Genomic DNA, 56,661 nt, shown 5'->3' with positions numbered 1-56,661 from the left:
CCGACCATGCATCTGTGAGCGTTCACAGTAGAGAAACGTTCCGGACACTTGTCAATGGTTGTTCCTGTGCGGTTATGTTGCGTTGCCGCATCGGCATCAGGTGTGTGCACGTTCCCAGATACTCGCTTCGGTTCGTTCTGTTCGTACTGCTCGTTCCGCTCGTTCCGTTCGTTCCGTTCGTTCAGGAGAGACTCATGTCGCCGACGACCCCCCAGGGCCTGACCCGGCTCGCGTTCGGCGGGGACTACAACCCCGAGCAGTGGCCGGAAGACGTCTGGCAGGAGGACGTGCGGCTGATGCGGGAGGCCGGCGTCACCCTGGTGAGCGTCGGGATCTTCTCCTGGGCGCTCCTGGAGCCCGAGCCGGGCCGGTACGACTTCGGCTGGCTCGACCGGGTCCTCGACCTGCTGCACGCCCACGGCGTCCGGGTGGACCTCGGCACCCCGACGGTCGCGCCGCCCGCCTGGTTCTACCGCGCGCACCCCGACGCGCTGCCGGTCACCGCCGACGGCGTCCGCCTCGCGTACGGCTCGCGCGGGGCGATCTGCCACAGCTCCCCCGCCTACCGCGAGGCCGCCGTCCGGATCACCACCGAGCTGGCCCGCCGGTACGCGAGCCACCCGGCGCTCGCCCTCTGGCACGTCCACAACGAGTACGGCGTGCCCGTCAGCGCCTGCTACTGCGACGGCTGCGCCGCGCACTTCCGGCGCTGGCTGGACGCCACGTACGGCTCCGTCGAGGCCGTCAACGAAGCGTGGGGCACGGCGTTCTGGGGCCAGCGGTACGGCACGTACGAGGAGATCCTGCCGCCCCGCACCACCCCGACCGCCGGCAACCCCGCCCAGAAGCTCGACTACCGGCGCTTCGCCGACGCCACGATCCGCGAGAACTTCCGCGCCGAGCGGGACGTCCTCCACGCGCTGTCCCCGGGGATCCCGGTCACCACCAACTTCATGACCGCGCTCAGCCAGTGCGACGCCCTCGACTACTGGGCGTGGGGCCGCGAGGTCGACCTCGTCACCAACGACCACTATCTGATCACCGACGGCCGGCGCACCCACGTCAACCTCGCGATGGCCGCCGACCTCACCCGCTCCGTCGCCGGCGGCGCGCCCTGGCTGCTCCTGGAGCACTCGACGTCGGGCGTCAACTGGCAGCCCCGCAACCCGGCCAAGCGCCCCGGCGAGATGGCCCGCAACTCCCTCGCGCACGTCGCCCGCGGCTCCGAGGGCGCGATGTTCTTCCAGTGGCGGCAGTCCCGGCGCGGCGCCGAGAAGTTCCACTCGGCGATGGTCCCGCACGGCGGCACCGACACCCGGATCTGGCGCGAGGTCGTCGAACTCGGCGCCGGGATCGGCGCGCTGGAGGAGATCCGCGGCACCCGGACCGTCCCGGACGTGGCGATGCTGTGGGACTGGCAGTCCTGGTGGGCGCAGGGGCTGGAGTGGCGGCCGAACGAGGCGCACGATGCCCGCGAGCGCGCCGACAGCTTCTACGAGACCCTCTACGACCGGCACCTCACCGTGGACTTCGCGCACCCCGAGGCCGACCTGTCCGCTTATCCGCTGGTCGTCGTCCCGGCGCTGTACCTGATGACGGAGGCCGCCGGGCGGAACCTGCGGGAGTACGTCGAGAACGGCGGCACCCTCGTCGTCTCGTACTTCTCCGGCATCGTCGACGAGCACGACGCCGTCCACCCCGGCGCCTACCCGGGCGCCCTGCGGGACGTCCTCGGCCTCACCGTCGACGAGTGGTCGCCGCTCCTGGACCACCAGCGGGTCGGCCTCACCGGCCCCGGCGGGGCGGCGCTCACCGGTGACGTGTGGACCGAGTTCGTCCGGCCGCGCGGCGCCGAGACCGTCTGGACGTACGCGGACGGCCCGGCCGCCGGCGGGCCCGCCGTCACCCGGCACCGCCTCGGCCGGGGCACCGCGTGGTACGTCTCCACCCGCCTCGACGCGGCGTCACTGGACGCGATCGTGGCGGCGACCTGCGAGGACGCCGGGGTACCCGGCCGGACCGCGCTCCCGCGCGACGTGGAGGTCGTCCGCCGGGCCGGCGCCCACGGCCACTACGTCTTCGTCCTCAACCACACCGGCGAGGAGGCGAAGGTGCCGCTGGACGGCGCGGGCACGGAACTCCTCACCGGCGACGGGACGACCGGCACGCTGACCGTGCCTGCGGGCGCGGTCCGGGTCGTCCGCCTGGCCGGCTGACGTCCGGCCCTCCAAACCCCCGACCCCGTCTCCGAGGAACAGCGCCGCCGCTCCACCCCTCCCCCATCCGTCACCGTCGAAGGGACACCGGCGATGCGACGCATCACCAGAGGCCGTTTCCGGATCCGCTCCGCCGCTCTCGCCACCGCGCTCGGCGCGGGCCTGCTGCTCGCCCCGCTGCCCGGGCAGGCCGTGGCCGCGAGCACGCTCACCAACACCGGGTTCGAGGCCGACGGCACCGGCACGGCCACGCCGTCGGGCTGGTCGACCTACTCGGCCACCGGGCAGAACGCCGCCTCCTTCACTGAGGCCGGCGGGCGCGGCGGCGGCCACCGGCTGTCGCACTGGTCGTCGTCCGCCTACCAGGTGGAGACGTACCAGTACCTCAGCGGGCTCGCCGACGGCACGTACACGCTGAGCGCCTGGGTGCGTTCCGGCGGCGGGCAGAACGCGGCCTACCTCGCGCTGCGCAACTGCGGGTCCGCCGAGCAGCGCACCGACCTGCCCGTGACGACGAGCTCGTGGGTGCGGATCGTGACGTCGGTGAAGGTCGTCGGCGGCGGCTGCACGGTCAGCGTCAACTCCGACGCCAAGGCAGGCAATTGGCTGAACGTGGACGACCTGGCCCTCACCCCCGGCGCGACCGGTCTCGGTGTCAAGGGCGTGGACCTCTCCGCGCTGAAGAAGAACGAGGACTTCGGCGCCACGTACAGGAACGCGTCGGGGGCGGGCGGCGACCCGGTGGCGCTGCTGCGGGGCGCGGGCGCGAACTACGGCCGGTTGAAGGTGTGGGTGAACCCGGCTGACGGCTACAACAGCAAGGCCCGGGTGCTGGCGACGGCGAAGCGCATCAAGGCGCAGGGCATGAAGCTGCTGGTGGACTTCCACTACTCGGACGTCTGGGCCGACCCGGGCGCCCAGTCCAAGCCGGCGGCGTGGGCGGGCCACTCCTACCCTCAGCTGAGGACGGACGTGTACGACCACACGTATGACGTCCTCAGCGCGCTGAAGGCGCAGGGCACCACGGCCGACATGGTGCAGATCGGCAACGAGATCAACACCGGCATGCTGTGGCCGGAGGGGTCGACGTCCCACTGGGCGCAGCTCGCCGGGCTGCTGAAGTCGGGCGTCTCGGCCGCCAAAGCGGTGTCGCCGTCGACGCAGATCGCGCTGCACCTCGCCAACGGCGGCGACAACGCGCTCTACCGCACCTGGTTCGACAACGCCACCGCGCAGGGCGTGAGTTACGACGTGATCGCGCTGTCCTTCTACGGCTACTGGCACGGCTCGCTGGCCTCGCTCCAGGCCAACATGGACGACATCGCGGCGCGTTACGGCAAGAAGGTGATGGTGGCGGAGACCGCGTACCCGTTCCGGCTGGACAGCGAGGACGCACACGAGAACATCATCGACCGCGACACGGAGCTGGTCCCCGGATACCCGGCCTCCCCGGCGGGCCAGGCGGCGTGGCTGCGGGACGTGATGAACGTCGTGGAGGCGGTGCCGAACGGCCGCGGCCTCGGCGTCGTCTACTGGGAGCCGGCCTGGACCGCGGTCGCCGGCAGCGGCTGGGACCCGGCCGACCCGTCGTCGGGCAACGCGTGGGAGAACCAGGCGCTGTTCGACTACGACAGCCGGCTGCTCCCGGCGGCGGGCTGGTTCGCCCACCGGTAGGACGGGGAACGCAAGGGCCCCGGCGCCGCTCGGCATCCCGGGGGCCCGGTCACGGACCCAGCCGCTCGATGCGGTCCAGGTGCTCCTCGCCCCAGGCGCCGAGCGGGGCGAGGGCGGTGTTCAGCGAGCGCCCGAACGGGGTGAGGGAGTACACGACCCTCGGCGGCACCTCCTCGTGCGCCTCGCGGTGGACCAGTCCGCTCGCCGCCATCTCCTTCAGCTGGAGGATGAGGATCCGCTCGCTGATCCCCGGCACCGCCCGGCGCAACTCCCCGTAGCGCAGCGGCCCTTCCCCCAGGGCGAAGAGGATCAGCCCTTTCCACTTGCCGCCCATGACCGCGATGGCCGCGTCCAGCCCGCAGGTGTACTTCCGTCCGCTCACCGCGCCCGTCCCCTCCGCCCACATGCTTGTGCGTACCGGACAGAAATGTCGGTACTTGATCCAATGTACGGGTGCGCAGACGATGGTCACGGGGCACCCGAGCAGCGGGTTTCCAGCCCCGACCCACCACGCGTACCCGGGAGTTGGGCATGCCCGAGCACCACCGCACCCCCGTCACCGTGATCGGCCTCGGATCGATGGGCAGCGCCCTCGCGGCGGCCTTCCTCGCCGCCGGCCACCCGACGACGGTCTGGAACCGGACCGCGGCCAAGGCCGCGCCGCTGGTCGAGCGGGGCGCGCGGCTCGCGCCCTCGCCCGACGCGGCGGTGGCCGCGAGCCCGCTGGTCGTCGTCTGCCTGTCGGCCTTCGGCGCCACCCGCGCCGTCCTGGAGCCCGCCGCCGCCGAACTGGCGGGGCGCGCGCTCGTGACCCTCAACAGCGGGGCGCCCGGCGAGGCCCGCGCGTTCCACGCCTGGGCGGCGGGGCAGGGCGCCCGGGTGCTCTGCGGGGCCGTGAAGAACGTGCCGTCGGCGGTCGGCGCGCCCGACACCCTGCTCTGCTACAGCGGCGACCGCGGGGCCTTCGACGCGTACGGGGACACCCTGCGGGTGCTGGGCGGGGACACCGTGCACCTCGGGGACGAGCCCGACCTGGCGGCGCTGTACGAGATGGCGGTGGGCTCGACCCTGCTGCCCGCGCTCGCCGGGTTCTTCCAGGGGGCGGCGGCGCTGCGGTCCCGGGGGCTGACGGCGGAGAGCATGGTCCGGTTCTCCGAGAAGTGGCTGGACATGATCAAGTCTCTGCTGCCGGTGTACGCGGCGGAGATCGACCGGGGCGACTACGGGGACGGCGCGTCCTCGGTGAACCTCTTCCTCACCGCCGCCGACGACGACGCGGCCCTGGCAGCGGAGACGGGCGTCGACACCTCCTGGCTGGCGCCGCTGCACGACCTGGTGCGGCGCGCCGCCGACGCCGGTCACGGCGAGGACAGCATCGCCGCCCTCACCGAGGTGCTGCGCGCCCCGGCGAAGGCGTCCGGCTGACGAGCGGGGCCGCACCGCTCACGCCGGCGCCGGCCGGTCCCCCGTCACGGTGTGCGGCACGCCCGCCCGGAGCGTCAGCTGCCGCAACTCCCTTCCCGGGGCGCAGAGTTCGACGGTGGCGTCCCGTTCGGGGTAGAGCACGCAGGTGTACGTCGCCGGCGCCCAGGTGAGGTCGAGGCGGGCGCCGAACCGGGTCGTGATCCCGGCGAGCCGGCCCCGGACGCAGGGTCCGGGCGGCGGGCCGGGCAGCAGGACGAGCCGGCCGGGGGTCGAGCGGACCAGGGCCTCCACGAGCGGCGGGGACGGGAGACGGGCTGGGTCGGGGAGCCCGGAGGCGGCGAGCAGCCGGTGCCGGCCGGCGGCGAAGAGGTGTTCCAGGAGGGCGGGTCCGGCGGGCCGGGCGAGCAGGACGGAGCCCGGCAGGGCGCGTTCGGCGGGATCGGCGCCGAGGTCGAGGACGACCCGCAGGTAGGCGGCGCGGTGCAGGGCGGTGTGCCGGTCGTGGAGCCGGGCGTACGCGGCGGCGGGGCCGTCCTCTCCGGCGAGGGCGCGGAGCGCCGCGGTCTCGCCGGCCGGGTCGTAGGGGCCGTCGTGGCGGCGGACCCGCGTCAGGAGCAGGAGCCTGCGGGCGCCGTCGACGCGGACGCCGCGGTCGGTGAGGACGGTCCGGCCGGTGTCGGGGACGACGAGCGTGACGCCGGTGTGGCCGGGGGCGGAGTCGGGGTGGCGGGCGTGGAGGGTGAGGACGGTCTCGCCGTGGGCGGTCTCGATGCCGCGGGCGGCGGTGAGGCCGGCGGGCGCGCCGTCGAGGCGGTGGTCGAGCGCGACGTGCACGCGGGGCCCGGGCTCCGTGACGTACTGCACGAGGACGTCGTCGGCGCGGGAGACGAGGACCCGGCTGGTGCGCCGCCCGGCGGTGGCGGTGACGACTCCGGTGGCGAAGTCGACGGCGCGCCGCGTGCCGGGGGCCGGTTCGGGGGCGTCGGCGCGGACGCGGGTGAGGAAGGCGGGGTGGCCGGTGACGGGGCCGCCGGCCAGGAGGGCGTCCTGAGCGGCGGGAGGGGGCGGGCCGGCGGTGTCGCCGGACCGGTGGCGGGGCCGGACGAGGGCGCGGTGGGTGACGACGACGCGGTCGTCGCACGGGTCGCCGTACACGAGGGCGCCGTGCCGGCCGTTCCCGGCGGGGAAGGCGTCCTCCCGGCGGGTGGCGGGCGCGGGCTCCCAGGTGCCGTGGGCGGGTCCGGTCACGGGTGCTCCTCCAGGACGGCGGCGCCGCAGCGGTCGGGGGCGGGGGCGTCCGAGCCGCGTGCCGGTACGAGGTCCACGGGGACGGTCACCTCCTGCTGCGCCTCGGGACGGTGGCTACGTCTCTGTCGCCGCCGACGCCGCGAAGGTTGCCGCGGCATGTGCTCCGGGACGCTCGGGGGGGCCGTACGGTGCCCGCCGCCGGCGCCGGCGGCTAGGCTCGCGTGATCGAACACTTGGGGGGAACCAGTGACCAGCACGACGTCCGTACACCGCCGCGCCGCCCTGCTCGCCGCGGCGCTCGCCGCCCTCGCCGTCTCCTGCACCACGGTGCAGGAGATCGACCGGGTGGACCAGAGCGCTCCCCGTCCCTCCGCGACGGCCGGGGCGACGACGACCGGGCCCGCGGCCGGCGCCGGGGACCCCGGCGCGCTGCCCGGCGACTCCACGCCGCCCGCCGCGCCCACCACGTACGACCCGTCCGCACCGGCCCCCGGGGAGAAGGTCCGGGACGCCTTCGCCACCCTCCAGGCCACGCTCAACGAGTCCTGCGCGACGGACTGCGGTTACTTCCTGGGCCGCGTGCACAAGGAGGTCCAGGAGATGGACATGGCCATGAAGGCCGACCCGAAGGGGCCGGGTCACTTCCCCGAACCGATCGCCCGGATCGCGGAACTGAACAGGACCCTCGGCGGGGACAGCTCCTTCGAGAACCTGAAGAAGCACCAGAAGGAGCTGGTCGCCACCCGCGACTTCATCCACACGTGGATGCAGGACCACCCCGACGACTACCGCTGACCGCGGCGCACGCCAGCGCGGCGGCGACGAGCCCCGCGCTCAGCAGGAAGGGGCCCGTCGGCCGGGCCAGCACGGCCCCGGCCAGCAGCGGACCGGCCACGGCCCCCGTGTTGAGCGCGGCCGTGGCGTAGGCGCCGGCGAGCGCGGGCGCGCCGGCCGCCTCGTACAGGATGCGCGCGATGAGCGTGGCGCCGAGCGCGAAGGACAGCGCCCCCTGGACGAACAGCAGCGCCAGCAGGGCCGCCGGGCGGTCCGCCAGCGCGGCGAGCGCCAGCCATCCGGCGAGGAGCGGCGGCCCGCCGGCGGCGAGCAGCCGGTCCGCGTGCCGGTCGGCGAACCGGCCCGCGACGGTGACCCCGGTGAAGGAGCCCGCGCCGAACAGGACGAGGGCGGCGGCGACCCAGGGGGCGGAGAGCCCGGCCGGGCCGGTGACGACCGGCGCCAGGTAGGTGAGGGCGCCGAAGGTGGCGGCGTTCACGAGCGCGGCGAGCAGCATGACCCGGACCAGTCGGGGCGCCCGCAGCACCGCGAACTCGGCGCGCAGCGCGACCGGTTCGGGTCGCCGGCTTTCGGGGACGCCGCGCAGGACGCCGAGTGCGGCGGGCACGCACAGCGCGGCAACGGCCCAGAAGGCGGCCCGCCATCCGGCGAGCGCGCCGAGCAGCGCGCCGCCGGGGACCCCGGCGACGGTGGCGACGGTCGTCCCGCCGAGGAGGACGGCGAGCGCCCGCGCCTTGCGGTCGGCCGGGACCATGGCGGTGGCCGTGGTGAGGGCGAGCGCGAGGAAGCCCGCGTTCGCGAGGGCGGCGGCGAAGCGGCTGAGCAGCAGGACGGCGAAGCTGGTCGTCACGGCGCCGACGACGTGCGCGGCGAGGAAGACGAGCACGAACGCGAGCAGCCCGGACCGGCCCGGCCTGTGCCGGGCGAGCACCGCCATGAGCGGCGCGCCGATGACCATGCCGACGGCGAAGGCGGAGGTGAGCGCGCCGGCGGCGCCGACACTCACCCCCAGGTCACGGGCGAGGTCCGGCAGCAGGCCGGCGAGCATGAACTCCGAGGTGCCCATGGCGAAGACGGCCAGGGCGAGCAGGTACAGGGGCAGCGGAAGCTGCAGGCGAGAACGCGAGGAACGAGGAGAGGACACCGAGGCTCCGAGGCGGTACGGCGGGAAGGACGGGTGACGTCGTCGCGTCACCGCCGCCGGCCCGCCTCCCCCGCTCGCTCCGGGTGCCGGGCACGCCCGACCGGCCGCACGGCACGGGGCGCGGCGGCGGTCGGTGACGGGTGCACCGGCTCAGAACGTGCGGGGGTGCTGGGGCCGGCGGCGTGACCGCGGGCCCCCCGCTCTGGATGCCTCGGGGCTGGACATGCCGGGCACCTTACGCCGGCCCGTCGCTCCCCCGCACCTGCTTTTCGCCGCCGCCCGCGGCCCCTGGCCTCTGGCTCGTCCCGCCCGGCGGGCGCCCCGGTGTCACGCGTCCAGCACGATCGGCACCGCGCCGGGGCGGCCGTAGGCGAGGATGCGCTTCAGCGCCTCCCGCATCCGGGCCACGTCCTCGGCCGGCGCGTGCAGGACGGCCTCGAGCACCGGGTCGTTCAGCCCCAGGTCCTCCAGCGACGCGGGGTCGAAGGTGACCCGCAGCAGGCCGCGTTCCAGCTCCACCGTGCGCACGCAGCCGTACGCGGCGTTCTGATCGGGGGTGATCACGCAGTACGAGTCCATGCCGAGGCGGACGTCCTGCTCGTCCGGTTCCTCCGCGCCGCCCTGGAAGTCGAGCGCGAAGCTCTCCTCGTCCGCCGACTCGGCGACGCCGGCCGTCGGCACGTGCACGCCCGGCGGCAGGTCCTCGTGCCATCCATACGCGATGTTCGCCACGAACCTGTACGTCATACGCGTGTTCTACCAGAACCGGGGCCCCGTCAGTCCTCCACCCATCGCCCGTCGGCCATCAACTGCCGCCCGGCCAACTCCGGTTCCTCGTGCCACGCCTGGAGGTCCGTCGGCCGCACCCGGAACCAGCGGTACGCCGGCCCCGAACGCCGCGCGTTCCACCCGGTCTTGGCGCGGAACCCGTCGGCGACCGCCTCCGGGACCTCGTCGTGGGCGTACGCGGTCACGTCGCCGTCCAGCAGCACCACGTCCCGGGTGTCGCCGAGGGCGAGCCGGGCACGGGGGTGGGCGGCGAGGTTCCGTCCGGTGGGGTTGCCGAGGCGCGTGACGAGCCAGACGTCCGCCCCGTCCCAGTAGAACGACAGCGGCACGAGATACGGCGCGGCGCCGGGCCCCGCGGACGCGACCCAGACGTCCAGCTCCCGCTCCAGCCGCGCCCGCACGTCGGCGACCCGCTGGGCGCGGTCGCGGGGGGCGGGGTCGCGCGGGGCGGTGTCGCGGGGAGCGGGTGCGGGGCGGGTCACTGCTTCACCGCTTCGAGGAAGGCGGTGAACGCGGCGGCGGAGACGGTGACGGTCGGGCCGGCGGGGCGCGTGGAGTCGCGGAGGGGAACGAGGTCGTGGGTGGGGACGAGGTTGTGGGCGACCTCGACGCAGTCGGCTCCGCCGTTACCACTGAAGGAGGACTTGAACCAGCTGGGAGTCTCGTCGGTCACAGCATGCCCTTTCGCACTTCCTTGATCATGGCCACGGTGTCCGCCTGGGAGAGCGCTTCGGCCGTCAGTTGATAGTAGGCCGTGAGCAGGGACGACACGGCTCCGTCCTCCCGCTCCAGATGGCCTCTGGCCTGCGACTCGGCGTAGGCGATCACCGTTTTGTCAGGCAGCGTCAGCAGATACAGGGGGAGGTCGAGCGGACGCCTCTCGCCCAAGGCGAACGGTGCCACTTGGACCACCGTGTTCGGGCGCTCCGCAAACTCCACGAGCCGGTCGAGCTGAGCGGCCATGACTTCGGGACCGCCCACAGGACGACGGAGACAGCTCTCATCCATCACGACGAACAACCTCGGTGGCCTCTCCTGCTCCAACAGGCGCTGCCGCTCCATCAAGTAGGCCACCCGCTCCGCAGCCTGGTCCGTCGTAGCGGCACCGCGTGCGACGAAGCCCCCCGTGACCGTCCGCGCGTAGTCGAGCGTCTGAAGAAGTCCCGGGATGACACCGATCGTGAACAGACGGATCTCAACCGCCTTGCGCTCATGCGCGACGTACTCCGGAAAGCCTTCCAAGAGCACCCCGTGCCGCACCTGGCGACACTCGCGATCGAACGACTGCCCGGTTCCCGCCAGACCGAACGCCACATCGACAGCTCCCGCAAATCTGAGAGTTGAGGGTCGGCTACCGATTTCGACGCCCGAAATGTGCTTACTGGAATACCCCGTGCGCTTGGCCAGCTCCTCCTGTGTCCAGCCGCGCTCCTCTCGCATCCTGCGCAAACGCGCTCCGTACGCAGCCATGGGTCCGCTGCCCGGGTCAAGTGTCTTGCGGTATCCCACAGTTCTCCCTCAGAAAACCGTACGTTGAGGACGCTTCGACTGTAGGTCACGCTGGGTGCACCCCGTAGCGAATCCGCTACAGAGAGGGAGGAGCCCCCATGCCCGCACACGACCGCCCAGGTCCCGTCCCGGACCTCGGGACGTTCATGGCGGCGGACACGCCCGGTGGCCGGCCTCGGCTCGGGAAGGTGATCGCCTGGGACGGCGAGTTCGTGCACCTGCAACGGCCCGGCGGCGGCGCGGAGTGGACGGCCGTACCGGCGGAGCTGCGGCGGCCGACGGACGAGGAGCGCGCACTCATCCGCGTACTGACCACGCCCGTGCCGGCCGCCGCCGATCCGCCGCCGCAGCGGTTTCCGGAGCCGCCGGTCGTCCTCTCGGTGGACCTGGTCCCGCCGGCCCTGCCGGCACCCGGCTGCGTGACCTGCACGATCGCGGCCGAACACGAACGCGCGCACCGGCGGGTGCACGACCACTCCGCCGCGGCGGACTGCCGGGTCGAGATCCGCAACCACCCGCACACCGACAAGAAGTCGAGGCTTCCCGGGGAGCGGGAGCTGCCGTGAGCGTGGTTCCGGCCTACCGGATGGGCCCGCACCCGGGGCCGGAGTCGGAGGTCACGATGACCGCGCGCTGCATGGACGGCGGGTGCGGGTGGGAGGCGGCGCCGACGCCGCGGCCGGTGGACGGCGCGGCCGGCTGCGTGGCGCACACGGCGGCGACGGGGCACGGGGTGTTCGCGGTGCGCCTGGAGTACATCGCGCTGGTCACGAGCGGCGCGGCCGGGGGCGGGGAAGGCAGTGGCTGACGCGGCCACCAGCGCCACCTCGCCGGACACCCGGCACGGGCACGGGCACGGACACGGACGCCGGCACCGGCGCCGGCCTGCGGCCGACGGTCGCGGTCGTTCAGGCCGCGGCGAGCAGGGCGCCGAGACTCCCGCCGGTCGTCGAAGAGGACGGGCGGGCCGCCGGGTCACCACCGCGGGCCCGGGCGGCGAACGGAAAACGGTCGGGCGCGGGTTCGCCCCGGGCACCTCGCCCGGAGCACGGCGTACATCACCGCAGGGTGGGCGCGGCCGGCCACGCCCACCCCACGCTCCCGCCGTCGGCGAGTCCCCCGCGTCAGCCGTACATCGCCAGGCGGGAGAACGCGGCGAGCGCGTGATCGATGGGATGGGGCTGCGGGACACCGGAGGAGTCGAGCCGGTTCCAGCGCTGGAGGTTCATCGCGACGGCCATCTGCCGCTGCCCGTCGGCGCGGATCACGGCCAAGGCGCCGCCGCCCCAGACCGTGCCGCCGTGGCCCCAGTAGTCGGGGTGGCCGGGTTCCCGCGTCGGGTAGATGCCGAGGCCGTAGTCGATGACCTTCCTCTCCTGGGAGATGACCGGGACGACGCGCCGCATCTGCTCCAGTGACGCGGGGCTGACGATCTCGCCGGCGAGCAGCGCGCGGTAGAAGCGGTTGAGGTCGGTGACGGTGGAGACGAGCGAGGCGGTCACGCCCGTCCAGGACATGTCGTAGACGCTGTAGTCGCGCGGCGGGTCGATCATGCCGAACCACGCCTCGTAGAGCCGCGCGTGCGGACCGTCGATCTCGGGCTCGTCGGGGAAGAAGGTGTCCCGGAGGCCGGCGCGTTCGATGACGTTCCGGGTGACGCAGCGCTCGGCCGTGGTGCCGGTGACCCGTTCCAACAGCTGGCCGAGAAGCAGGTAGTTGGTGTTGGAGTAGAGGCCCGGGCTGCTGCCGGGCGCACTGGCGGGAGGCGCGGAGACGCCCATGGCGATCAGGTCGAGCGGGTCGAAGCGGGTGTAGCGGTGGTCGTCCAGGCTCTGGGGGCTGGTGTCCGCGAGGACGGGGAACGCCTTGAGGGACGGGTAGGCGTAGGGGAGGTACTCGGCGAGGCCGCTGGTGTGGTCGATCAGCATCCGGACCGTGATCGCCTCGCCGGGTTCGCCGGGGACCAGTTCCGGGAGGTACCGGGCGATCGGCGTGTCCAGTCCGATGCGGCCGGCTTCGACCTGCTGGAGCACGGCGGCGGCGGTGAAGGTCTTGGTGACGCTGCCGACGCGGTGCAGCATGCCGGCGGTGACGGGACGGCCGGTGGCGAGGTCGGCGACGCCGGCGGCGCCGCGCCAGACCTGGTCGCCGTCCCGCACCTCGGCGAACACGCCGGGCATTCCGGCACGGTGGACGTCCTCCAGGGCGGCGTCCAGCGCCGTTAAGGCCAGGGACTTGCTCACGTCAGGTGTCCTTTCGCAGGGGCTGTGCGAACAGAGCTGCGCGCGCTCATGCCCTCATTATGCACGCGGTGCGTGCATCGCCAAGTGCAGCGGTAGTCTGGGGTTTTGACGCGACGAGAGGAGCGGGGATGGCGGGCCGAAGGCGCTGGACGACCGAGGAGATCCTGGACGCGGCGGCGGAGCTGCTGAGCACGAGCGACGCGGAGTCGTTCAGCGTGCGCAGGCTCGCGGCGGTCCTGGGGACCGACTCCTCCAGCCTGTACCGGCACTTCCGCAGCAAGACCGAGCTGCTGCGCGCGGTCGCGGACCGGATCCTGCTCACCGCGATGGAGGGCTACCGGCCCGAGGGGGACTGGAAGCAGCGCCTCACCGCCCTGGCCCTGCGCCTGCGGGACGCCTTCGGCCGGCAGCCCCAACTCGCGGCGGTATGGGGGCGGTACGCGTCGGGCGGCGCCGGTTCCCGGCTGGTCCTGGAGGAGGTGCTGCAGGCCCTGCGCAGCTCGGGGCTGCCCGACGAGGAGATCCCGGTGCGCTACCACCGGCTCGCGGTCCTCATCGCGGCGCTGATCGCCTCCGAGGCGGGCGTCAGCACCATCGGCCCGGACGAGTACGAGCAGGGCATGGAGCTGTTCCGCGTCGCGGTGCTCGGTGCCGACCCCGAACGCTTCCCCGCCCTGGCCCACTTCGCCCGCGACATCCGCCCCCTGGGCGCGGACCGCCCCGCCGCGTTCGAAGAACTCCTCGCCGCCCACCTCGCCCACATCGAGACGGCGATCACCCCCGGCTAGCCGGAGGACCGGCGCAGCCCGAGGCCCGCGAGCGCCCCGCCGCGCCCGCGAGGCGCACCGGTGCGGAAGGCCCGGCCGAGCCGGCACCCCCGGACGAGCACCCGGGCCCGCGAGCAGCTCGCAGCGGACCCGGCCCGCTCCGGAGCGGGCCGGGTCCGGGCCATCTGTCGCCCTCCACACCGCCCGGGCCCAGGGCCCGTACCGCGTACGGCAGTCCGGTTCCCGCGCGGTGCCACCGGGCCCCCCTCCGCGTACGCCACGCGGTACGTGCCGGCCGGGACACCCCGGCGGTCATCGGGCCGGCGGAGCCCCGCCGGGACCTGTCCCCGAGGCCCATGACGGACGCGTACCGAAGGCACGAAGGGGTCGGCCCGGTCCGGTCACCCGCCGCGCGGGCGCGCGTTCCGTCCCCCCGTACGGCAGTCCCGTTTCCGCCGCGCTCCCCATCGGCCCCCTCCTCTTACGCCACCCCGCGTCCCCTCCTGCATCACGCGCAGAAAACGCTTTCTACGAACCCTGCGCGAAGCATTGACGAAACATCGACGTCCCCCTAGCTTCATGCCCGTTGCACTTCGTACGTCATATATGAGACGCGATACACGACCGATCTGAGAGTGCGCCGATGCCCTATGCCCCCAGCCCCATCCCCTCCCGGACGCAGTACGTCCTGGAGGCGATCAAGCACGACATCCTCACCGGGGGGCTCAGACCCGGGCAGGCGCTCGTCGAGGCCGAGCTCGCCGCGCGGTTCGGGGTCTCCAAGACGCCGGTGCGCGAGGCGCTGAAGACCCTCGCGGGCAGCGGGCTCGTGGTGATGAGCCAGTACAAGGGCGTCACCGTGCGGATGGTCGACGCGGACATGGCCCGGGCCGTGTACGACGTCCGGCTGCTGCTGGAGCCGGAGGCGGTCCGCCGCGCGGTCGCCTCCGGGGCTCCGCTCGACGAGGCCCGCGAGGCGCTCGTGCGGGCCGCCGCCGCCGAGGACCCCGCCGAACGCTCCCTGGCGAACCGGGCGTTCCACCGCGCGCTCTACCTCCCCTGCGGCAACCCGCTGCTCGGGCAGATGCTCGACGAGGTGCGCGACCAGGCCGCGCTCGTCTCCACCGTCGCCTGGGCCGCCGTCCCCTCCTGGGAGCGCGAGGCGGCCGAGCACGAGGAGATCCTGCGGCTCGCCGCCGCGGGCGACGCCGACGGGGCGCGCCGCGCGGTGCACGCGCACATCGCCTCGTTCGTGGCGCGCGCCTTCCCCGAGAACACCCCGAACCCCCTGGACAGTGAGTGACGATGACCTTCGAGACCCTTCGGGCCGCCCTCGCCGACGTCGTGGCCATCCCGGTCACGCCGTTCGCCGAGGACGGCCGGGTGGACTCCGCCGCCCACCGGGCGCTGTTGCGCCGGCTGCTCGACGGCGGGGTGCGCACCCTCACCCCCAACGGCAACACCGGCGAGTTCTACGCCCTCACCCCCGACGAGCGCCGCGCGGTCACCGAGGCCACCGTCGCGGAGGCGGCGGGCCGGGCCGCGGTCCTGGTGGGCGTCGGGCACGACGTGCCGACGGCGGTCGAGGCGGCCCGGCACGCGCGGGAGACGGGCGCGCAGATGGTGATGGTCCATCAGCCGGTGCACCCGTACGTCTCCGAGAGCGGCTGGGTCGACTACCACCGGGCCATCGCGGAGGCGGTGCCGGAGCTGGGGGTCGTCCCCTACGTCCGCAACCCGCAGCTGAGCGGGGAGCGGCTGGCCGAGCTGGGCGCGGCGTGCCCGAACGTGGTGGGCGTGAAGTACGCGGTGCCGGACGCGGCCCGGTTCGCCGGCTTCGCCCGGGACGCGGGCCTGGACCGGTTCGTGTGGGTGGCGGGTCTGGCGGAGCCGTACGCGCCCTCGTACTTCTCGGCGGGCGCGACCGGTTTCACGTCCGGTCTGGTCAACGTCTCCCCCGCGCTCTCGCTGGAGATGCTGGAGGCGCTGCGGGCGGGCGACTACGGGACAGCGATGAAGGTGTGGGAGCGGATCCGCCGCTTCGAGGAGCTGCGCGCCGCGAACGGGAACGCGGACAACGTGACCGTGGTGAAGGAGGCGCTGGCGTCGCTGGGGCTGTGCCGGCGGGACATCCGGCCGCCGAGCCGGGAGCTGCCGGAGGACGCGCGGGCCGAGGTCGCGGCCATCGCGGGCGGGTGGCCGATATGACGGGGGGCGCGGCGAAGCAGCCGCACGAGCTGCGCAGTCACCAGTGGTACGGGACCGACGGGCTGCGGTCGTTCAGCCACCGGGCGCGAACTCGGCAGCTCGGCTACCTGCCCGAGGAGCACCTGGGCAAGCCGGTGATCGCGGTGCTCAACACGTGGTCGGACATCAACCCCTGTCACGTGCACCTGCGGGACCGGGCGCAGGCCGTGAAGCGGGGGGTGTGGCAGGCGGGCGGCTTCCCGCTGGAGTTCCCGGTGTCCACGCTGTCGGAGACGTTCCAGAAGCCGACGCCGATGCTGTACCGCAACCTGCTGGCGATGGAGACGGAGGAGCTGCTGCGCTCGTACCCGGTGGACGGGGCGGTGCTGATGGGCGGCTGCGACAAGACCACGCCGGCGCTGCTGATGGGCGCGGCGTCGGTGGACCTGCCGACGGTGTTCGTGCCGGCCGGGCCGATGCTGCCGGGGCACTGGCGGGGCGAGACCCTGGGGTCCGGCACGGACATGTGGAAGTACTGGGACGAGCGGCGGGCCGGGACCATCGGCGACTGCGAGATGGCCGAGCTGGAGAGCGGTCTGGCGCGCTCGCCCGGTCACTGCATGACGATGGGGACGGCGTCGACGCTGACGGCGGCGGCGGAGACCCTGGGCGTGACGGTGCCGGGTGCCTCGTCGGTGCCGGCGGTGGACTCGGGGCACGACCGGATGGCCGCCGCGTCGGGGATGCGGATCGTGGAGCTGGTGCGGCAGGACCTGCGGCTGTCGCGGCTGCTGACCCGGGAGGCGTACGAGGACGCTGTCGCCGCCGTGCTGGCGCTCGGCGGGTCGACGAACGCGGTGATCCACCTGATCGCGATGGCCGGCCGGTCCGGGGTGAAGCTGACGCTGGACGACTTCGACCGGATCGCGCGGACGGTGCCGGTGCTCGCGAACCTGCGGCCCGGCGGCGCGTACCTCATGGAGGACTTCCACTTCGCGGGCGGGATGCCCGGCTTCCTGTCGCGGATCGCGGACGTGCTCCACCTGGACCGGCCGACCGTCTCGCACGCCACGCTGCGCGACCAGCTCGACGGGGCGCTCGTGCACAACGACGAGGTGATCCGGGAGCGGCACCGGCCGCTGGCTGCCGAGGGCGGGCTCGCGGTGCTGCGGGGCAACCTGTGCCCGGACGGGGCGGTCATCAAGCACGTCGCCATGGAGCAGCGGTTCCTGAAGCACACCGGTCCGGCGGTCGTCTTCGACGACTACCGGACGATGCAGCGGACCATCGACGACCCGGCGCTCGGGATCACCCCGGACCACGTGCTGGTGCTGCGCGGCGCGGGCCCGAAGGGCGGTCCGGGGATGCCGGAGTACGGCATGCTGCCGATCCCGAAGTACCTGCTGGAGCAGGGCGTGCGGGACATGGTGCGCGTCTCGGACGCCCGGATGAGCGGGACGAGTTACGGGGCGTGCGTGCTGCACGTGGCGCCCGAGTCGCACGTCGGCGGACCCCTCGCGCTGGTCCGCACGGGTGACACGATCACCCTCGACGTCGACGCCCGCTCGCTCCATCTGCACGTCTCCGACGAGGAGCTGGAGCGCCGGCGGGCCGCGTGGACGCCGCCGCCGGCCCGGTACGAGCGCGGCTACGGCGCGCTGTACATGGAGCAGATCTCCCAGGCCGACACCGGCTGCGACTTCGCGTTCCTGGCCCGGCCGGGGACGACCCCCGAACCCTACGCGGGCTGACCCCGCGCCTCCGCACCGCCCGACCGCCCGCGTTGTTCGACCTGTCGAACGCCGTTCGCGAAGCGCCTCTCCTGTGCCCGGCCCCGACGGGCGGCGACAGCAAGCGCTTTCCGAACCGTTGCACCGCCCGCCCGAGAACGGAGCCGCCGTCATGGCCACAGCTGTGACCAAACCGCCCCGCACCGCCACGGCACGGGAGCGCCGCCGCACGGGAGCGACCCCCCGCCGACTGCCGTACCTGCTGATCGCGCCCGCGGGGCTGCTCATGCTGGGCTTCATCGCCTACCCCGTGCTGAGCGTCTTCTACTACAGCCTCCAGCACTACAACCCCACGAAGCCCTGGCGGAACGGCTTCGCCGGCCTCGACAACTTCACGAAGATCTTCACGGACGACCCGCACTTCTGGGGCACGCTGACCTTCAGCCTCAAGTGGGTCGTGGTGGAGGTGACGCTCCAGCTCCTCTTCGGGCTCGCGCTCGCCCTCATCGTCAACCAGACCTTCGTCGGCCGCGCGCTCGGCCGGGCCCTGGTCTTCTCCCCGTGGGCCGTCTCCGGCGTGCTCACCTCGGCGATCTGGGTGCTGCTCTACAACTCCCAGACCGGCATCACCCGTTACCTGGCGGACCTCGGCATCGGCGAGTACGGCACCTCGCTGCTCTCCGACACCGCGACCGTCTTCCCCGCCGCGATCGTCGCCGACCTCTGGCGCGGCGTGCCCTTCTTCGCCATCCTCATCCTCGCCGACCTCCAGTCGGTGCCGAAGGACCTGTACGAGGCCGCCGAGGTCGACGGGGCGGGCCGGCTGCGGCAGTTCTTCCACATCACGCTCCCGCACATCCGGGACGCGATCGTGCTGTCCACGCTGCTGCGCGCGGTGTGGGAGTTCAACAACGTCGACCTGCTGTACACGCTGACCGGCGGCGGCCCCGCGGGCGTCACCACGACCCTGCCGCTGTACGTCGCCGAGACCAGCGTCGACGCCCACAACTTCGGTTACGCCTCCGCCCTCACCACGGTGGCGTTCGTGATCCTTCTCTTCTGCTCGATCGTCTATCTGCGCCTGAGCAAGTTCGGAGGCGACAGCAAGTGACCGCCGCGGCCACCCCCACCCGTACCGCGCCCGCCGCCGGGACCACCGGTCCCGCGCAGCCCCCGCGCGACACCCCGCCCGCCACCGCCCGCAAGCGGCACCGGGCCTGGGACGAGGTCCCCCGCTGGCAGATCTACCTGCCGCTCGGCGTCTACCTCGTCTTCACCCTCGTCCCGTTCTACTGGATCTTCCTCTTCGCCGTCCGCCCGGCCGGCTCCACCTCGCTGCTGCCCTGGCCGATGACGACCGCGCACTTCGAGAAGGTGTGGACCGACCGCAGTTTCGGGGTGTTCTTCCAGAACAGCCTCATCATCGGCGTCGCCGTGCTCATCAGCACCACGCTGGTCGCGCTGGCCGGCGGATACGCCCTCGCCCGCTTCGACTTCCGGATCAAGAAGGGCTTCATGCTGGCCCTCCTCTGCTCCCAGTTCGTGCCGGGCGCCCTGCTGCTCGTCCCGCTTTTCCAGATCTTCGCCGAGCTGCGGATGATCAACTCGATCGGCAGCGTCATCCTCGCCGAGACCGTGTTCCAGCTGCCGCTGTCGATGATCCTCATCAGCGGCTTCATCAGGAACGTGCCGCCCTCGCTGGAGGAGGCCGCCTGGGTCGACGGCTGCAACCGGTTCCGCGCCTTCCTGATCGTCGTGCTGCCGCTGCTGCGGCCCGGCCTGGTCGCCGTCGGCTCCTTCGCCTTCGTCCACGCCTGGAACCACTTCCTCTTCGCCCTGATGTTCCTCAGCAGCCAGAGCAAGCAGACCATCCCGGTCGGCCTCAACACCCTGATGGGCGCGGACAGCGTCGACCTCGGCGCGCTCGCCGCCGGCGGCGTCATCGCCGCCGTCCCCGTGGTGATCGTCTTCGCCTTCATCCAGAAGTGGCTCGTCACCGGCTTCAGCGCCGGGGCGGTGAAGGGATGAGCACCGTGCCCGTACGAGACCCCCTCCCGGTCGTCCTCGCCGGCGCCCGCGGCCACGGCCGCAGCCACCTCCTCAACATCCACCGCCTGGAACGGCTCGGCCTGGTCCGCCTGGCCGGCGTCTGCGAGCTGCGCCCGCTCGACGCCGCCGAGCTCGACGGGCTCGGCGCGCCCGCCCAGTCCGACGACCTCGCGGCGCTGCTCGCCTCCACCGGCGCGCGGCTGACGGTGCTCAGCACCCCCATCCAGACCCACACCGACATGGCGCTGACCGCCGCCCGGCACGGCGCCGACGTCCTCCTGGAGAAGCCGCCCGCCCCCTCGTACGCCGAGTTCCGCCGGATGGCCGACGGCGTCGCGGCGGCCGGCCGGGCCTGCCAGATCGGCTTCCAGTCGCTCGGCTCGCACGCCGTCCCCGCCGTCCGCGACCTGATCGCGCGGGGCGAGATCGGCGAGGTGCTGGGCGTCGGCGCGGCGGGCGCCTGGGTCCGCGACGAGGCGTACTTCCGGCGCGCCCCCTGGGCCGGCCGGCGCCGCCTCGACGGCGTCGACGTCGTCGACGGCGCGCTGACCAACCCGCTCGCCCACGCCGTCGCCACCGCCCTCGCCCTCGCCGGGGCCCCCCGCGCCGAGGACGTCGCGGGCGTGGAGACCGAGCTGTTCCACGCCCACGCCATCGAGTCCGACGACACCTCCGCCGTCCGCGTCACCACCGCCGCCGGGCTGCCGGTGACCGTGGCCGCGACGCTGTGCGCGGAGAGGACCGGCGAGCCGTACGTGGTGGTGCACGGCAGCCGCGGCCGGATCACCTTCTGGTACCGCGAGGACCGGGTCCTGCTCCAGCGCGCCGGACACGGCCCGGAGGAGACCACGTACGGCCGCACCGACCTGCTGGAGAACCTGGTCGCGCACGTCACCGACGGCGCCCCGCTGCTCGTGCCGCCGGACGCGACCGGCGCGTTCATGCGGGTCGTCGAGGCGGTCCGCACCGCGCCCGACCCGCTGCCGCTGCCCGCCGCCCACTGGCGCGCCGAGGCCGGCGAGAGCGCCGGACGGCGGGTCGTGGCGGGCGTGGAGGCGCTGGTCGACGCGAGCGCCGAACAACTCCGGCTGTACTCCGAACTCGGCGCCCCCTGGGCGTCGCCGGCCCCGGCGGAGGTCCGGTGAACGGCACCGGCGGCACCGTCGCCCTGCGGGTCGGGGGCCGGACGGTCGCCCATTGCGTGACCCGCCCGGCGCTCGCCGCCGGCCACGCGCCGCGCCCGTACCTGCACCCGGTGACCACGCTCGCCGGGCGGACCGTCACCGAAGTGCTGCCCGCGGACCACGTCCACCACCTGGGCGCCGGGATCGCCGTCCCGGACGTCGACGGGCACAACTTCTGGGGCGGGCGCACCTTCGTCCGCGGCCGGGGGCCGGTCGCGCTCGACAACCACGGCGCGCAGCGGCACGACGGCTTCAAGCTGTGCGACCCGGACGGCTTCGTCGAGGAGGTGAGCTGGACCGCCGGAGGGGAGCGACTGTTCGCCGAGCACCGCACGGTCGCCGCGGTCCCGCTCACCGACTCGGCGTGGGCCCTGGACCTGACCTTCTCCGTCGCCAACGTCTCCGGCCGCGACCTGTCCATCGGCAGCCCGGCCACCAACGGGCGCCCCGGCGCCGCCTACGGCGGCTTCTTCTGGCGCGCCCCCAAGGAGGCCGCCGCACCCGAGGTGTTCGGCCCGGGCGCGGACGGCTCAGGCTCCGGCGGCCCAGGCCCAGGCTCCGACGGCTCAGGCTCCGGCGCGGACGGCGAGAAGGCGGTGCACGGCGTCCGCGCCGACTGGGTGGCGATGTGCGGCGACGGCTGGAGCCTGGTCTTCGCCGGGGCGACGGAGGCCACCCGGCGCGACCCGTGGTTCGTGCGGGCCGCCGAGTACCCCGGCGTCGGCTCCTCCCTCGCGTACGAGGAGCGGCTGGCGGTCCCGGCCGGCGGGACGTTCGTCCGGCGGGTGGTCACCGTCGTCGCCGACGGGCGGCTCGACCGGGACGGGGCCGCGGCCCTGGCCCGGAAGGCGGTGGCGTCGTGATCGGGACGACGGTGCCCGCCGTCACGGGCGACCTGGGGGACGGCACGTACCGCAACCCGGTGCTCGCGGCCGACTGGTCCGACCCGGACGTGCTCCGCGTCGGCGACGACTTCCACCTCACCGCCTCCAGCTTCGGCCGCGCCCCCGGCCTGCCGCTGCTGCGCTCCCGCGACCTGGTCAACTGGACGCTCGCCGGGCACGCTCTGCAACGGCTCGTGCCCGAGGAGGAGTTCGCCCTGCCCCGGCACGACCGCGGGGTGTGGGCGCCGTCCCTCCGCCACCACGACGGCCGCTTCTGGATCTTCTGGGGCGACCCCGACCACGGCGTCTACCAGGTCAACTCCCCCGCCTTCGAAGGTCCTTGGTCCCGGCCGCACCTGGTGAAGGAGGGCCGGGGGCTGATCGACGCGTGCCCGCTGTGGGACGAGGAGACCGGCGAGGCGTATCTGGTGCACGGCTGGGCGAAGTCCCGGGCCGGCTTCAACAACCGGCTCACCGGTCACCGGATGAGCCCGGACGGCACCCACGTCCTCGACGAGGGCGCCACGCTGGTCGACGCCGACCTGATCCCCGGCTGGTTCACCCTGGAGGGGCCCAAGCTGTACCGGCACGACGGCCGGTTCTGGATCCTCGCCCCGGCCGGCGGCGTCGCCACCGGCTGGCAGGGCGCCTTCCGCGCGGAGTCCTTCTTCGGCCCGTACGAGGAGCGGATCGTCCTCGCCCAGGGCGACACCGACGTCAACGGCCCCCACCAGGGCGGCTGGGTGCGCACCGGTGCCGGCGAGGACTGGTTCCTGCACTTCCAGCAGACCGGCGCCCACGGCCGGCTCGTCCACCTCCAGCCGATGCGCTGGGACGCGGACGGCTGGCCGGTGCTGGGCGACGAAGGCTCCCCCGTACGCGTCCACCGCAAGCCCGCCCTGCCGCCGGCGCCCCCGGCCCGGCCGGCCGTGGACGACGCCTTCCCGGGCGGCGCCTTCGGACCGCAGTGGTCGTGGACCGCCAACCCGGGCGCGGACTGGACGAGCCCGCACCCGGGGCAGGGGCTGCGGCTCGCCTGCGTCCGTACGAAGCGGGCCGGCGACCTGCGGTCGGTGCCGCACGTGCTGACGCAGCGGCTGCCCGCCGGGGCCCGGACCGTCGAGGTCCGGCTGCGGCTGGAGGCCAGGGCTCCGGGCGCCCGGGCCGGTCTGGTCGTGCTCGGCGACGCGTACGCCTGGATCGGCCTGGAACGGGACGCCGGCGGCGGGGTGGCGCTCACCCACCGCTTCGCGCCGGGCAACGCCGACCGGGAGCGGGACGCGGCCCGTGCCGTGCCGCTGGACTCCGCCGAGGCGCTGCTGCGGATCGAGGTCACCGCCGACGCGCGCTGCCGCTTCTCCTTCGACGCCGGTGCCGGACCCGTCCGGCTCGGACCCGAGTTCGCGGCCACCCCCTGGCGGTGGGTGGGCGCCCTGCTCGGCCTGTTCGCCGCCGCCCCGGAGGGCGAAGGGCACGCCGGGACGGGCGTGTTCACCGGCTTCCGCACCCTGGCCCGCTGACGCCGGCCGCCGCCACCGCCCGCCGCGCCCCGGCGGGCCCGCACACCCCCACGCTCCACCCCCATCCCCCGCACCACCCCGAGAGAAGAGAGCCGACGATGACCATCTTCCCCGGACGGCGCAGAGCCGCCCTCGCCCTCGCCCTCTCCGGCGTCCTCGCGCTGACCGCCACCGCCTGTGGTGACGACGGCAGCGGCGGCGCCGGCGACGCCGGAGCCGAGGGATCGGGCAAGGGCAAGATCACCTTCTGGGACAACAACGGCGGTGTCCGGACCGACGTGTGGAAGGAGATCATCGCCGACTTCGAGAAGGCGAACCCGGACATCGACGTCGAGTACGTCGGCGTCGCCTCGAAGGAGGTCCAGTCCAAGTACGACACCGCCATCCAGGGCGGCGCGCTGCCGGACGTCGGCGGCGTCGGCGCGGCGATGCTCGCCGGGATCGCCGCCCAGGGCGCCCTGGAGCCGCTGGACGAGCGGATCGAGAAGAGCTCCCTGTTCGGCAAGCTGAACCAGGGCATGCTCGACTCCGTCAAGGCGGCCGGCGGCCAGGACAAGCTGTTCACCGTGCCGACCTCGGCCAGCAACGGCGTCCTCTACTACCGCACCGACCTCTTCAAGGCGGCCGGCCTCGGCGAGCCCAGCACCTGGACGAAGTTCTACGAGGCGGCCGAGAAGCTCACCGCGAAGGACAAGAACCGCTTCGGCTACACCATCCGCGGCGGCGCCGGCTCCATCGCCCAGGCCCTCGACGCCATGTACGGCCAGAGCGGCATCCAGGAGTTCTGGGACGGCGACAAGACCACCGTCAACGCCCCCGAGAACGTGGCCGCGCTGGAGAAGTACGTCGGCCTGTTCAAGAAGAACACCCCGGCGGCCGACGTCAACAACGACTTCACCAAGATGGTCGCCCAGTGGGACAGCGGCGAGATCGGCATGCTGAACCACAACCTCGGCTCGTACCAGGACCACGTGAAGGCCCTGGGCACCGACAAGTTCCGCGGCATCCCGAACCCGACCCGGGACGACGGCACCCGCGTGATGGTCTCCAACCCGGTCGACGGCCTCGGCCTGTTCTCCTCCAGCAAGAACAAGGCCGCCGCCTGGAAGTTCATCGAGTTCGCCGCCTCCCACCAGTCCAACTCCAAGTGGAACAAGTCCGCCGGCGCCATCCCCGCCAACACCGAGGCGGCGCAGGACCCGTGGGTCCAGGAGGCCGAGCCGACGAAGCTGGCCGCCGAGGTCCTGTTCAGCGGCAAGGCGACCATCGTCCAGCTGCCGTACTACCTGCCCGACTGGAACACCATCTCCAAGGCCGACAACGAGGCCAACTTCCAGAAGGTGCTGCTGGGCACGATGCCGGCGAAGGACTTCGCGGACTCCCTCGCCGAGCAGCTGAACGAGGCCCAGGCCGAGTGGAAGGCCCAGAAGAAGTGACGGTGGGCCGCCGCGAGGCGGTCGCGGCCGGGGCGGGCCTGGTGCTCGCCCTGGCCGCCCGGCCGGCCGCCGCCCGTACCGGGGAGCCCGCCGCCGGGGGCACCCCCCGCCGCCGCACCCTCTTCGTCGCCGGAGACTCCACCGCCGCGCAGAAGTACGCCGACGCGGCCCCCGAGACCGGCTGGGGCATGGCCCTGCCGTTCTTCGTGCACCACGGGCTGACCGTCGCCAACCACGCGGTCAACGGCCGCTCCACCAAGAGCTTCCTCGACGAGGGCCGGCTCGCGCCGATCGCGGACGCCCTCCGCCCCGGCGACGTGCTCCTCGTCCAGTTCGGGCACAACGACGCCAAGAGCACCGACGCCGCCCGGTACGCCGCCCCCTGGGGCGCCTACCAGGACAACCTGCGGGTCTTCGTGGAGACGGCCCGCGCCCGGGGCGCCCGGCCGGTGATCGCGACCTCCGTGGAGCGGCGCCGCTTCGACGCCGCCGGCACCGCGCAGCGCTCGCTCGGCGACTACCCGGCCGCCGCCCGCGCGGTCGCCGCCGCCTCCGGCACCCCGCTCCTCGACATCGAGGCGCTGTCGCTGGAGCTGTGGCAGCGGCTCGGCCCGGAAGGCACCAAGACGTACTTCAACTGGACCGCCACCGAGCAGGACAACACCCACTTCAACCCGCCCGGCGCGATCGAGGTGGCCCGGCTCGTGGCCCGCGAACTGCTCCGCACCCGGGTCCTCGCCCCGCGCGAGACCCGCCGGCTGGACGACCCCGTCCCCGCCGACCGGATCACCTGGCCCCCGGCCACCCCTTCCGCATCCTGAGGAGAACCGCGCGTGAACAGAAGCACGAAGCTGGGAGCGGTGGCCGCCGCCGCCCTCGTCCTCACCGTCACCGCACCCGCCGCCGGCGCCCACCCCGGCCGGCCGGGCGGACCCGACCCGGCCCGCGCCACCCTCCCCGCCGGCGACGGCTGGGCGTCCAGCGGCACCGGCACCACCGGCGGCGCCGCCGCCGACGCCTCCCGCGTCTTCACCGTCACCACCTGGGCGGAGCTCCGGGCCGCGCTCGCCGTCCCCGGCACCGAGCCCCGCATCGTCAAGGTCGCCGGCACCCTGGACGCCGTCGAGGACGGCTGCGCCGCCTTCGAGGCGCCCGGCTACGACTTCCAGCGGTACCTCGCCGACTACGACCCCGCCGTGTGGGGGTACGAGAACGAGGTCAGCGGCCCGCAGGAGGAGCTGCGCGCCGCCTCCGCCGCCGCCCAGGGCCAGGCCGTCAAGGTCAAGGTGCCCGCGAACACCACGATCGTCGGCGTCGGCCGGGACGCGGCGATCCTCGGCGGCAGCCTCCAGGTCACCGGCGTCGACAACGTCGTGATCCGCAACCTGACCCTGGAGAGCCCGCTCGACTGCTTCCCGCAGTGGGACCCGACGGACGGCGCCACCGGCGCCTGGAACTCCGAGTACGACAGCCTGGTCGTGTACGGCTCCACCCACGTCTGGATCGACCACAACACGTTCACCGACGGCCGGTACCCGGACAGTTCGCTGCCCCGGTACTACGGCGAGGTCTACCAGCAGCACGACGGCGAACTGGACGTGGTGCGCGGCGCCGACCTCGTCACCGTCTCGTGGAACGTCTTCACCGACCACGACAAGACGCTGATGATCGGCAACAGCGACAGCGCGGGCGCCACCGACCGCGGGAAGCTGCGCGTCACCCTGCACCACAACCTCTTCGACGACGTGGTGGAGCGGGCGCCCCGGGTCCGCTTCGGCCAGGTCGACGCGTACAACAACCACTTCCGGGTGCCGGACACGGGCTACGTGTACAGCCTGGGCATCGGCCTGGAGTCGCAGCTGTACGCGGAGAAGAACGCCTTCACGCTGGCGCCGGAGGTCCCCGCCGGGCAGATCCTGAAGAAGTGGAAGGACGCGCCCGTCACCACCACCGGCAACTACGTCAACGGGCGCCCGGTGGACCTGCTGGCCGTCCACAACGAGCAGTTCCCGGCCGAGGCGCTGCGCGGTGACGCGGGCTGGACGCCGGTCCTGCGCACCCGGGTGGACCACCCGCGGGCCGTGCCCGCCCTCGTCGGCCGCCACGCCGGCGCCGGCCGGCTGCGCTGACGCCCGGCCCTCCCCCCCCCACACCCCGGGCCGGGGCGGTGCGCGGCCATCCCCGTCCCGTCGCGCCCACCCCGGCCCGGACTTCTTCTCCGGAGAACCCCCGCGCTTCCCGGAGAGAACCCTCCGCTTCCCGAACAACCCCTTCGCGAAGGAGCCCCCGCATGCCCTCGCACCACCTCCCGCACCCCCCGTTCGGCCGCCGCGCCTTCCTCGCCGGCACCGGCGCGGCCCTCGCCGCCCTCGCCCTGCCGGCGGCGCCCGCGCTCGCCTCGGAGCGGCCGGCCGGTCCCTTCGGCCGGTACGGTTCGCCCGCCGCCCGGCTGTCGGACCGGACGCTGTACGTGCACCCGGGCACTCTCGGCGACCACACCTCCGTCCAGGCCGCGGTCGGCGCGGCGGACGGCGCCGGCTGGACGCTGGTGCTCGCGCCCGGCACGTACCGGGAGACCGTCTCCGTCGGCCCCGCCCGGACCGGCATGACCTGGATCGGGGCGACCGGGGACGCCAGGGACGTCGTCGTCGTGTACGACAACGCGGCGGGCACGCCGAAGCCGGACGGCTCCGGTACGTACGGCACCAGCGGTTCCGCGACGGTCACCCTCCAGGCGGCGGACTTCACCGCCCACGCCGTCACCTTCGCCAACGACTTCCTCCGCACCGACCTGCCCGGCAACCCGGGCACGCAGGCGGTGGCGGTGAAGGCGCAGGGCGACCGCTCGGCCTTCTTCCACTGCCGCTTCCTCGGCCACCAGGACACGCTGTACGCGGACTCGACGTCCCTGGGGGCGTTCGCCCGGCAGTACTACGCGCACTGCTACGCCGAGGGCGACGTGGACTTCGTCTTCGGGCGGGCCACGGCCGTCTTCGAGCACTGCCACTTCCGGACGCTGGTCCGCCCGGACCTGGCGGGCGCGCCGTACGGCTTCGTGTTCGCGCCGTCGACGGCCCGTGCCAACCCGTACGGCTTCCTCGCCTCGCGCTGCCGGGTGACCAGCGAGGCCCCCGACGGGTACTACAAGCTGGCCCGCCCGTGGGTGCCGGGCTCGGACCCCACGGCGTGGCCTTCGCTGGTGGTGCGGGAGTCGGTGCTGGGTCCGGGGATCGACGCGGTGGCGCCGTACGCGAACATGCGGGACGCCCATCCGTGGCAGCGGCAGCGGTTCGCCGAGTACCGCAACAAGGGGCGCGGCGCGGAGGTCACCGTGCCGGAGAACCGGCCGCTGCTGACGCCCGCGCAGGCGGCGACGGCGACGCGGGCGGCGTACCTGGGCGACTGGACGCCCGGCTCCTGACGCCGGAATGCCGCTTGAGCGATGAAATACAGAAATCAACCTTTTTTGCCGTACGGAAGGGGTTTTCGGCCAAGGTGGCCGGTTAGTCGCGCAGAGACCGCGACGAACCGCATGGAGGGTGCCATGATCGCCCACGAACAGATACCGACCGTGCTGGACCACCCCGTCTACGACACCGAGGGCAAGAAGATCGGTGACGCCAAGAGCGTCTACCTCGACGACGCCACCGGCCGTCCCGAATGGGTCACGGTCAAGACCGGCCTGCTCGGCAACAACGAGACCTTCATCCCGATCAAGGACGCCTCCGTGGTCCAGGACCACCTGGAGGTCCCCTACCCGAAGGACCGGGTCAAGGGGGCGCCGCACGTGGACGTCGACGACCAGGGGCATCTGGACCAGCGCGAGGAGCAGCGTCTCTACGAGTACTACGGCATCCAGTGGGACGACGCCTGGCGGCGGGCCAACGAGCCCGGCGACGAGGGCTGGGCCCACGGCGGCACCGCGGGCACGGCAGGCACCGCGGGCACGGCAGGCACGGCGGGCGCGGCCGGCATGGCGGGGGCCGCCGGGACGGGCCGTACCGGCGACACCACCGACCGGATGGACGACGCCACCGGAACCGCCGGCATGGCCGGGACGACCGGCGCCGCGGGCATGACCGGCCGCACCGGCATGCGGGACGACCTCGGGACCGGCACCGACGACGCGATGACCCGCTCCGAGGAGCAGCTGCACGTCGGCACCGAAGAGGTCGAGACCGGCCGGGTCCGGCTCCGCAAGTACGTCGTCACCGAGGAGGTCCAGCAGACCGTGCCGGTGCACCGCGAAGAGGTGCGGGTGGTGCGCGAGCCGATCACCGAGGCCAACCGCGACGAGGCCCTGTCCGGCCCCGAGATCTCGGAGGCCGAGCACGAGGTGACCCTCCACGAGGAGCGCCCGGTCGTCGAGACGCGGGCGGTTCCGGTGGAGCGGGTCCGCCTGGAGACGGACGACGTGACCGAGGAACGGACGGTCACCGGAGAGGTCCGCAAGGAGCGCATCGAGGTCGAGACGGACGACACCGTCGTGGCCGGTGACGACGACGAGCGTGGCGGACCGCGCGGCGGCATGTGACGCCTTCGCCCTCCACGCACCCGAAGGCCGGCCTCGCGCCGGCCTTCGGCCGTGGTCAGCCGAAGCCGCCGCGCAGGGTGGTCCGGCCGCCGTCGCGGCCGGTGAGGACGACGGTGTACGTGTCGGCGGAGGCGTCCCGGACGCCCTCCGCGTGGTTGTACTGGGCGGCGAAGGTGTGCGGGCCGGGCGGGACCGCGCGGCCCGGCGCCAGGGTCCAGTGGTAGACGAGGAAGCCGGGTTCCTCCGCGACCGTGACGGTGAAGTCGCCGGCGGGGCGGGTCTGCCAGTGGCCGGTGCTCGCGACGCCGCCGGTGAGCGCGATCCGCACCTCGACGGCGAGGCCCGTGACCTCGGTGTCCGTGGTGACGGCCAGGTCGCTCTGGGCCCACCACCGGTTGCTGCCCGGGTCGACGGTGCCGGTCGCGCGGGCCGCCGGGCCGGGCGCGGCGGCGACGCCCGCCGGCGGCGCGGGCCGGTCCCGGAGGGCCGTGACGGCGAGGCCGCCGGCGCCGACGACGCCCACGACGGTCGCGGCGACGGCGGCCGTCACGGTCCAGCGGCGGCGGCCGGGCCGCGGGCCCGCCCACGGGGTGCGGGCGGGCGGCGGCGCGGCCATGCCCCGCTCGACCCGGGCCAGCATCCGGGCCCGGTCGGGCCGGTGGGCGCGGGCCGCGTCGCGCAGTTCGCCGCGCAGCTCTGTCTCGTCCATCAGCGTCTCCCCGCGGCGAGTTCGGTGGCGGCCCGGTCGCCGAGCAGTCTCTGGAGTTCCGCCATGCCCTTGGCGGTCTGGCTCTTGACCGTGCCGACCGACACGCCGAGGGCGAGGGCGGTGTCGCGCTCGGAGAGGTCGAAGGCGTGGCGGAGGACGACGCAGGCGCGCTTGCGGAACGGCAGGGCGCGCAGCGCGGTCCGTACGTCGAGGACGGCGGGCACGTCCGGGTCCTCGGTGTGCTCGGGGCGGCGGTCCCAGAAGGCGGCGATCCGGCGGCGTTCGCGGACGGTGCCGCGGATGCGGGTGCGGACCAGGTTGGCGACGACGCCCCGGGCGTAGGCGGCGGGGTGTTCGGCGGCGCGGACCCGGTCCCAGCGGTGCCAGAGGGCGAGCATGGCGTCGGCGGCGAGATCGTCGGCGGCGTCGGTCTCGCCGGTGAGGAGGTGGGCGAGGCGGGCGAGTTCGGCGTAGTGGCGGTCGAAGAAGGCATGGAACTCGGCGGCGTCCCCCTCCCGCCGGGGGCCGGCGGCGGTCACGGGCGTCCCGCCGGATCGCGGAACCGGTGGCGGGGCCCGCGGACGGCGGCCGGACCGACGGGCACGTCGTACGCGTCCATGAAGTGTTCCCCCCGGGGTGCCGTGGCGCCGCCGTGCGCGGGCACGGCGGCGGTGGTCAGCGGCATCCTACGGCCGGAGGCCGGGCGGGCCCTTCTGGGGGACCGCCCGGCCTCGTCGTACGCGGAGCCCGCTCGCGCGGGGCGGGCTGTTATTCGAGCAGCTCCGCGTACGAGCCCATGGCCAGGGCGATGTCCGCCTGGGCCCAGAACCGGTGGTAGGTGAAGACGGGGGCGGCGCCGCCCGCCAGGTACGCCTCGATCTTCGGCCAGGCCGGGTCGTCCTGGTAGAAGGAGCGGATCGAGGCGAAGGTGGAGGCGGAGTTCACCGCGTCGCCGTTCGGCATCACGCCGGTCCAGCCGGTCGGCACGTGCACCGGGTCGTCGAAGCGGCTGTAGTCGGCGCGGGTCTCCTCCACGGCGATGCCCAGCGGGTCCTGGTGGTGCTCCCACATGCCGTCGAGGAGGGCCTTGGCGACCCGCTTGGCCTCCGCGTGGCCGGACTTGGCCGCGTAGTAGGTGAGGGTCTTGGCGTAGGCGGCGGCCACACCGACGTCGTTGGTGTAGTCGGCGACGGTGACGTGCAGGCCGGTGTTGGCGCCGGGGTTCGCCGGGTTCCAGGTGTCCGGGGCGCCGGACCACTGGAGGGTGGACGGGATGCGGAAGGTGCCGTCGGGGTTGACCGTGGTCTTCGACAGCGCCCAGGTGACCCACTTGTCGAGGACGGTCTTCGCCTCGGCGTTCCCGGTCTGCTGGTAGTACTCGGCGACCCGCTCCATGGACCACGCCTGGAAGCCGAACCACTGGTTCGACGCCGGGTCGTGGTAGACGGGCTTCTCGTCGTAGTACATGCCGTAGAAGGTGGGGGTGCCGGCCGGCGGGGTGGCGTAGCGGCCCTGCCAGCTGTTGGTGGCGCCGCCCGCGATGGCGCCCTCGCTGGACTGGAGCCAGCGGTAGAACTCCAGCTGCCGGTCGAGGCTGGTCGCCCAGTCCGCCTGTCCGGTGGCCGACTTGGGCTTGAGCGGGGCGTACTCGCTGAGCGCGTAGGCCGCGAGCGGGTTCTGGTAGCCGCTGTGGTTGTGGCTGGAGCCGATCCGCCACGACCAGCCGGCCGAGGTGTCGACGGCACCGCCCCAGGCGTAGTACCAGGACATCAGGTAGTGCGCGCTGTCCTTGCCGGTGCCGGCCGGGCAGGCGACCGGGCCGACGCAGTTCCCGATCTTCTTGAAGTACTTGTCGAACATGGCGTACCGCAGGTAGTCGCCCATCTTGGCGGCCTTGCCGATGGTGGCGGCGACCTGGGCGCCCTTGCCCTGCTCCTTGGCCCACAGGTCGGCCCAGTAGGCGGCCTGGATGGCGCGGGCGTCGGCGTCGGGGGCGTTGGTGAACTTCCACTGCTTGGCGTAGGAGGCGTCCCCGGTGAAGAGGTCGAGGTAGCCGTTCTTCCCGCCGTAGGTGAAGTTGTCGCAGGTCGGGTGGGTGACCGTCTCCCAGACGGACTCCTGCGGGCCGCGCTGGAAGGTGTTGATGTACGAGGGGCCGGCCGCCGCCGGTCCGGCGGAGCACTTCCCGGGCTCGTTGCCGAAGCCGTAGACGTTGTCGACGTCCTGGATCCAGTGCATGCCGTAGATGTCGTCGGTGCCGTAGGCGCTCTTCAGCTCGGCCGCGATCGGGTCGGAGCCGGAGGTGACGCCGGCGTCGAGGCGGGCCGGGTACTGCGAGGGGAGGTCCCACTCGGGGGCGTAGGTGGCCGGCTTCGAGGCGTTGTAGGAGGAGTTCGTGGGCTGGTCGGCGCGGGTGGGGATCATGAACTTCTCCATGGTGTCCCACGCGCCGTTGAACTTGGTCCAGTCGCCGGTGATCTTGCCGTACATGGCCTGGAGCCAGATCAGGTAGCTGTACGCCTCCGAGGTCGTCTCGTGCCCGTGGTCGGGGGCCTCGACGATCAGCGTCTCGACCGAGTGGTACGGGATGCCCTCGGGCGAGAAGTAGCCGTTGGCCGGGTTGGTGATCTTCCCGTACAGGTCGAGGAAGCGGGCGTCGTACGTGGAGTCCGCGGCGAGCTGCGTGACCTGGACCTCGGCCTTGGCGTGGCCGGGGGCGGTCGCGGCGAAGACGGCGACGCCGGTGCCGGTGGCGCCCGCGGAGACGGTCACCTTCTGGGCGGTGTTCCAGTTCGCCGGGGTGAAGGTGAGGGTGGCCGGGGAGGCCGTCAGGTTCGTGTTGCCCGAGGCGCGGGCCACCGTGACCGTGACGTTCGCCGCCGGGGCCGTGGACAGCTTCAGGTCGAAGGTGCCGGAGGAGCCCTGGCGGACCGCCAGCTGCCCGGGGGCGGCGACGAGCGCGGGCCCGGCGGCCACGGTGATGCCGACCGGCGCGGACTCGGCGGAGGCGCCCTGGCTGTCGTACGCCTTCGCGTAGAGCGAGTGGGCGCCGGCCGCGAGACCGGCCGCGCTGTGGGTGAACGGCGCGGTGGTGTCGGTGCCCAGCAGGGTGGTGTCGCTGTAGAACTCGACCTTGTCGACGGTGGCGCCGTCGGCCGCGGCGGCCGTGGCGGCGAGCGGGACGGCGGTGCCCTCGGTGTAGACGGCGCCCGCGGCGGGGCTGGTGAGGACGGCGACGGGCGGCTGGTGGGCGCCGGCGCACCGGGTGCCGTTGACGGCGAAGTCCGCCGGCGCGGCGTTGGTGCCGGTGTAGGTGAACTGACCGCCGGTGGTGACGGCGGCGCCGGGGGCGACGGTGCCGTTCCAGCCGGCGTTGGTGACCGTGACGTTCTTGCCGGACTGGGACCAGACGCCGTTCCAGCCGTTGGTGAGCTTCTGGTCACCGGTGTGGGAGTAGGTGAGCGTCCAGCCGTTCAGGGCGGCGGTTCCCCGGTTGGTCAGGGTGAGCTCGGCGGTGAAGCCGGAGCCCCAGTCGTTCGTCTTGTAGTCGACGCTGCACTGCACGGCGGCGGCCTGCGCGGTGGCGGCGCCGGCGCCGGCGGCCAGGAGGCCGAGGGGGAGGGCGAGCGCGGCGGTCAGCGCGGTCAGGTGCCGGCGCGGACGGCGTGGTCTCAGGCGTGGCATGCGGTGGATCTCCTCGCGGCTCGGGTGTGGGGTGTGCGAAGAGCGGCCGTACGGGGAGGTGCGGGGCGGTGCTCGCGCGGTGGTCGACCTGCGCGGAGGCGGTGCTCGGCGGTACGGGGAGGGCATGGGAACAAGCCCTGAACCAGTGGGAGCGCTCCCACTGTGCAAGCGTGACGCAACCACGTCAAGATGCGTGAAGAGTCGAAGGCGGGTGCCGAGGAATTTACCCAACTCCTCTTTTCCTTGGCGGCTGTTGCCGCTACGGTCTGCCCGACCAGTGGGAGCGATTCCATCCCGTCGGCACGCCGCAGGACGCGTGCCCTCGCCGTGAGGACTCGCTCATGCGCCATCCCCCACGTCTCACCGCGCTGCTCGCCGGAGCAGCGGTCACGGCGGCGAGCACCGCGCTCGCCGTCGTGGGTACGGCCTCAGGAGCCGCGGCCGCACCCGTCTGTACCGTGGAGTACTCGGTCACGAACCAGTGGTCCGGAGGCTTCCAGGGTGCCGTCACCGTCACCAACCACAGCACCGCGCTGGACGGCTGGAGCCTCGGCTTCTCCTTCCCGGCCGGCCAGCGGGTCAGCCAGGGCTGGGGCGGCAGGTGGACGCAGTCCGGCGCCGCCGTCACCGTCGCGAACGAGAGCTGGAACGGCCGGCTGGACACCGGCGCCAAGGTGACGACGGGCTTCGTCGCCTCCTGGACGGCGGCCAACACCGCCCCCACCGCCTTCACCCTCGGTGGCACGGCCTGCGACACGGCCGGGCCGACCACCCCGCCCACGACTCCTCCCACCACACCCCCGACGACTCCGCCCACCACACCGCCCACCACACCCCCGACGACTCCCCCGACCACGCCGCCGACCCCCGTCTCCGGCGCCCCCGAACTCTCCGTCACCGGCAACACGTTCACCGACCAGAACGGCGCGGTCCGCCGGCTGCTCGGCGTCAACCGCTCCGGCGGCGAGTTCATGTGCGTCCAGGGGCACGGCATCTGGGACGGCCCGGCCGACGACGCCTCCGTCAAGGCGATCGCCGGCTGGAAGGCCAACACGGTCCGCATCCCCCTCAACGAGGAGTGCTGGCTCGGCCTGGACAACATCAAGCCCGAGTACCGGGGCGCGAACTACGTGAACGCCGTGAAGGACCTGGTGGCCAAGGTCCTCGCCCACGGCATGACCCCGGTCGTCGAACTGCACTGGAGCCACGGCCAGTACACCGGCAACTCCGCCGGCTGCGCCGACGTGCACGCCTCCTGCCAGAAGCCGATGCCCAACGCCCGGTACACCCCGGCGTTCTGGACCTCGGTCGCCGACACCTTCAAGCACGACGAACGGGTCGTCTTCGACCTCTTCAACGAGCCCTACCCGGACCGGGCGACCTCCACCGCGACCCAGGCGTGGACCTGCTGGCGCGACGGCGGCACCTGCCCCGGCATCGGGTACGAGGTCGCCGGCATGCAGGACCTGGTGGACGCGGTCCGCGCCACGGGCGCGAGGAACCTGATCCTCGTCCCGGGCCTCGCGTACGCCAACGACCTCAGCCAGTGGCTGACGTACCGCCCCACGGACCCGGCGGCGAATCTGGCCGCCGCCTGGCACGTCTACAACTTCAACATCTGCTCCACCGAGACGTGCTGGAACGACACCCTCGCCCCCGTCGCCGCGCAGGTCCCCCTGCTGGCCGGCGAGATCGGCGAGAACACCTGCGGACACGCGTTCATCGACCGCGTCATGAAGTGGTTCGACGACCGCGGGCTGTCGTACCTGGGCTGGACCTGGAACACCTGGAACTGCGCTTCCGGTCCCGCGCTGATCAGTGCGTACGACGGCACACCCACCGCGTTCGGCATCGGGCTGCGCGACCACCTGCGCGCGGTCACCCCGTGACGTCCGTCCGCCCCGTCCGTACCGGACCTCCCGCGGATCCCCCGCACCCCACCCCGAAAGGAACCCCCATCCCCATGAGCCGCACCAGCCGCACCGCCCTCCTGGCGGCCCTCGGCCTGATCACCGCGACCGGAGCCACCGCCACGGTGTTCGGCACCGCCACCGCCGGCGCCGCCACCCCCGGCTGCAAGGTCGACTACACCGTCACCAACCAGTGGAGCACCGGCTTCGGCGCCAACGTCGTCGTCACCAACACCGGCGACCCGCTGACCGCGTGGACGCTGGAGTGGAGCTACGCCGGCAACCAGCAGGTCACCCAGGGCTGGAACGCCACCCTCACCCAGTCCGGCGCCACCGTGACCGCCAAGAACGTCTCGTACAACGGCACGCTCGCGACCGGCGGTTCGACCTCCTTCGGCTTCAACGGCTCCTACAGCGGCACCAACGCCGTCCCGGCCACGTTCAAGCTGAACGGCGTCACCTGCAACACCGCCACGCAGCCGACCGACCCGCCCACCACACCCCCGACGACGCCGCCCACCACCCCGCCCACGACGCCGCCGCCCGGCCAGAAGGCGGACAACCCGTACGCCGGCGCCAAGGTGTACGTGAACCCCGAGTGGTCCGCGAAGGCCGCCGCCGAGCCGGGCGGCACCCGGATCTCGAACCAGCCGACCGGCGTCTGGCTGGATCGCATCGCCGCCATCGACGGGGTGAACGGCGGCATGGGCCTGCGCGCCCACCTCGACGAGGCCCTGAAGCAGAAGGGCTCCGGCGAGCTCGTCGTCCAGCTGGTCGTCTACAACCTGCCCGGCCGCGACTGCGCCGCGCTCGCCTCCAACGGCGAGCTGGGCCCGACGGAGATCGACCGCTACAAGACCGCGTACATCGACCCGATCGCGGCGATCCTCGCGGACTCGAAGTACGCCGGCCTGCGGATCGTCACCACGGTCGAGATCGACTCGCTGCCGAATCTCGTCACCAACGTCTCCGGACGTGACACGGCGACCGCCAACTGCGACGTCATGAAGGCGAACGGCAACTACATCAAGGGCGTCGGCTACGCGCTCAACAAGCTCGGCGCCATCCCGAACGTCTACAACTACGTCGACGCCGGCCACCACGGCTGGCTCGGCTGGGACTCCAACTTCGGCCCGTCCGCCGAACTGTTCAAGCAGGCGGCCACCGCCGAGGGCTCCACGGTCGCCAACGTCCACGGCTTCATCGTGAACACCGCCAACTACAGCGCGCTGAAGGAGGACCACTTCAAGATCACCGACAGCGTCAACGGCACCTCCGTGCGCACGTCGAAGTGGATCGACTGGAACCAGTACACCGACGAGCTCTCCTACGCCCAGGCGATGCGCGCCAAGCTCGTCTCGCTCGGCTTCGACAGCAGCCTCGGCATGCTCATCGACACCTCCCGCAACGGCTGGGGCGGCACCGCGCGTCCCACCGGCCCCGGCGCCCTGACCAGCGTCGACACCTACGTCAACGGCGGGCGGTACGACCGCCGCTTCCACCTCGGCAACTGGTGCAACCAGGCCGGGGCGGGTCTCGGCGAGCGGCCCCAGGCCGCCCCGGCCGCCGGCATCGACGCGTACGTCTGGATGAAGCCCCCGGGCGAGTCCGACGGCGCGTCGAAGGAGATCCCGAACGACGAGGGCAAGGGCTTCGACCGCATGTGCGACCCGACCTACACGGGCAACGTCCGCAACGGCAACAGCATGTCCGGCGCCCTCCCGGACGCGCCCCTGGCGGGCAAGTGGTTCTCGGCCCAGTTCCAGGAGCTCATGAAGAACGCCCACCCGGCGCTGTAGCCCGCACGCCCCGCGCCCGGACCCGGCGGACCGGGCGCGGGGCACGGCGCACCTGAGACGGCCGGGCGGAACCCCCAGGGGTCCCGCCCGGCCGATCCGTCGTGCCCGCCCGGCGGCTCAGCAGGAGCCCCGGACCACCAGCTCCGTCGGGAAGACCTGGCGGGGGTCCTGCGGGGTGCCCGCGACCTCCTGGAGCAGCATGCTCGCCATCGTGCGGCCCATCCGCTCCGTGGGCTGGCGCACGCTCGTCAGCGGCGGGTCCATCAGCCGGGCCACCGGCGAGTCGTCGACGCCGACGAGGGCCACGTCCTCCGGGGTGCGGCGGCCCGCCTCGCGCAGGGCGGCGCGCGCGCCCGCGGCCATCACGTCGGAGGCGACGAAGACCGCGTCCAGGCCGGGCCGGCGCGCCAGCAGCTCGCGCATGGCCGCCCGGCCGCCCTCCTCGGTGAAGTCGCCGGCCGCCACCAGGCCCTCGTCCGGGGCGTGGCCCGCCTCCGCGAGACCGGCCCGGTAGCCGCCGAGCCGCGCCCTGGCCACGTACATGTCCAGCGGGCCGGTGATGGTGGCGACGCGCTGCCTGCCGCGGGCCACCAGGTGGGCGACGGCGGCGCGGCCGGCGCCGATGTTGTCGGAGTCCACGTACGGGACGGGTTCGGCCTCGGAGCGGCGGCCGTTCATGACGACCGGGATGCCGAGTTCGCGGACCCGGTCGGGGAGCGGGTCGTCGCCGTGCACGGAGGCGAGGAGCACGCCGTCGACGCGCTGGGCGGCGAGGTACTGCTCGAAGCGCTGCCGCTCCTGCTCGCTGCGGACCAGGGTGAGCAGCAGCTGCTTGTCGGCCTCGGCCAGTCCGGCGCTGACGCCGCGGATGAGGTCGAGGAAGTACGGCTCGGCGAAGAGCCGGGCCTCGGCCTCGGGGATGACGAGGGCGACCGCGTCCGTGCGGCTGCCGGCGAGGGCGCGGGCGGCCTGGTTGGGGACGTAGCCGAGTTCGGCGACGGCCCGCGCCACGGCGGCGCGGGTCCGCTCGCTGACGCGCGGGGAGCCGTTGATGACGCGGGAGACGGTGCCCCGGCCGACCCCGGCGCGGGCCGCGACCTGTTCCAGGGTGGGTCTGCTGCTCTGCCGTCCGTTCACCGTCGCCGTACTCCCCTCGTCGGACATCGTGCCGCTCACCAGGGCCGCGGCGGGGCGGGGCCCTTCCGGACCGGCGGAGCGGGCACGCCGACGGGCAGGGGCCCATGGGGGCCGCACCGGGATGGGAGCGCTCCCACACTAGAGCACGAGATCGCCGCCGCGCCACGCGCGCGTTCAGGAGATGACGTGAAGACCCGGGTCCAGGCGGCCCGAAACCCGCCGAACACCTTCCGGTAACGAATCCGCGTTCATGTCTTGACACCCCCACCCCCCCGGCGGCAACCTTCCGGCAACGACGTGGGAGCGCTCCCATCAGGGAGCCGGCAGAACCTGCATCAGGTCCCGGCAGGGCCCGCCGAGCCGCGAGCAGCCGGCCGGACCTCTTGGCGCACAACGAGCACCACCTTTGGACGAGGAGAGTGGAATGCGCACTTCCAGCAGCAGACGTGGCCGCCGCACGGCCGCCGCGGCGGTCGCCGCAGTGGCCACCGGCACGGTCCTGCTCACCGGTTGCGGAAGCGACACGGACGACGAGGCCGGGAAGGACGGCGGCAAGATCACGCTGCGGGTCGGCACCTTCGGCTCGTTCGGTTACGACAACAAGACCGGCGCGAAGCTCTACGCCGAGTACGAGCGGCTCCACCCGAACATCAAGATCGAGGAGTCGAACGTCTCCGACGGCCAGAAGTACTGGGACACCCTGAAGCTGCGCCTCTCCCAGAACAGCGGCGTCGCCGACATCCAGGCCATCGAGGTCGGCTACATCGCCGAGGCCACCGGCCCGACCATGGCCTCCAAGTGGGTCGACCTGAGCAAGGAGGGCGGCGCCGACACCTCCAAGTTCCTCGACTGGAAGGTCAAGCAGGCCACCACCGGCGACGGCAAGGTCATCGCCCTCGGCACCGACATCGGCCCGATGGCCGTCTGCTACAACAAGGACCTCTTCGCCAAGGCCAAGCTGCCCACCGACCGCGAGGAGGTCGGCAAGCTCTGGAGCGGCGACTGGTCGAAGTTCCTCACGGTCGGCGAGACGTACAAGAAGAACGCGCCCGCCGGCACCGCCTTCCACGACTCCGCCAGCGGCCTGTTCAACGCGGTGCTCTCCAGCGACCCGGTGCAGTACGCCGACGCCTCCGGCAAGCTCGACTGGGAGAACAGCCCCGGCGTGCGCAAGGCGTGGGAGCTCGGCGTCAAGGCGGCCCAGGGCGGACTCACCGCCAAGCTCCGCCAGTTCGACGAGAAGGGCACCTGGAACGCCGCCTTCAAGAACTCCCGGTTCGCCACCGTCGCCTGCCCGTCCTGGATGACCGGCATCATCAAGGACCAGGCCGGCCCCGCCAACCAGGGCAAGTGGGACATCGCCACGCCGCCGGTCGCCGGCAACTGGGGCGGCTCCTTCCTCGCCGTCCCGAAGGCGAGCAAGCACGCCAAGGAGGCCGCCGAGCTGGCCGCCTGGCTGACCGCCCCCGAGCAGCACGCCAAGGTCTTCGCGGTGAACGGCAACATCCCGTCCACCAAGGACACCCTCCTCTCCGACACGGTGCAGAACGCCAAGCTGCCCTACTTCGGCGACACCCCGGTCGGCAAGATCTTCTCCTCGGCCGCCGCCGGCATCCAGCCCGCCGTCATCAGCCGTTACGACGGCCAGGTGAAGACCTTCCTCACCGACAACGGCATCCTCGACATCGAGCAGCGGGGCACCGACCCGGCCACGGCGTGGGAGAACGTCAAGAAGCTGGTCGAGGACAAGATCGACCAGTAGCGGGGACCCCGTGCCGGCCCGCCGCCACCGACGGGCGGCGGGCCGGCACCGTCCGCACCACCGCACGCATCGACCTGGAAGGACGCCACCCGTGGCCACCTCCGTACGGGCGGAGCAGGGCGGCACCCCGCCGTCCGCCGCACCGCCCTCCCCGCCCGCCGCCCGCGGCCGGCGCCGCGCCTCCGCACCGGGCGGCTGGCGCAGCAGGCTCTACCGCTGGGACGTCAAGGCGATCCCGTACGTCTTCATCGCCCCCTTCTTCCTCACCTTCGCCGCCTTCGGCCTCTTCCCGCTGCTCTACACCGGCTACCTGTCGCTCAACCGGGTCGAACTCGGCGGCACCGCCGAGTGGAAGGGCCTGGAGAACTACACCGACCTCGCCACCAGCGAGTTCTTCTGGAACGCGCTCCTCAACACCTTCACCATCGGGGTCATCTCCACCGTCCCGCAGCTGCTGATGGCCCTCGGCCTCGCCCACCTGCTGAACTACAAGCTCCGCGCCCGCGGGTTCTTCCGGGTCGCCGTCCTCGCCCCGTACGCCACCTCGATCGCGGCGGCGACGCTGGTCTTCGCCCAGCTCTTCAACACCGACTACGGCATGATCAACACCCTGCTCGACTGGGTGGGGATCGGGCCGGTCGACTGGAACAACTCCAAGTGGCCGGCGCAGATCGCGATCTCCGTGATCGTCACCTGGCGCTGGACCGGCTACAACGCGCTCATCTACCTCGCCGCCATGCAGGCCGTGCCGCAGGACCTCTACGAGGCCGCGTCGCTGGACGGCGCCTCCCGCTGGCGCCAGTTCATCAGCGTCACCATCCCGTCCATCCGGCCGACGATCTTCTTCACGATCATCGTCTCCACCATCGGCGCCACCCAGCTCTTCGGCGAGCCGATGCTCTTCGGCGGCAGCGTCGGCATCAGCGGCGGCAGCGGCCACCAGTTCCAGACGCTGAGCCTGCTGATGTACGAAAAGGGCTGGATCACCGGCGCGCTGGGTTCCGCCTCCGCGATCGCCTGGGTCATGCTGGCGCTCCTGCTGCTCATCGGTGGCATCCAGGCGCTGGTCTCCCGCCGCAACCGCAAGAAGCTGGGGGACTGACATGGCCCGCACCCTCGACACCGCCCCGGCCGTCGAGCCGAAGACGTCCGGGGAGCGCCCGGCGCGCCGCCGCTTCCGCCAGACGGCGGGCCGGCAGCACCACGCGGGACCGCTCACCTACGTGCTGCTCGCGATCGCCACGGTCGTCTCGCTGTTCCCGCTGTACTGGAACGTGGTCGCCGCCTCGCACACCGGCGAGCGGGTCGTCCAGGCCCCGGCGCCGCTGCTGCCCGGCTCCCGGCTGCTCGACAACCTCAGCTTCGCCTGGGACCAGGTCGACATGGGCGAGGCGCTGATCAACACCACCGTGGTGGCGAGCCTGGTGGCCGCGTCCACCGTGCTCTTCTCCACCCTGGCCGGCTTCGCCTTCGCCAAGCTGCCCTTCAAGGGCCGCGGCATGCTGCTGTCGCTGGTCGTCGCCACCATGACGATCCCGCCGCAGCTCAGCGTCATCCCGCTGTACCAGATCATCACCGACCTCGGCTGGTTCGACCAGCTGCAGTCCGTGGTGCTGCCCTCGCTCGTCGCGGCCTTCGGCGTGTTCTTCATGCGCCAGTTCCTCATCGAGGCGCTGCCCGTCGAGCTGGTCGAGGCGGCCCGCATGGACGGGGCGCACAGCCTGCGGATCATCTGGCACGTGGTCTTCCCGGTGGCCCGACCGGCCATGGCCGTGCTCGGCATGCTGGTCTTCGTGCAGGCGTGGAACGACTTCTTCTGGCCGTTCATCGCCCTCACCCCGGACGGCAACCCGACCCTCCAGGTCGCGCTCGCCGGCCTCGGCGCGGGCAACCACACCGTGGACCACGCGATCGTGCTGACCGGCGCGCTGATATCCACCGTGCCGCTGCTGCTGGTCTTCGCCTTCCTGGGCAAGCACATCGTGGGCGGCATCACCGCCGGCGCGGTCAAGAGCTGACCGACCCGCCCCTTCTCCGTACCGCAACCGCCCGGCTCCGTCCGGGTCCGCCGCAGCCGCCGGACCCGGACGAGCCGTCCCTCACCTCGCGTTGGGAGCGCTCTCCTATGACCGCGTCCGAAACCCGGCCGCTCACCGCCGTCCGCCAGTTCCCCTCCGGCTTCCTCTGGGGCGCGGCCACCGCCGCCTACCAGATCGAGGGGGCGGCCCGGGAGGACGGCCGCACGCCGTCCATCTGGGACACCTTCTCGCACACCCCCGGCAAGGTCTTCGAGGGCCACACCGGCGACGTGGCCGTCGACCACTACCACCGGTACCGCGAGGACGTCGCCCTCATGGCCGAACTCGGCCTGAACGCCTACCGGTTCTCCGTCTCCTGGTCCCGGGTCCAGCCCACCGGCCGCGGCCCGGCCGTCCAGAAGGGCCTGGACTTCTACCGCTCGCTGGTGGACGAGCTGCTCGCCGCCGGCATCGAACCCGCGCTCACCCTCTACCACTGGGACCTGCCGCAGGAGCTGGAGGACGCGGGCGGCTGGCCCGAGCGCGCCACCGCCGAGCGGTTCGCCGAGTACGCCGGGATCGTCGCCGACGCCGTCGGCGACCGCGTCAAGCGGTGGACCACGCTCAACGAGCCGTGGTGCACCGCCTTCCTGGGATACGGCTCCGGGGTGCACGCGCCCGGCCGCACCGACCCGGTCGCCTCGCTGCGCGCCGCCCACCACCTCAACCTCGGCCACGGGCTCGCCGTGCAGGCGCTGCGCGCCGCGCTGCCGGCGGACCGTCAGATCGCCGTCTCGCTCAACCTGCACGAGGTGCGGGCGCGCAGCACGTCCGCCGAGGACCTGGAGGCGGCCCGCCGGATCGACGCCGTCGGCAACCGCGTCTGGCTCGGCCCGATGCTGGAGGGCGCCTACCCGGAGGACCTGATCGCCGACACCCGGCACCTCACCGACTGGTCCTTCGTGCAGCCCGGTGACACGGCGACGGCGCACCAGCCGCTGGACTTCCTCGCCATCAACTACTACGCGCCCACCCTGGTGGCGCACGTCGCCGAGGGCGAGGAGAAGCCGCAGGACGACGGGCACGGCGACAGCGCCCACTCGCCGTGGCCGGGCGCGGACTCCGTGGCCTTCCACCGGGCGCCCGGCGAGCGGACCGCGATGGGCTGGCCGGTCGACGCGACCGGCCTGTACGACCTGCTGCGCCGGACCTCGGAGGCGTACCCGGACCTGCCGCTGGTGATCAGCGAGAACGGCGCCGCGTACGAGGACGTGGTCGGCGAGGACGGCGGGGTGCACGACCCGGAGCGGACCGCCTACGTGCACGCGCACCTGGCGGAGGTGCACCGGGCGATCGCCGACGGCATCGACGTCCGCGGCTACTTCCTGTGGTCGCTGCTGGACAACTTCGAGTGGGCGTACGGCTACGCGAAGCGGTTCGGCATGGTCCACGTCGACTACGACACCCTGCGGCGCACCCCGAAGACCAGCGCCCGCTGGTACGCGCGGGTGGCCCGCTCGGGCGAGCTGCACGCGCCCGACGCGGTCTGAGCCGCACGCGGCCGAGGGCCGTGCCGGATCACCGGCACGGCGCTCAGCCGTTCTTGAGAACCTGTCAGATGTCGACGACCCGGTAGCCGATGACGTAGACGCCGCCGGAGCCCTCGACGGTCCGCCACTGGGTCTCGGCGCCGACCTCGCTGCCGGTGACCAGGGTGGAGCCGAGCTTGTCGTCGCCGCCGAAGGTGTCCTTGTCCCAGAGGGTCAGGGTGCGGGCCTGCTCGCGGCCGAGGATGAGGGCGGCGCTGCTGTTGCCGTCGGCCATGGAGCGGACATACCCGGCGCCCATCGTCTGGTAGCTGATGCCGTTGCCCGGCCAGACCTTGACGGCGTTGCCGTTGGCGTCGGTGATCTTGAGGTACGCCTCGTCGTGGTCGCCCTCGCTGTGCTTCTGGCAGTGCAGCTCGAACAGCTCGATCTTCACGTAGTCGATCGGCTCGGCCTGGGCGGTGCCGGCGAAGGCGGCGACGCTCGCCAGCCCGAGGACGGCGGTGGCGGCGGCGCGTGCGACCCGGTTCTTGCGCATGGTGTGTCTCCCCCGAAGGTGTGCGTTCTGGTGTCCTGTTCTGCGTGCCGTTCCCCCGGCACGTCCCTTACTGTGCCGCCCCTCCCCCGCCCCGTTCTACGCGCGTTCCGCTGAACGGAACGGCTGCCGGGGCGGGGTGCGGCGCGGTTCAGGGGGCGAGCGCGGCGGGCGGCACGGAGCGGGACGGCACGCCGCGGGCCAGCAGCCGGCCGAGCGCGGTCCCTGCGGCGGCGACGGCCTCGCCGAGCGCGTCGAGCCGCCGCCCGGCGGGCACCATCGCGGCGAGCGCGGCGACGGTCCGCCCGTCCCGGCCCCGGACGGGGAACGCGGCACAGCACACCCCGTCCATCACGTCCTCCCGGTCGAGGACCGGACCGGCCCTGAGCGGTCCGCGCAGGGCCTTCCCGGCGGCGGTGTCGAGCCGGAACGCGGTGCCGTTCCGAACCGGCACCAGCGGCTCCAGCGCGCCGGGGGCGGAGGCGACGACCATGGCCTGGTCCTCGCGGAGCACGGCGAGGACGACGCTGGCGCCGGTCGCGGCGCGCAGCCCCTGCACCGGCAGCCGGGCGGCGCACCGGAGCCCGGGATGCGGCTCCCATCCCTGGCCGAGGCGGTAGAGCTGCGGTCCGACGCGGTAGCGGGAGCCGTGCCGCTCCACCGCGCCGAGGGCGACGAGCTGGTCGAGCAGCCGGTGCGCGCTGCCCTTGGGCACCCCGCAGGCGAGGGCGAGTTCGGTGACGCCGGCCTCGTCGCCGCACCGGCGCAGCGCGTCGAGGAGCGCGAAGGCGCCTTCGAGGACGCCCCGGCCGCGGCCCGGCCGGTCGTGCGCGGCCGGCGGGGCGGGGTCGCCGGGTCTCGGACGTGTCCCGTGGTCCATGGGTGCTGGTCCCCCTGTCTCTCGGCCCGGCCGGTGTCCCCCATGGCACGGCTCCGGGCGCCCTCCCACGATGCCGCAGACCCGGACGGACCGCCGAAGGGTTCGGCGCCGGTGCGTCGCGCCGGAACGGCCGGGAGCCGGGCCCGTCGCGGAGGACGGACCCGGCCCCGGTGGCCGGACGCGCGGGGATCAGACGCGGTCGGCGGCGATCAGCACGTACTGGAAGGAGCCGTCCTTGTACGACTCGATGAACGCCTCCTCGATGCCGGTGACCAGCGACGAGGTGGCGCGCAGCTCCCAGTAGGGCAGCGTGTCGGGGGTCAGGTCGATGACGGCCTGGGGCACGAGCCGGTTGTCGGCCATGGCCTTCAGGTACTCGCGGCGGGAGTGGATGTTGCACTCGAAGTGGGCGTTGATCTGGGAGACCCACTTGGAGGGCTGGCCGTACTTGGGGTTCCAGCAGCCGGTGATGGTGACGTAGCGTCCGCCGACCTTCAGGAAGCGGGAGTGCTCGGCCATCAGGTCGTCGAGGTCGACGTACATGCTGGACTCGTTGTTCCAGGACGCGGCGATGGAGCCCTTGGCGAAGGGGGTGTCGAGCATGTTGCACACCTGGGCGCGGACGTGGGTGTCGATGCCCATCTCGCGGGCGCGCCGGTTGCCGAACTCGGCCTGGGTGGAGGAGAGGGTGACGCCCTCGACCTTGCAGCCGAAGCGCTGGTGGGCCATGACGCTCGATCCGCCGCGTCCGCAGCCGGCGTCGACGAGGGTGTCGGCGGCGGTGATCGGGCCGAGGTGGTCGAGCAGGAGCTCGGTCTGGGCGGACTCCAGCCGGTGCAGCTCGGCGATCAGCTTCTTCTCGTACTCGCTGTCCTCGGGGGTGCCGAGGGAGGCGTGGTCGACGGCGCCGATGCCGTAGTGGTGGTGGTAGAGGCCGTCCACGTCACCGAGGCGCAGGTTCACGGGCCGGGCCTCGGCGTTCCAGTAGCGGGCGATGTCGCCCTGGTAGGGCGTCGCCGGGCCGGGGATGGTCGCGGAGGCGTCGGTGGTGGTGAGCTCGGTGGTCACAGGGGAGTCCATTTCTCGCCGGAAGGCGATTACCAGAAGTCGGGCAGGCTGTAGCGGAAGGTGTTGGTCTGGTGCCAGTAGTGGTTGCCGTCGACCCAGGTGGCGACGCCCTTGAGGAAGCGCGTCACGGTGGGGACGGGGAAGGCGGCGGCCACCTCGGCGGCGGCGGCCTCGAAGGCGTGCATGAGGTCGTTGTGGACCTCGATCGCCTTCAGGTAGGCGTCGCGTTCGGAGAGCTTCTCGCGCTCCGCGAGCACCACCGGCAGGTTGAGGTGGACGCCGGGGCTGGAGAGTTCCTTGGTGTAGGAGTACAGGTCGTTGACGATGGTCGTCGCGTTGCCCGCGAGGGCGATGACCCGCTGCATCTCCGGCCGGGCGTGCAGGTCCGCCGGCAGTTCGTAGCCGCCGACGGTGTCGGTGATGGTGGGGCAGGGGCGGAAGTTGTTGAACTGGCGCATCGCCAGGTACTCCCACACCTCGGGCATGTGGCCGGTCTCGGCCCAGGCCGCCTCGGCGAGGTAGCCCATGTGGAGGCGGGCCATGTCGTGCCGGTAGCGGTCGGACTGGGACGGCGAGGCGGCGGCGGTGAAGTACCGCATGGCCGAGCGGTAGGCGCGGCGGGGGGCGTCCGAGCCGAGCGACTCGGCCCACGCAGGCGCGTACTCGGCGGTGGTGTACAGCGGGTCGAGCGCGGTGTGCGCCATGAGGAGGCGTCCGCCGAGGCCGATGGGCGAGCCGCCGTGGTCCTCGCAGTAGCAGTCGTCGACGGCGTTCTCGGCGACCATGAGCCGGGTGGCGAGCATGACGTGGTCGACGGTCGGGGCGTCGGGGTGGCAGGCCACCATGTAGCGCCCGACGGAGAAGCCGTCGAACTGGCCCTCCCACTCCTCCGGGTAGAGCTGGACCTCGTCGACGGCCCAGTCCTTGATCCGGCGGCTGACCTCGTCCACCCGGGCGGGGTCGGGGTCGGGCACGGGGTGGAAGTAGAGGCCGGGGATGGGCCGGCCCTCCGCCGCGGAGGCGGCGGGGGCGGGCGCGGCGGCCGGGTCCGGCACCCCGTCCGGCACCGGGGGCGGTGCCGGACGGGCGAGCGACACGCTGGACGTGCCGAGTCCGCTGGGTCCGCCGGGGGTCCAGCGGGGCGCGGCCGCCGGCGCGGGCGCCTCGGCGGCCGGGCCGGTGAGGACCTGGGCGAGGACGTCGGCCCCGAGGCGGGCCGCCGCCGCGGGCAGGTGTGCCGGCAGGGGGGAGAGCCCGGGGTCGGGCATCCGTAGCTCCTTGCGGGGTGGGGTGGTCCGTCCCGGGGCCGGGACGGCCGGGGCCGTCAGTCGCGGCGGCGGGCGATCTGCACGTTCTCCATCACGCCGAGCGCGTCGGGGACGAGGACGGCGGCGGAGTAGTAGGTGGTGACCAGGTACGACATGATCGCCTGCTCGTTGATGCCCATGAAGCGGACGGAGAGGCCGGGCTCGTACTCCTCCGGGATGCCGGTCTGGCGGAGGCCGATGACGCCCTGGTTCTCCTCGCCGGTACGCATGGCGATGATGGAGCTGGTCTGCTCCTTGGTGATCGGGATCTTGTTGCAGGGGAGGATCGGGACGCCGCGCCAGGCGGGGACGGACTGGCCGCCGAGGTCGACGTGGTCCGGGTAGAGGCCGCGGGCGTTGAACTCGCGCCCGATGGCGGCGATGGTGCGCGGGTGGGCGAGGAACAGCTTGGTGCCCCGGCGGCGGCTGAGCAGCTCGTCCATGTCGTCCGGGGTGGGCGGGCCGGAGTGGGTCTGGATGCGCTGCTTGAAGTCGGCGTTGTGCAGGAGGCCGAACTCGCGGTTGTTGACGAGCTCGTGCTCCTGGCGCTCGCGCAGGGCCTCGATGGTCAGGCGGAGCTGCTCCTCCGTCTGGTTGTGCGGGCCGTTGTAGAGGTCGGCGACGCGGGTGTGGATCTTGAGGACGGTCTGCGCGACGGAGAGCTCGTACTCGCGGGGCTTGAGCTCGTAGTCCACGAAGGCGCCGGGGAGGACGGCCTCGCCGACGTGGCCGGCGGACATGGCGATCTCGGCCTCGCCGTGCTTGTTCTGCGCGTGCTCGGGGAGGCTGCTGAACGCGTCGATGTGGGCCTGGAGGGCCGGGGAGCCGGCCATCACCGTGGCGAAGTCGGCGCGGGAGAGGGTGAGCAGGGTGCCCGCGGTCTCGGCGGTGGCGGTGTAGTCCCAGGTGGCGTCGGCGTCGAGGAGGGCGTTCTCGCCGAAGCGGTCGCCGTCGCCGAGGACGGCGACCGTGATGTCGTCGCCGTAGGGACCCTCGGAGGTCTGGGCGATGCGGCCGTGGGCGAGGAGGTGGATCTCGCCGGCGGCGTTGCCGCGGGCGACGATGACGTCACCGGCGGAGAAGTCGCGCTGGACGCAGCGGGCGGCGAGCGCGGCGAGCACCTCGTCGTCGTCGAAGCCGCGCAGCAGGGCGAGTTCGCCGAGCTCGCGGGGGATGACACGGACGGTGGCGCCGTCCTGGACGAACTCCACCCGGCCGTCGCCGACGGTGTAGCTGAGCCGGCGGTTCACCCGGTAGGCGCCGCCCTTGGTCTCCACCCAGGGGAGCATCCGCAGCAGCCAGCGGGAGGTGATCTCCTGCATCTGCGGGGCGGACTTGGTGGTCGAGGCGAGGTTCCGCGCGGCGTCGGTGCTGAGGGACTGCTGCGGGAGTGCCGCCTGGGCTTCCGGGCTGGTGTCGACGGTCATCGGACCGGGGTCTCCTTAGCGAGGGTGGTGACCGGGCACGGCGACACGCCGGACCCGTCGAGGAGGGAAGGGAGGGAGGGCGCCTGGCCATCCGTCCAGACCCGGGGAACAGTAACGGCCCGTCAGCGGAGCGTGCCCGGCGAGACGAGGGGCATTACCTCGATGCAGTGATCTTGTTCAGGGCGTGGTTTACCCCCTTCCGCGTCGGCTTTCCGCCACGGTCGCGGACGGGCCGGGGACATGCGGGCCGGTGGCGGGCGCGGGGCCGGGCGGCGCTCCCGATCGGACGGCACGCATTCCGGCCACGCCGAGGCCTGCACCCCCTGCTTGACAACCCGCCGCTGCCGTCACACAAGTCAACCGGCGGCGTCAACGGAGGCCCGGGCGGGTTCCGCGCCGGGTCGCGGGCTCCCCGCCCGCCGCGCCAACTGCCGTTCACCGTCCGCGAGTTCGTGGGACGATGCAAGTCTCGGGACAAAGGGGGTTCCCGCGAGTACGGGGGTACGCATGGGGGCGGGGCACGCGCGCGGGACCGGGCGCGGCGGCGCGGGGCGGTCGGCGTGGTGAGCGGGGCCCCGCACCCGTACGCGGAAGGGGCGCCGGACCGGAGGTTCGCGAACCGGGACCTGCTGCCGAACGACACCGGGGAGTTCCGCTGGCGCTGGTGGGACTTCGCGGCGATCTGGATCTGCGTGTCCTGGAGCCTGGCCTACCTGATGCTGGCGGGGATGCCGGGGCAGGAGCGGTTCACCTGGCCGCAGACGCTGCTGATCTGCGCGATCGCCCAGATCGTCGTCCTGCTGCCGTCGTTCCTGGTGGAGCACGCCGGAGACCGGTACGGGCTGCCGTTCGCCGTCTTCGCCCGCAGCGCGTTCGGGGTGCGGGGGGCCGCGCTGCCGGCGCTGCTGCGGTTCGCGTCGGCGTGCGTGTTCTTCGGCCTCCAGGCCGACCTCGGCGTCCAGGGCCTGTCCATGCTCACCGGGGGCCTGCTCGACTCCGACCGCGACAGCGTCCTCACCCCCGCGTACCTGGTGTTCCTGGCGCTCCAGCTGTGGATCATCTCGAAGGGGCCGGACGGGCTGCGCAGGTTCGCGGACCTCGCGGCGCCGGCGCTGGTCGCGGGTCTCGCGGTGGCGTTCGTCTGGGCGTCGGCGCACGGGACGGAGCCGGTGCTGCCCGAGCCGGCGCGCCGATCGGCTGGGGGGCGGACTTCTGGGGGGCCGCGGCCCCGGCGCTGGCCTCCGCGACGGCCCTGTTCGCGGCGGTCGGGCTGACCGTGCCCGATCTGGTGCACCTGGGGTCCCCGGGCCGGCGCGCCGAGGGAACCCGCTCGCGCCTGGGGGTGGGGCTGCTGCTCCCGGTCCTGATGACGGGCACCCTGCTGTACACGATGGCGCTGATGTCCCTGGCGGGGTTCACGAGGGACGGCTACCACGGCACGCTGATCCTGCACGCGCTGGAGGACCTGCCGGGCGGCAGCCTCCTCGCGGCGGCGATGCTGATCGCCGCGACGCTCTGCGCCAACCTCGGGCTGAACCTGGTGTCGGCCGGGTACGACCTGTCGAGCACCGCCCCGTCCCGGCTCGGCTTCCGGGGCGCGGCGGTGCTCGCGGCCCTCGTCGGCACGGCGGTCGCGTGGTGGGCGCGGAGCGGCGACGCGTACGAGGCGGTGCTGCGCTGGGCGGACCTGGCCGAGGGCTTCTTCGGCACGGTCTCCGGGATCCTCGTCGTGGAGTACTGGATCGTGCGCGGGACGCGGCTGCGGCCGGCCGACCTGTACCGGGCCGGGGGGCCGTACTGGTACGAGGGCGGCTGGAACTGGCGGGCCGTCGTGGCGTTCCTCGTCGGCGGGGTGCTGGCGGTCGGCGGCTCCTCCGACGGCCCGGGGGCGGGCGGTCCGCCGCTGCCGTTCCTGGCGCCGCTGGACGACTTCGGCTGGCTCGTCGGGCTGGTCGTGGCGGGCGGGCTGTACGCGGCGCTGACACCGGGGGCGCGGCGCCGGGGCGGCGGAGCGGACGCCTGACCGGGCGGGCGGAGCCGCGCGGTGATCGTGTGCGCCGGCGGCGCCCGCTCCCCGGCCGCCGGGGCCGGCCGCCCGACTACGATGTGCCCGGTCGCGGCCGGGATCGGCGGAGAGGACGGGGACGCATGCGTCGGCTCGGGGAGCTGGAAGCGGAGATCATGGACCGCTTCTGGCGGTGGGGGCGCGCCGCCACCGTCCGCGAGGTCGTCGACGACCTCAACCGGCACCGCGACATCGCCTACACCACCGTCACCACCGTGACCGGCATCCTGTTCCACAAGGGCCACCTCACCCGCACCCGCGAGGGGCGCGTCTGGTTCTACCGGGCCGCGGCCACCCGCGAGGCGTACGCCGCCGCCCTCATGGAGGACGGCCTCGGCGCCAGCGAGGACCGGACGGCCGCCCTCGCCCGGTTCGTGGAGAACCTCGACGCCGGCGAACTCGACGCGCTGCGCGCCGCGCTCCGCGCCGCCGAGCGGCGCACCGGGGCCTGAACGTCGCCCCGGCCGTGCCCGGCCGCGCGGCGCTGCTTTCGCCGGGCGTGGCCCGGCTGCCGCCGGGGCTGTGACGGGGCACGTCCGAAACACCTGTGCACGCCGGGACGGGGTGGCTCGTTGGACCGGGCGAACCCCTCGCTCGCCGTCTCCCGGAGGCCGACATGCACCCCCTGCCCGTGGACGAGTTCGTCGCGACGCTGCCGAAGGCGACGCTGTTCGGCGCCGTGTACTTCACCGACCTGGACGACCGGCCCGTGCAGCTCCACGCCGTGTACAGCGACGAGCACCCGTGGCAGCTGCCGGGCGGGACGGCCGAGGCGGGCGAGCGCCCGTGGGAGACCGCCGTTCGGGAGACCGAGGAGGAGACCGGGCTCGTCGTGCCGGGGCCGCCGCGGCTGCTCGCGGCCGTGTTCGGGCTGCCGGGGGCGGCGTGGCCGCTGGCGAGCGCCGGGTACGTGTTCGACGGCGGGCGGCTCACCGACCGGCAGATCGCGGAGCTCGTGCTCGACCCGGCGGAGCACGACGAGGTCCGCGTGCTGCCGCTCCCGGAGTGGCGGGCGCTGATGCCGGCGCGGGACTTCGCCCGCCTCGCCGCCTTCGCGGAGGCCCGGCGCACGGGCACGGCCGCCTACGTCGGCACGTGGGACTGGGACGAGACGCCGCCGGACGCCGGCGCCGGGAGCTGCTGAGGCGTCATGCGGCGGGGCGGCGGGGGTCCTCCGCCGAGCGCAGGGCCCGCAGCAGTGCGCGGAGGCGAGGGGTGGGCGGTCCCGGCGGGACGGCGAGCGCGGTGGTGACGGTGAGGCCGGCCAGCGGGCGGACGGCGACCCGGGGCGGCGCCGGGAGGCCGCGTACGTCGTAGAAGACCGTCCAGGACGGCTCCGGGTCGGTGCCGATGGCGGTCAGGGTCTCGCGCAGGCCGGTGAACGGCGGGCCGGCGGGCGCGCGGACGGCGCCGGTCACCAGGTCGTGGAAGGGCGGGTTCTCGCCGCGCGGGGCCAGCCGCAGCGGCAGCGCCGCCAGTTCCCCCGGTTCCAGGCGGGGCCGGGTGGCGAGCGGGTGGTCGCGGGGCAGGGCGGCGTACAGCGGATCCGTCCACAGCGGCAGCAGCGCGAGGCCCGGGGCGCTGTCCACGGCCCGGACGAGGGCCGCGTCGAGTTCGCCGGTACGGACGGCGGCGAGCCGGTCCGTGACCGGGAGGCTCCGCAGCTCGACCCGCAGGCCGGGCGCGCCGGCGGTCAGGTCGGCGAGGACCCGGTCGAGCCGGTCGCCGGGGCCGTGGACGGCGCCGAGGCGCAGCACCCCGTCGTCCCCGGCGGCAATGTCGGCGGCCACCCGGGCGGCCCGGCCGGCCGCCGCGAGGACCGCCCGCGCCTCGGGCAGCAGCCGCTCCCCCGCGCCGGAGAGCCGCACCCGGCGGGTGGTCCGCTCGAAGAGCGGGGTGCCCCACTCCTCCTCCAGCCGGCCGACCTGGCGGCTGACGGCGGACTGGGCGACGCCGAGCCGGGCGGCGGCGCGGCCGAAGCCGCCCTCCTCGGCGACGGCCACGAAGTACCGCAGCTGCCGCAGTTCCATGGGGGCTCCCTCCCGCCCGGGGGCGATTCATCTCGGAACGCGATCACCGCCATGCTCAACGGCCGCTGGTTCCCCGTTGCTTCCCGGGATCGAATGGGAGCGCCGGAAGGAAGGCACCGACGGAACGAGCCGGGGAGTGACGGGCGATGGGGCAGCGGGCGGACGAGCGGGCGGCGGCGCTGGTGGTGCGGGCGGAGGACGCGGAGCGGGTGCCGCTGCCGCACGGCGGGGCGTTCGTGCTGCTCGCGGACGGCGGGGACACGGGAGGGGCGCTCGGTGCCAACCGGCTGCTGCTGGGGGCGGGGGCGACCGGGGCGCGGCCGCACTTCCACGCGCGTTCGACGGAGCTGTTCCACGTCCTCGGCGGGACCATGTGGTTCACCCTGGACGGGCGTACCGCGCGGGTGGGGGCGGGCGGTCTCGTCGTCGTCCCGCCGGGGGTGCCGCACTCGTTCGGTGCCGTGCGGGGGTCGACGGCGGACGTGCTGGCGGTTCTGACGCCCGGCGTCGACCGGTTCGGTTACTTCCGGGCGCTGGGCCGGATCCAGTCCGGGCAGGAGCCGTTCTCGGTGCTCCTGCCCGAACAGGACCGGTACGACGTGCACTTCGTGAGCGTGCCGGAGGACGGTCAGCCCTGATCGGCCGCGTAGGAGGCCATCCAGGTCAGGGCGGCGTTCCAGTTGATGGTGATCTCGTTGGTGGACCAGGAGTGGATGTCGTCGATGTAGCAGAACTGGCCGGTGCAGCCGGTGAGTTTCGCCTGGGCGACCGGGTCCTGGATGCTGGAGTTGGGGCCGCCGGCGAGCGAACCGGCGGGCGGGCGGGGCAGGTTCGGGTCGAGCTGGTGGGCGTACCAGCGGCTGTGCTGGTTCTGGGCGGCGGCCTCGCCGTAGCCGGTGACGTAGGAGAGGTTCAGGGCGTTGCGGCCGAGGACGTAGTCCATGCTCTGGAGGGCGCCGTCGCGGTAGGCGGTGCGGCCGGTGAGGTCGTGGGCGGTGGCGAGGACGGCGGCGTTGTTGAGGATCTGGTGGGTGGAGCCCCAGTCGTACCGCTGGCCCTCGGGGGCGTACGGCATGCCGTAGGGGTGGGCGCGGAGGGTGGCGAGGTAGCGGTCGGCGCCGGCCCGGACGGACTGGCGGACGCGGTCGCGGCCGGGGAGCCGGCTGGGGACGGTGGCGAGGTCGAGGCGGGCGGGGACGGCGGTGGCGGCCCAGTCGAAGGCGACGGGTCCGAAGATGTCGGCGGTGTGGACCGGGGAGGTGAGGACGTGGTCCTCGAACTGCCGCTCGCCGGTGGTGAGGTAGAGCTCGGCGGCGGCCCAGTAGAACTCGTCGGCGACGTTCCGGTCGGGGTAGGCGCCGCCGCCGACGCCGTCGCTCTCGGAGGCGAGGACGTCGGGGTGGGCGAGGGCGGCGGCCCACGCCTTGCGGGCGGCGGTGAGGGCGGTGGCGGCGAACCGGGGGTCGTACTTCTGGTAGAGGCGGGCCGCCTGGGCGGCGGTCGCGGCGAGGTTGAGGGTGGCGGCGGTGGTCGGCGGGTGGAGCTCGCGCTTCTGCGGGTCGTCGGCGGGCAGCAGCGGCAGGCCGGTCCACTGCTCGTCGTGGACCTTGTGGTGGGCCATGCCGGCGAGCGGTTCGCCGTCCGGGACCTGCGTCTTCAGCAGGAAGTCCAGCTCCCAGCGGACCTCGTCGAGGAGGTCGGGGACGCCGTTGCCGCTCTCGGGGAGGGCGAGCGTGCCGTCGCCGTACGCGCCGGGGGTGCCGGTGCGGGCGTGCAGGGACCGCTCGTGGGCGGAGAGCAGCTGCCAGACGGAGATGCCGCCGTTGACGACGTACTTGCCGTGGTCGCCGGCGTCGTACCAGCCGCCGGTCACGTCGAGGGTGTACGAGCAGACGCCGGGCCGGCAGGGCACGTCGCGGTCGCCCTGGTTGGGGGCGGTGCCGACGTGGCCGGCGGCGCGGCCGTAGCCGGGGCGCAGGTCGTCGCGGATGGGGGTGCCGCTGCGCTGGGTGTAGTAGAACTTCGCGGCGTCCAGGCGGAGCCGGTCGTAGGCGTCGGCGGCGATGTCGAAGGGGTGGCTGGTCTCGCCGTCGGCGACGAGCGTGAAGCCGCGTCCGGGCGTGCGGTGGTGCCCGAAGTCGACGGAGTGGACGCGCTGTCCGGAGGACGGGTCGAGGCCGCGCGGGACGGTCGTGCCGCGCGCGACGACGGTGCCGCGCGCGTCCTTCAGCCGCCACGGCAGCGGCTCGGCCGCGTCGGTGACGACGGTGGCGTTCTTCGGCCCCCGGGGCAGGTAGCCGACCTGGTTGACGCGGACGCGGGGCCCGGTGTCGGGTTCGTACGTCTCCGGGGGCACGCCGCCGAGCAGCGAGACGTCGTCGAGGCAGAAGCGCCAGGGTTCGGCGGAGCCGCCGAGCTGGAAGGCGACCTGGCCCTGGGCGGTGTCCACCGGTGAGGCGAAGGTGTACGTGTAGGTGTCGCCGGAGACGCTGAGCTGCGGGACGACCTCGTGGTAGGCGTCGTACGGGGCGACCTGGAGGCCGACGACGGCACGGACGGAGTGGCCGGCGGGGGTGCCGGTCGCGCGGAAGGAGACGCGGTACGACTCGCCCTTGACGAGCGCGAGGTCGTTCTGGCCGACGGCCGCGTCCCAGCGGTTCGCGGTGCCGCCGGGCACGTCGGCGCAGAGCGTGCCGCCGTCCGTCCCGGCGGTGACGCCGCTGGTCCACCAGGAGTCGGTGCCCGCGTCGAAGGTGCCGTTCCTGATCCGTTCGGTCTCGCCGGCGCCCGCGGGCCCGGCGGGCACCGCGGTCAGGCCGGCGGCCAGCAGGGCCGTCAGGGAGAGCAGGGCGGTTCTGCGTCGGTTCACGTCCGGGCTCCTCGGTGGGGTGGCGGAGCGGGCATGGGAGCGCTCCCAAGGGGAGCGGTGGCCATCCTGGCGGCCCGGACGCGGGGTCGTCAACGGCCCGGACGCGACCGGGTGCCGCCGGCCGGTTCCGGTCGCGCGGCACCGGTGCCGGCGGGCCGTCGCGGGGACCGGACGCTGCCCGGGACGGCTGACGGCGGGTCCGGCGGGTAGACGCCGGACAGGAACGACGACCCGGACGGAAGGCGGCGAGGACGGTGCGAGGACACTCCCGGAGCAGCGCGCCCGCGTCGGCGGCGGACGGCCGGCCCAGGCTCACGGACGAGGAGTTCCGGACCCTGATGCGCGAGGCCAGGACCCTGGCCCGGCGCCGGGTCCTGGGCAGACCGCCCCCGGGCGAGAGCGACTTCGCGCTCCGCACCCAGCACGCGGAGTTCGGCGGGGCGGCCCATTGAACGGCGGCCCCGCCGGGCGCGCGATCGGGTGAAGCCGGTACGGCGTGGGGGCCCCCGGGGGGGGGGCGCCCGGCCCGCGCGGGGGGGGGGGGGGCCGGGGGGGTGTGTTATTAAAAAAATAAGCGGCC

The 56,661-nt window shown here is 73.6% G+C and carries 51 protein-coding genes; 32 read left to right on the top strand and 19 right to left on the bottom strand.

The annotated features are described in order from the left end of the window. The first annotated feature begins 194 nt into the window (after positions 1–194). Entirely contained in the window at positions 195–2,216 is a 2,022-nt protein-coding gene (locus ACFVQZ_RS28645; protein WP_383627444.1) for a beta-galactosidase, read from the top strand. A gap of 93 nt (positions 2,217–2,309) precedes the next feature. Beyond that, positions 2,310–3,890 (top strand): arabinogalactan endo-beta-1,4-galactanase, encoded by a 1,581-nt coding sequence (locus ACFVQZ_RS28640; protein WP_383627442.1) that lies wholly within the window; start codon positions 2,310–2,312, stop codon positions 3,888–3,890. A gap of 49 nt (positions 3,891–3,939) precedes the next feature. Here ACFVQZ_RS28640 and ACFVQZ_RS28635 read toward each other — a convergent pair whose 3' ends face one another. Beyond that, entirely contained in the window at positions 3,940–4,272 is a 333-nt protein-coding gene (locus ACFVQZ_RS28635; RefSeq protein ID WP_107645527.1) for a helix-turn-helix domain-containing protein, read from the bottom strand. 149 nt (positions 4,273–4,421) lie between these two features. Here ACFVQZ_RS28635 and ACFVQZ_RS28630 point away from each other — a divergent pair, with 149 nt between their 5' ends. Continuing rightward, positions 4,422–5,315, top strand: coding sequence for an NAD(P)-dependent oxidoreductase (locus ACFVQZ_RS28630; RefSeq protein WP_383627439.1), 894 nt, complete (start codon positions 4,422–4,424; stop codon positions 5,313–5,315). 18 nt (positions 5,316–5,333) lie between these two features. On the opposite strand, the gene ACFVQZ_RS28625 is transcribed toward ACFVQZ_RS28630, so the two are convergent. Continuing rightward, positions 5,334–6,563, bottom strand: coding sequence for a hypothetical protein (locus ACFVQZ_RS28625; RefSeq protein WP_383627436.1), 1,230 nt, complete (start codon positions 6,561–6,563; stop codon positions 5,334–5,336). A 246-nt stretch (positions 6,564–6,809) separates the two neighbouring features. Here ACFVQZ_RS28625 and ACFVQZ_RS28620 point away from each other — a divergent pair, with 246 nt between their 5' ends. Then, the gene (locus ACFVQZ_RS28620) at positions 6,810–7,358 is read left to right on the top strand and encodes a hypothetical protein (RefSeq protein WP_383627433.1); all 549 of its coding nucleotides are present in this window, start codon (positions 6,810–6,812) and stop codon (positions 7,356–7,358) included. On the opposite strand, the gene ACFVQZ_RS28615 is transcribed toward ACFVQZ_RS28620, so the two are convergent. The 5 genes from ACFVQZ_RS28615 to ACFVQZ_RS28595 form a co-directional block, all read right to left on the bottom strand. Next, positions 7,315–8,472, bottom strand: a complete 1,158-nt coding sequence (locus ACFVQZ_RS28615; protein WP_383627521.1) for a Cmx/CmrA family chloramphenicol efflux MFS transporter — start codon at positions 8,470–8,472, stop codon at positions 7,315–7,317. The two genes, ACFVQZ_RS28620 and ACFVQZ_RS28615, sit on opposite strands and share 44 nt — an antisense overlap. Positions 8,473–8,829: 357 nt before the next feature. Further along, positions 8,830–9,249, bottom strand: a complete 420-nt coding sequence (locus ACFVQZ_RS28610; protein ID WP_030497367.1) for an Imm10 family immunity protein — start codon at positions 9,247–9,249, stop codon at positions 8,830–8,832. 29 nt (positions 9,250–9,278) lie between these two features. After that, positions 9,279–9,773, bottom strand: coding sequence for a pyridoxamine 5'-phosphate oxidase family protein (locus ACFVQZ_RS28605; protein ID WP_383627430.1), 495 nt, complete (start codon positions 9,771–9,773; stop codon positions 9,279–9,281). Beyond that, positions 9,770–9,964 carry a DUF397 domain-containing protein gene (locus ACFVQZ_RS28600; RefSeq protein ID WP_383627428.1) on the bottom strand — a complete coding sequence of 65 codons (195 nt, stop codon included), beginning with the start codon at positions 9,962–9,964 and terminating at the stop codon, positions 9,770–9,772. The genes ACFVQZ_RS28605 and ACFVQZ_RS28600 overlap by 4 nt, the downstream gene beginning before the upstream one ends. Next, positions 9,961–10,761 (bottom strand): helix-turn-helix transcriptional regulator, encoded by an 801-nt coding sequence (locus tag ACFVQZ_RS28595; RefSeq protein WP_383627518.1) that lies wholly within the window; start codon positions 10,759–10,761, stop codon positions 9,961–9,963. Before ACFVQZ_RS28595 ends, ACFVQZ_RS28600 begins: the two co-directional genes overlap by 4 nt. A 137-nt stretch (positions 10,762–10,898) precedes the next feature. Here ACFVQZ_RS28595 and ACFVQZ_RS28590 point away from each other — a divergent pair, with 137 nt between their 5' ends. After that, positions 10,899–11,366 (top strand): hypothetical protein, encoded by a 468-nt coding sequence (locus ACFVQZ_RS28590; protein ID WP_030497371.1) that lies wholly within the window; start codon positions 10,899–10,901, stop codon positions 11,364–11,366. Beyond that, positions 11,363–11,608, top strand: a complete 246-nt coding sequence (locus ACFVQZ_RS28585; protein WP_383627425.1) for a hypothetical protein — start codon at positions 11,363–11,365, stop codon at positions 11,606–11,608. Before ACFVQZ_RS28590 ends, ACFVQZ_RS28585 begins: the two co-directional genes overlap by 4 nt. A gap of 316 nt (positions 11,609–11,924) precedes the next feature. On the opposite strand, the gene ACFVQZ_RS28580 is transcribed toward ACFVQZ_RS28585, so the two are convergent. Beyond that, positions 11,925–12,980, bottom strand: a complete 1,056-nt coding sequence (locus ACFVQZ_RS28580; RefSeq protein WP_081959567.1) for a serine hydrolase domain-containing protein — start codon at positions 12,978–12,980, stop codon at positions 11,925–11,927. Positions 12,981–13,171: 191 nt separating this feature from the next. Between ACFVQZ_RS28580 and ACFVQZ_RS28575 the strand changes: the two genes are divergently transcribed. From ACFVQZ_RS28575 to ACFVQZ_RS28510, 14 genes are all read left to right on the top strand, one after another. Next, complete coding sequence (locus tag ACFVQZ_RS28575) at positions 13,172–13,831, top strand: TetR/AcrR family transcriptional regulator (protein ID WP_030497374.1); 660 nt, start codon at positions 13,172–13,174, stop codon at positions 13,829–13,831. A 622-nt stretch (positions 13,832–14,453) separates the two neighbouring features. Then, positions 14,454–15,113 carry a GntR family transcriptional regulator gene (locus ACFVQZ_RS28570; protein ID WP_030497375.1) on the top strand — a complete coding sequence of 220 codons (660 nt, stop codon included), beginning with the start codon at positions 14,454–14,456 and terminating at the stop codon, positions 15,111–15,113. Between the two features lie 2 nt (positions 15,114–15,115). After that, entirely contained in the window at positions 15,116–16,018 is a 903-nt protein-coding gene (locus ACFVQZ_RS28565) for a dihydrodipicolinate synthase family protein (protein ID WP_051788300.1), read from the top strand. Continuing rightward, positions 16,015–17,748, top strand: a complete 1,734-nt coding sequence (gene araD, locus ACFVQZ_RS28560; protein WP_030497377.1) for an L-arabinonate dehydratase — start codon at positions 16,015–16,017, stop codon at positions 17,746–17,748. The genes ACFVQZ_RS28565 and araD overlap by 4 nt, the downstream gene beginning before the upstream one ends. Before the next feature lie 151 nt (positions 17,749–17,899). Next, positions 17,900–18,838: a carbohydrate ABC transporter permease gene (locus tag ACFVQZ_RS28555; protein ID WP_383627420.1), complete on the top strand. Its 939-nt coding sequence runs from the start codon at positions 17,900–17,902 to the stop codon at positions 18,836–18,838. Then, positions 18,835–19,755, top strand: coding sequence for a carbohydrate ABC transporter permease (locus ACFVQZ_RS28550; protein WP_030497379.1), 921 nt, complete (start codon positions 18,835–18,837; stop codon positions 19,753–19,755). Before ACFVQZ_RS28555 ends, ACFVQZ_RS28550 begins: the two co-directional genes overlap by 4 nt. After that, on the top strand, positions 19,752–20,921 hold the full coding sequence (locus ACFVQZ_RS28545) for a Gfo/Idh/MocA family protein (protein ID WP_383627417.1): 1,170 nt from the start codon (positions 19,752–19,754) through the stop codon (positions 20,919–20,921). Before ACFVQZ_RS28550 ends, ACFVQZ_RS28545 begins: the two co-directional genes overlap by 4 nt. Next, a complete protein-coding gene (locus tag ACFVQZ_RS28540) occupies positions 20,918–21,823 on the top strand; it encodes a PmoA family protein (RefSeq protein ID WP_383627414.1) in 906 nt (301 codons plus the stop codon). Before ACFVQZ_RS28545 ends, ACFVQZ_RS28540 begins: the two co-directional genes overlap by 4 nt. Next, entirely contained in the window at positions 21,820–23,364 is a 1,545-nt protein-coding gene (locus ACFVQZ_RS28535) for a family 43 glycosylhydrolase (protein WP_383627411.1), read from the top strand. The genes ACFVQZ_RS28540 and ACFVQZ_RS28535 overlap by 4 nt, the downstream gene beginning before the upstream one ends. Before the next feature lie 98 nt (positions 23,365–23,462). Continuing rightward, a complete protein-coding gene (locus tag ACFVQZ_RS28530; RefSeq protein WP_383627408.1) occupies positions 23,463–24,800 on the top strand; it encodes an ABC transporter substrate-binding protein in 1,338 nt (445 codons plus the stop codon). Continuing rightward, on the top strand, positions 24,797–25,621 hold the full coding sequence (locus tag ACFVQZ_RS28525; RefSeq protein ID WP_383627404.1) for a rhamnogalacturonan acetylesterase: 825 nt from the start codon (positions 24,797–24,799) through the stop codon (positions 25,619–25,621). Before ACFVQZ_RS28530 ends, ACFVQZ_RS28525 begins: the two co-directional genes overlap by 4 nt. A 12-nt stretch (positions 25,622–25,633) precedes the next feature. Then, complete coding sequence (locus ACFVQZ_RS28520) at positions 25,634–26,929, top strand: polysaccharide lyase family 1 protein (RefSeq protein ID WP_030497385.1); 1,296 nt, start codon at positions 25,634–25,636, stop codon at positions 26,927–26,929. Positions 26,930–27,090: 161 nt separating this feature from the next. Next, positions 27,091–28,221 (top strand): pectinesterase family protein, encoded by a 1,131-nt coding sequence (locus ACFVQZ_RS28515; RefSeq protein WP_383627400.1) that lies wholly within the window; start codon positions 27,091–27,093, stop codon positions 28,219–28,221. A gap of 123 nt (positions 28,222–28,344) precedes the next feature. After that, positions 28,345–29,334 (top strand): DUF2382 domain-containing protein, encoded by a 990-nt coding sequence (locus ACFVQZ_RS28510; protein WP_383627397.1) that lies wholly within the window; start codon positions 28,345–28,347, stop codon positions 29,332–29,334. Between the two features lie 55 nt (positions 29,335–29,389). On the opposite strand, the gene ACFVQZ_RS28505 is transcribed toward ACFVQZ_RS28510, so the two are convergent. The 3 genes from ACFVQZ_RS28505 to ACFVQZ_RS28495 all read right to left on the bottom strand — a co-directional run bounded on the left by ACFVQZ_RS28505 (position 29,390) and on the right by ACFVQZ_RS28495 (position 33,727). Then, positions 29,390–30,043: a hypothetical protein gene (locus tag ACFVQZ_RS28505; RefSeq protein ID WP_383627395.1), complete on the bottom strand. Its 654-nt coding sequence runs from the start codon at positions 30,041–30,043 to the stop codon at positions 29,390–29,392. Beyond that, positions 30,043–30,582 carry a SigE family RNA polymerase sigma factor gene (locus ACFVQZ_RS28500; RefSeq protein WP_030497389.1) on the bottom strand — a complete coding sequence of 180 codons (540 nt, stop codon included), beginning with the start codon at positions 30,580–30,582 and terminating at the stop codon, positions 30,043–30,045. The genes ACFVQZ_RS28505 and ACFVQZ_RS28500 overlap by 1 nt, the downstream gene beginning before the upstream one ends. 229 nt (positions 30,583–30,811) lie before the next feature. Beyond that, complete coding sequence (locus ACFVQZ_RS28495) at positions 30,812–33,727, bottom strand: glycoside hydrolase family 48 protein (RefSeq protein ID WP_383627391.1); 2,916 nt, start codon at positions 33,725–33,727, stop codon at positions 30,812–30,814. 341 nt (positions 33,728–34,068) lie between these two features. Here ACFVQZ_RS28495 and ACFVQZ_RS28490 point away from each other — a divergent pair, with 341 nt between their 5' ends. Both ACFVQZ_RS28490 and ACFVQZ_RS28485 read left to right on the top strand, forming a co-directional pair. Next, positions 34,069–35,616 carry a cellulase family glycosylhydrolase gene (locus tag ACFVQZ_RS28490; RefSeq protein WP_383627388.1) on the top strand — a complete coding sequence of 516 codons (1,548 nt, stop codon included), beginning with the start codon at positions 34,069–34,071 and terminating at the stop codon, positions 35,614–35,616. Positions 35,617–35,690: 74 nt separating this feature from the next. Then, positions 35,691–37,436, top strand: a complete 1,746-nt coding sequence (locus ACFVQZ_RS28485; protein WP_383627385.1) for a glycoside hydrolase family 6 protein — start codon at positions 35,691–35,693, stop codon at positions 37,434–37,436. Between the two features lie 117 nt (positions 37,437–37,553). Here ACFVQZ_RS28485 and ACFVQZ_RS28480 read toward each other — a convergent pair whose 3' ends face one another. Further along, complete coding sequence (locus ACFVQZ_RS28480) at positions 37,554–38,600, bottom strand: LacI family DNA-binding transcriptional regulator (RefSeq protein ID WP_036416072.1); 1,047 nt, start codon at positions 38,598–38,600, stop codon at positions 37,554–37,556. A 397-nt stretch (positions 38,601–38,997) separates the two neighbouring features. Between ACFVQZ_RS28480 and ACFVQZ_RS28475 the strand changes: the two genes are divergently transcribed. The 4 genes from ACFVQZ_RS28475 (at position 38,998) to ACFVQZ_RS28460 (ending at position 43,903) form a co-directional block, all read left to right on the top strand. Next, positions 38,998–40,335 carry an ABC transporter substrate-binding protein gene (locus tag ACFVQZ_RS28475; protein WP_383627382.1) on the top strand — a complete coding sequence of 446 codons (1,338 nt, stop codon included), beginning with the start codon at positions 38,998–39,000 and terminating at the stop codon, positions 40,333–40,335. Between the two features lie 91 nt (positions 40,336–40,426). Next, positions 40,427–41,437 (top strand): carbohydrate ABC transporter permease, encoded by a 1,011-nt coding sequence (locus tag ACFVQZ_RS28470; RefSeq protein ID WP_383627378.1) that lies wholly within the window; start codon positions 40,427–40,429, stop codon positions 41,435–41,437. A gap of 1 nt (position 41,438) precedes the next feature. Beyond that, on the top strand, positions 41,439–42,353 hold the full coding sequence (locus ACFVQZ_RS28465; RefSeq protein ID WP_030497003.1) for a carbohydrate ABC transporter permease: 915 nt from the start codon (positions 41,439–41,441) through the stop codon (positions 42,351–42,353). Between the two features lie 107 nt (positions 42,354–42,460). Further along, positions 42,461–43,903 carry a GH1 family beta-glucosidase gene (locus ACFVQZ_RS28460; RefSeq protein WP_383627375.1) on the top strand — a complete coding sequence of 481 codons (1,443 nt, stop codon included), beginning with the start codon at positions 42,461–42,463 and terminating at the stop codon, positions 43,901–43,903. A gap of 64 nt (positions 43,904–43,967) precedes the next feature. Here ACFVQZ_RS28460 and ACFVQZ_RS28455 read toward each other — a convergent pair whose 3' ends face one another. The 5 genes from ACFVQZ_RS28455 to ACFVQZ_RS28435 form a co-directional block, all read right to left on the bottom strand. Further along, on the bottom strand, positions 43,968–44,438 hold the full coding sequence (locus ACFVQZ_RS28455; RefSeq protein WP_030497005.1) for a hypothetical protein: 471 nt from the start codon (positions 44,436–44,438) through the stop codon (positions 43,968–43,970). Between the two features lie 148 nt (positions 44,439–44,586). Beyond that, positions 44,587–45,315, bottom strand: coding sequence for a helix-turn-helix domain-containing protein (locus ACFVQZ_RS28450; protein ID WP_051788195.1), 729 nt, complete (start codon positions 45,313–45,315; stop codon positions 44,587–44,589). 189 nt (positions 45,316–45,504) lie between these two features. Beyond that, positions 45,505–46,383 carry a geranyl diphosphate 2-C-methyltransferase gene (locus tag ACFVQZ_RS28445; RefSeq protein ID WP_030497007.1) on the bottom strand — a complete coding sequence of 293 codons (879 nt, stop codon included), beginning with the start codon at positions 46,381–46,383 and terminating at the stop codon, positions 45,505–45,507. Positions 46,384–46,412: 29 nt separating this feature from the next. After that, the gene (locus tag ACFVQZ_RS28440) at positions 46,413–47,651 is read right to left on the bottom strand and encodes a family 2 encapsulin nanocompartment cargo protein terpene cyclase (protein WP_030497008.1); all 1,239 of its coding nucleotides are present in this window, start codon (positions 47,649–47,651) and stop codon (positions 46,413–46,415) included. A 56-nt stretch (positions 47,652–47,707) separates the two neighbouring features. Continuing rightward, the gene (locus ACFVQZ_RS28435) at positions 47,708–49,117 is read right to left on the bottom strand and encodes a family 2B encapsulin nanocompartment shell protein (protein WP_383627369.1); all 1,410 of its coding nucleotides are present in this window, start codon (positions 49,115–49,117) and stop codon (positions 47,708–47,710) included. Between the two features lie 560 nt (positions 49,118–49,677). Here ACFVQZ_RS28435 and ACFVQZ_RS28430 point away from each other — a divergent pair. The 4 genes from ACFVQZ_RS28430 to ACFVQZ_RS28415 all read left to right on the top strand — a co-directional run bounded on the left by ACFVQZ_RS28430 (position 49,678) and on the right by ACFVQZ_RS28415 (position 52,326). Then, positions 49,678–50,391 carry a cytosine permease gene (locus tag ACFVQZ_RS28430; protein WP_383627366.1) on the top strand — a complete coding sequence of 238 codons (714 nt, stop codon included), beginning with the start codon at positions 49,678–49,680 and terminating at the stop codon, positions 50,389–50,391. Next, a complete protein-coding gene (locus tag ACFVQZ_RS28425) occupies positions 50,310–51,140 on the top strand; it encodes a cytosine permease (RefSeq protein ID WP_383627515.1) in 831 nt (276 codons plus the stop codon). The genes ACFVQZ_RS28430 and ACFVQZ_RS28425 overlap by 82 nt, the downstream gene beginning before the upstream one ends. A gap of 125 nt (positions 51,141–51,265) precedes the next feature. Continuing rightward, complete coding sequence (locus ACFVQZ_RS28420; RefSeq protein ID WP_030497011.1) at positions 51,266–51,634, top strand: BlaI/MecI/CopY family transcriptional regulator; 369 nt, start codon at positions 51,266–51,268, stop codon at positions 51,632–51,634. Positions 51,635–51,798: 164 nt separating this feature from the next. After that, on the top strand, positions 51,799–52,326 hold the full coding sequence (locus tag ACFVQZ_RS28415; RefSeq protein WP_030497012.1) for an NUDIX hydrolase: 528 nt from the start codon (positions 51,799–51,801) through the stop codon (positions 52,324–52,326). Positions 52,327–52,330: 4 nt separating this feature from the next. Here the strand turns inward: ACFVQZ_RS28415 and ACFVQZ_RS28410 are convergent, their stop codons facing one another. After that, a complete protein-coding gene (locus ACFVQZ_RS28410; protein WP_383627362.1) occupies positions 52,331–53,212 on the bottom strand; it encodes a LysR family transcriptional regulator in 882 nt (293 codons plus the stop codon). A gap of 146 nt (positions 53,213–53,358) precedes the next feature. Here ACFVQZ_RS28410 and ACFVQZ_RS28405 point away from each other — a divergent pair, with 146 nt between their 5' ends. Continuing rightward, positions 53,359–53,850 carry a cupin domain-containing protein gene (locus tag ACFVQZ_RS28405; RefSeq protein WP_383627359.1) on the top strand — a complete coding sequence of 164 codons (492 nt, stop codon included), beginning with the start codon at positions 53,359–53,361 and terminating at the stop codon, positions 53,848–53,850. Here the strand turns inward: ACFVQZ_RS28405 and ACFVQZ_RS28400 are convergent. Then, entirely contained in the window at positions 53,841–56,081 is a 2,241-nt protein-coding gene (locus ACFVQZ_RS28400; protein ID WP_383627356.1) for a glycoside hydrolase family 9 protein, read from the bottom strand. The genes ACFVQZ_RS28405 and ACFVQZ_RS28400 overlap by 10 nt on opposite strands. A 254-nt stretch (positions 56,082–56,335) precedes the next feature. On the opposite strand from ACFVQZ_RS28400, the gene ACFVQZ_RS28395 reads away from it, so the two are divergent. After that, the gene (locus ACFVQZ_RS28395; RefSeq protein WP_383627353.1) at positions 56,336–56,533 is read left to right on the top strand and encodes a hypothetical protein; all 198 of its coding nucleotides are present in this window, start codon (positions 56,336–56,338) and stop codon (positions 56,531–56,533) included. The last annotated feature ends 128 nt before the right edge of the window (positions 56,534–56,661 follow it).

Source organism: Streptomyces sp. NPDC057854 (genome assembly GCF_042797055.1).
GTDB lineage: Bacteria > Actinomycetota > Actinomycetes > Streptomycetales > Streptomycetaceae > Streptomyces.
This window is presented reverse-complemented; position numbering and strand designations above follow the sequence as displayed.

Coding starts and splice junctions, on each gene's coding strand:
- ACFVQZ_RS28455 (WP_030497005.1), bottom strand. CDS start 44,438: ATGCGCAAGAACCGGGTCGCACGCGCCGCCGCCACCGCCGTCCTCGGG.
- ACFVQZ_RS28465 (WP_030497003.1), top strand. CDS start 41,439: ATGGCCCGCACCCTCGACACCGCCCCGGCCGTCGAGCCGAAGACGTCC.
- ACFVQZ_RS28565 (WP_051788300.1), top strand. CDS start 15,116: ATGACCTTCGAGACCCTTCGGGCCGCCCTCGCCGACGTCGTGGCCATC.
- ACFVQZ_RS28420 (WP_030497011.1), top strand. CDS start 51,266: ATGCGTCGGCTCGGGGAGCTGGAAGCGGAGATCATGGACCGCTTCTGG.
- ACFVQZ_RS28595 (WP_383627518.1), bottom strand. CDS start 10,761: ATGGCTGCGTACGGAGCGCGTTTGCGCAGGATGCGAGAGGAGCGCGGC.
- ACFVQZ_RS28630 (WP_383627439.1), top strand. CDS start 4,422: ATGCCCGAGCACCACCGCACCCCCGTCACCGTGATCGGCCTCGGATCG.
- ACFVQZ_RS28485 (WP_383627385.1), top strand. CDS start 35,691: ATGAGCCGCACCAGCCGCACCGCCCTCCTGGCGGCCCTCGGCCTGATC.
- ACFVQZ_RS28590 (WP_030497371.1), top strand. CDS start 10,899: ATGCCCGCACACGACCGCCCAGGTCCCGTCCCGGACCTCGGGACGTTC.
- ACFVQZ_RS28575 (WP_030497374.1), top strand. CDS start 13,172: ATGGCGGGCCGAAGGCGCTGGACGACCGAGGAGATCCTGGACGCGGCG.
- ACFVQZ_RS28435 (WP_383627369.1), bottom strand. CDS start 49,117: ATGACCGTCGACACCAGCCCGGAAGCCCAGGCGGCACTCCCGCAGCAG.
- ACFVQZ_RS28515 (WP_383627400.1), top strand. CDS start 27,091: ATGCCCTCGCACCACCTCCCGCACCCCCCGTTCGGCCGCCGCGCCTTC.
- ACFVQZ_RS28645 (WP_383627444.1), top strand. CDS start 195: ATGTCGCCGACGACCCCCCAGGGCCTGACCCGGCTCGCGTTCGGCGGG.
- ACFVQZ_RS28460 (WP_383627375.1), top strand. CDS start 42,461: ATGACCGCGTCCGAAACCCGGCCGCTCACCGCCGTCCGCCAGTTCCCC.
- ACFVQZ_RS28450 (WP_051788195.1), bottom strand. CDS start 45,315: ATGGACCACGGGACACGTCCGAGACCCGGCGACCCCGCCCCGCCGGCC.
- ACFVQZ_RS28510 (WP_383627397.1), top strand. CDS start 28,345: ATGATCGCCCACGAACAGATACCGACCGTGCTGGACCACCCCGTCTAC.
- ACFVQZ_RS28505 (WP_383627395.1), bottom strand. CDS start 30,043: ATGGACGAGACAGAGCTGCGCGGCGAACTGCGCGACGCGGCCCGCGCC.
- ACFVQZ_RS28410 (WP_383627362.1), bottom strand. CDS start 53,212: ATGGAACTGCGGCAGCTGCGGTACTTCGTGGCCGTCGCCGAGGAGGGC.
- ACFVQZ_RS28640 (WP_383627442.1), top strand. CDS start 2,310: ATGCGACGCATCACCAGAGGCCGTTTCCGGATCCGCTCCGCCGCTCTC.
- ACFVQZ_RS28475 (WP_383627382.1), top strand. CDS start 38,998: ATGCGCACTTCCAGCAGCAGACGTGGCCGCCGCACGGCCGCCGCGGCG.
- ACFVQZ_RS28530 (WP_383627408.1), top strand. CDS start 23,463: ATGACCATCTTCCCCGGACGGCGCAGAGCCGCCCTCGCCCTCGCCCTC.
- ACFVQZ_RS28415 (WP_030497012.1), top strand. CDS start 51,799: ATGCACCCCCTGCCCGTGGACGAGTTCGTCGCGACGCTGCCGAAGGCG.
- ACFVQZ_RS28610 (WP_030497367.1), bottom strand. CDS start 9,249: ATGACGTACAGGTTCGTGGCGAACATCGCGTATGGATGGCACGAGGAC.
- ACFVQZ_RS28570 (WP_030497375.1), top strand. CDS start 14,454: ATGCCCTATGCCCCCAGCCCCATCCCCTCCCGGACGCAGTACGTCCTG.
- ACFVQZ_RS28480 (WP_036416072.1), bottom strand. CDS start 38,600: ATGTCCGACGAGGGGAGTACGGCGACGGTGAACGGACGGCAGAGCAGC.
- ACFVQZ_RS28555 (WP_383627420.1), top strand. CDS start 17,900: ATGGCCACAGCTGTGACCAAACCGCCCCGCACCGCCACGGCACGGGAG.
- ACFVQZ_RS28490 (WP_383627388.1), top strand. CDS start 34,069: ATGCGCCATCCCCCACGTCTCACCGCGCTGCTCGCCGGAGCAGCGGTC.
- ACFVQZ_RS28495 (WP_383627391.1), bottom strand. CDS start 33,727: ATGCCACGCCTGAGACCACGCCGTCCGCGCCGGCACCTGACCGCGCTG.
- araD (WP_030497377.1), top strand. CDS start 16,015: ATGACGGGGGGCGCGGCGAAGCAGCCGCACGAGCTGCGCAGTCACCAG.
- ACFVQZ_RS28545 (WP_383627417.1), top strand. CDS start 19,752: ATGAGCACCGTGCCCGTACGAGACCCCCTCCCGGTCGTCCTCGCCGGC.
- ACFVQZ_RS28580 (WP_081959567.1), bottom strand. CDS start 12,980: ATGCCCGGCGTGTTCGCCGAGGTGCGGGACGGCGACCAGGTCTGGCGC.
- ACFVQZ_RS28405 (WP_383627359.1), top strand. CDS start 53,359: ATGGGGCAGCGGGCGGACGAGCGGGCGGCGGCGCTGGTGGTGCGGGCG.
- ACFVQZ_RS28440 (WP_030497008.1), bottom strand. CDS start 47,651: ATGCCCGACCCCGGGCTCTCCCCCCTGCCGGCACACCTGCCCGCGGCG.